Genomic DNA, 57,671 nt, shown 5'->3' on the forward strand with positions numbered 1-57,671 from the left:
TAGCAAGTTAGCAAGTTAGCAAGTTAGCAAGTTAGCAAGTTAGCAAGTTAGCAAGTTAGCAAGTTAGCAAGTTAGCAACTCTAGACTGCCTACCACTTGTGTCAAGTAACTCGCTACTCTTTGGTTTTTTAATCTGACTTCTAACGACTGATATCTAATATCTCCATTTTTGTTCGGCGTTAAAACGCCTCCTACGTCTCTAACTCGCAAACTTTCCCCTTTACTCTTTCTAACTCACTAACTTTACTCTTTCCCCTAGTAACTCGCTAACTTTTAGAACTTCAATCTGACGGCTGACGGCTGACGGCTGACGGCTGACGGCTGACGGCTAAATATTAAAACCAAAAAAGCCAAGCGTTTCGCAACGGTTGGCTTTTTCAGATTTAGTTTTAAGTCTAGCCGCTTAGGCTAGCGCTCTGTGATTAGCTCAGGTTCATTTCCTGAATGATTTCGTGGGCAATTTCCGGTGTAGTACTTACCGGCTTTTCGTGTAGTTTGGCTTTCATTTGCCCTTTACGATGTTTAAGTGATGCATCTAGTTTTTTAGCAGCACCTGCGATAGCTGGGTACATCACATCATCTTCAGCTTTTACTGATAAACGTGCGCCTTCATAGGTTGTACTAATCTCAGCCTGATACTTATTATGTTCTTTTGAAAGAATAATATCGAGTGATATTAATGATGGAAAATGGCTAGCAATTTTCGAGAACTTCTCGTTGATATGAGCTCTAACAGCCTCAGTAACGTCAACATGATGACCAGAAATATTAATCTTCATAGGGTATCCTTTTTTCTTGTTACCTCACAGTTAGTATTGGGGGCGAATTGAATTAACACAAGCGAAAATTGCAGATAATTAGTAATTGATTGTAACCACAGATGATTTAGATCATGCGTTGCGGATAAAATATGCAAAAGCCCGCATCACACGGGCTTTTCAGAGAGGTTAACAACTGCTCATTAACTATACGAACAACAATAATCAGCAAATTCGCTGACCTTTACTAGAAAGGTAACATTTGCATCAACGGTAAAAGACTCTCCAGCTTGCATTGTTTGCCATTCGCTCTCAGCGGGTAATAGCACTTGCCAACTGCCACCGTTAAGCTCCATCAACTCTTTTTTACTCGTAGCAAACTCAAACTCACCCGGTTGCATAAAGCCTAACGTCTTCGTGCTGCCATCAGCAAATACCACAGTACGGCTAGACACTTTACCGTCAAAATACACATTGGCTTTTTTCAGTACACTTACATTATCAAACTGAGACATCCTCACTCCTGTTGTTTTGTTAAATCTAATCCACCCTGCCCGAATTTTAAGCGTGCAGCAACTGAAGATAATTCAATTAATACTTATATTTAAGCTGGCTTTTTATTATCTTTAATAAACTGAACAAGTAAGAAAACAAAGAAAGTTCCAGGTAGACCAACAATAAACAACAATGGAGTTAATACTCTTGGAGATGTTCCATTAATGTAAAACTTACCATATAAGAAATTACAAATTAGCCAGCCAGCGAGAATAAGATACGATAACAAGCTCGTATTTTCAGCCTTCAATTCGCAGCTTCCGAAAGCAACTTCGACTAATAAAAGATCGAAAGATATACACTGACTTGTATTTAGTGCGTAAAAAGTAAGTGCTGCCATAGATATTAAAGCGATGGCTGTAACGATGTATTTCATGGTCATTTCCTTATTAAATTAAAAGTAAAAAGAAGCAAGCAACTGCCTCTGTCATTTCAATTTAAATGACTCTGAAAATTACACCATAATTTAGCCATTACTTAATCGTCACTTACTTATAACCAAAGTTATAACTATAATCACACCAACAACAATACCAATAAATCAATAAGTTAGCTAAAAACTTCAGCTATGAATTGATACCCTCTTTTCATCTGGGACTTTATATATTTAGGGTTTTTTGTATCAGTATCTGAAAAGGCATTTCGCAACTTACTAATTACTCGGCGAATAGCAGTGTCGGTGACTATTTGATTTTGCCAAACATTGCTGTGTAGCTCTTCTAAGCTGACGACTCTAGGTTGTTGCTCTATTAAATAGCTAAGTACTTGCATCATTTTTGGTTCTAAATAAGTTACTTGCTCATCTTTTGAAATGCTTTTTTCTTCGTAATTAAATGTATATTCACCGATCATCAAAGTGCTTTGGTCTGAAAGAGAAAAGCTTTTTTCCTCTACTTCTTGAGTATCTTCTTGCTCACTTTTTCTCAATACTTTTTTATAATTTCTACTAATTAACTTAAAGCTGTAAGTCACTAAAAGAACAATTGGGCTAAGTGGTAGAGAGAGAATAAAAAGTAAAGATAGTAAGTAAGCATTAACCTTGCTTTTTACTAATAACTGCCCAAAGAAAACAACCGCAAGCACCCATAAAATAAATGGTAAATCGATACTAATACTTTCAAGATCGTCTCCACAAACACCCACTCGAAAAAACGACATATCAAAACATAAAGCAAAGCTATTAAAACTAGCTAACAGTAAAGCCAGCATATACAACCATTTCATTTTCATTCCTTAAATATTACTTTGACTGGACGATAATATAGCAGAAAGCCACTATTAACCAATCCCTTATAATACATAGGGAAAGCTTAACAATTTGCATGATGTGATAATTGAAGAGCGTACTTGAGCACGCCACGAGGAGTAAGGTTTATGTGCCAGCAAATGTGTTGGGTTTCACTCCGTTCTACCCAACCTACCAGTCAAACACAAAAAAGCCCGCGCTGTGCTATACAGGGCGGGCTTTAAAATTTTAGCGGCTTAAGCTTAAAACAAAGCGTTTGCTTTGTTTACGATGTTTTCAACAGTGAAACCAAAGTGCTTGAATAGCTCGCCTGCAGGTGCTGACTCACCGAAGGTCGTCATGCCAACTACTGCGCCGTTTAGACCTACGTATTTGTACCAGTAGTCTGCGATGCCCGCTTCGATTGCTACGCGGCGTGTAACGCTTGCTGGTAGTACGCTTTCTTTATAGGCAGCGTCTTGCTCATCAAATAAATCAGTTGAAGGCATAGATACCACGCGTACTTTTTTACCTTGTGAACGAAGCTCTGCAGCGGCATCTTGTGCAAGCTGTACTTCAGAACCAGTTGCAATAAGGATAAGCTCTGGCTCACCGTCACAGCTAAGTACGTAACCACCTTTTTTCACATCAGCTAACTGCTGTGCGGTACGCGTTTGTTGCTCTAGGCCTTGGCGAGTGAAAATCAGTGATGTTGGGCCGTCTTTACGCTCAATAGCTTGTTGCCATGCAATCGCAGACTCAACTTGGTCACATGGGCGCCAGTTCACTAGATTAGGCGTTAAACGCATGCTTGCAATTTGCTCTACTGGTTGGTGCGTTGGACCATCTTCACCTAAACCAATTGAATCGTGCGTGTATACGAAGATGCTTGGCTGCTTCATTAATGCCGCCATACGTACTGCGTTACGTGCGTATTCCATGAACATTAAGAATGTAGCACCGTAAGGAATAAAGCCTTTATGTAGTGCAATACCATTCATAATCGCTGACATACCAAATTCACGTACACCGTAGAAAATGTAGTTACCGCTAGCATCGTTAGCTTCTAGGCCTTTTGAGCCATCCCAAAGTGTTAAGTTAGAACCAGCAAGGTCAGCAGAGCCACCCATGAATTCTGGTAGTAACGGACCAAACGCGTTTAATGCATTTTGTGATGCTTTACGTGTTGCAGGGTTTGCAGGATTTGCTTGTAGCTCTTCGATGTAAGCTTGTGACTTTTCAGCCCAATCTGCCGGTAGCTCACCGTTTGTACGGCGCTTAAACTCAGCAGCAAGTTCAGGGTATGCACTTTCATAAGCTGCAAATTTTTCGTTCCAGCTTGCTTCTAGTTGCTTACCTTTTTCTTTGCCATCCCACTCGCTATAGATATCAGCTGGGATTTCGAATGCATCGCCAGTCCAACCAAGGAACTCACGAGATGCTTTAATTTCGTCTTCACCTAGTGGTGCACCGTGACAATCATGGCTACCTGATTTATTAGGTGAACCATAACCAATCACTGTTTTACAACAGATTAATGATGGCTTATCAGTAATGCTACGCGCTTCTTCGATAGCGGCGCGAATTGCATCAGGGTTATGACCATCAACATCGCTTACTACGTGCCAGCCATATGCTTTAAAGCGCGCTGGTGTGTCATCGCTGAACCAACCTTCTACTTCACCATCAATTGAGATGCCGTTGTCATCCCAAAACGCAACTAGTTTACCTAGGCCTAATGTACCGGCTAATGAACAGGCTTCGTGTGAAATACCTTCCATTAAACAGCCATCACCCATGAATGCATACGTGAAGTGATCAACAATATCGTGCCCTTCACGGTTAAACTGTGCAGCTAGCGCTTTTTCGGCAATTGCCATGCCCACTGCATTTGTGATCCCTTGACCTAATGGACCCGTAGTAGTCTCAATACCTGGTGCATAACCATATTCTGGGTGGCCTGGTGTTTTTGAGTGCATTTGACGGAAGTTTTTAATTTCCTCTAGTGGTAAGTCATAGCCACTTAAGTGCAGTAGAGAATAGATCAGCATTGAACCGTGGCCATTCGAAAGAATAAATCGATCTCGGTCTGCCCACTCTGGATTCGTTGGATTGTGCTTTAGATAATCGCGCCATAGTACTTCTGCGATATCTGCCATGCCCATAGGGGCGCCAGGGTGACCAGATTTGGCCTGTTGTACTGCGTCCATTGATAAGACGCGAATAGCATTTGCAAGTTCTTTGCGTGATGGCATGAATTCTCCTACCTTTATGTATTTGCGCTGGTTGTTTATGAAGCCCCATTCTTACTTATTGTAAGGGTGCAGTGCAATTAAAAATCCGCATTAAATGCACCATTTATAGGCGTTTGTTAAGAACAATACGTTATTACTAATTTTAAATGGACGTCTAGGCGTAAAATTACTATGCAAACATATTTGTTTTAGATAAAATACGCCCCTTAATTTTTTAGCGCTATTACCGACGTTTGTGAAGCGCAATATTTGTGAGCAGAAATACAATGGCAAAACATTTATTTACTTCTGAATCTGTTTCTGAAGGTCATCCGGATAAAATCGCGGACCAAATCTCTGACGCGGTTCTAGATGCTATCTTAGAGCAAGATTCTCATGCCCGTGTTGCATGTGAGACTTACGTTAAAACTGGCATGGTGATGGTTGGTGGTGAAATCACAACTAGCGCTTGGGTTGATATCGAAGAAATCACACGTAAAACAGTACGTGAAATCGGTTACACGCACTCAGACATGGGTTTCGATGCTGACTCTTGTGCAATCCTAAACACTATCGGTAAACAATCTCCAGACATCAACCAAGGTGTTGACCGTGCTCGACCTGAAGAGCAAGGTGCTGGTGACCAAGGTCTAATGTTCGGTTACGCATGTAATGAAACTGACGTTTTAATGCCTGCACCAATCACTTATTCACATCGTCTAGTTCAGCGCCAAGCTGAAGTTCGTAAAAGCGGTGAGCTTAACTGGTTACGCCCAGATGCAAAATCTCAAGTAACGTTTGCATACGAAAATGGTAAGCCTGTTGGTATTGATGCAGTTGTTCTTTCAACTCAACACTGTGATTCAATCTCACAAAACGACTTAGTTGAAGCGGTAATGGAAACGATCATTAAGCCGGTTCTTCCTGCTGAGCTTATCTCTAGCGCAACTAAGTTCTTCATCAACCCAACTGGCCGTTTCGTAATCGGTGGCCCAATGGGTGACTGTGGTCTTACAGGTCGTAAAATCATCGTTGATACATACGGTGGTATGGCTCGTCACGGTGGTGGTGCTTTCTCAGGTAAAGATCCATCAAAAGTTGACCGTTCAGCGGCATATGCTGCTCGTTACGTTGCTAAAAACGTGGTTGCTGCAGGCCTTGCTGACAAATGTGAGCTACAAGTTTCTTACGCTATCGGTGTTGCAGAGCCAACATCTATCAGCATCGAGACATTTGGTACAGGTAAATTAGAAGAAGCGCGTCTAATCGAATTAGTACGTGAGCACTTCGACCTACGTCCTTACGGCTTAATCCAAATGCTTGATCTTGAGCGTCCTATCTATCAACCGACTGCGGCTTATGGTCACTTCGGTCGTGATGAGTTCCCTTGGGAGCGTACAGACAAAGCAGACGCACTTCGCGCAGCTGCTGGCCTGTAATAGGTTAGATAAAATGAAAAAAGCGCCTTTTGGCGCTTTTTTTTATGAACACGAACCTAACTGACTTATTAAGTTATCTCGCGAGAACTGATTATTGGTTAATTGCTCTGTCAGTGCTTGTAGCGTTTTATAAACGCTCTTTAGCGATACCTTATTGCTCAACCAATGCGGGATTGAGCCACCCGGATCAGCATAGGCCTGATGGCTTACCAATAAATTACTTTGCTGCTCTTCTAAACGCCAATAAGCCCTGAGCTCTTTAATACGCACAACCCCAGAGACTTCTGCTTTAGCGTATGGCTGACTGATAATTTTTAGCTCTGTTTTATGTTCACCTAAGGCATGATAACAAGAGTAACTCACCAAATCGCGATCTAACACCGGCCAAGGCGAGTTAAAGTGAGTGTAAACAAGGGTTTCTGAGGGGCTTAAGCGCTCCATTAAAGTCACGCTTTTAACATTTTCGAGCCAATTGGGCGCGTTGTCGGTATCACTTAACAGCGCCATAAAGTCACTGGCCTTAGCATTTTTTACCAGCACAGAAGCATTAATTTCTATAATGCCAGTTTCGTGCTTTTTATAGCTAACCTTTATATCGTCTTGCTGTTTGTAGGTTTGCCATTCAATAGGGTTAGCCACTGCCGAGAGACTCAAACATGCTAACCCTATCCATAGGCACAAGCGCATTTATTTAAAACCAATAAGGGTCTGTATTAAATGACGCGTGGCGACTTTGCTCCATTGCACTGACCAAAAACTCTGACTTTTGATCAAGCCAAGATTGAATTTTTGTTAGCTCTAAGTCGTCTTGCCCTGCACATAACTGCTTTAAGTACTCAAGGGTGCTTAACTCATAAATACCATGAGAGATATCAACCCACGGCATACGAAACTCGTTTCGATCTTCTTTATCGAACAAAGCGCCTAAGCAGTTGCCGCTGAGTAATGAGTTTTCAAGGCGGGTGCGCAGTGCCAAATAGTCTTTATCTGTAAACACTTGCTGCTCAGGAATAAGTTCGTGCATGTCGTGCCAATCTTTAGCAAATAAACGCTTAGCAATATCGGCAACAGGTTTTTCAGCAGCTTGAAACTCAGTTTGCCCCCATGACTTACGCCATTGTTTTTCAATCAACCACGTTGTTAATTGCAATAGTAAGCGGTTGTATCGGGTGCTATGGAAAAGTTTTTCGATATCTTCAATACTTGGCTGCAACTCTTTTAAGTCATTAATAACTTGAGTGAGCTCAGGCGCACTGTTGATTTTTTTGTAGTACGCGTGGCGCTTAGATGTGTAGGTTTTTAGCTGAATAGCATTTTCAACCCATGCTAATTCGCTTAATAACCATTTTAATTCTGTACGTAATGAGTCGGTATCGTCTTTACTAACAATATCGTCAAACAGCCAAAATGTATGGCGAATTAAACGAATACCGTCGGTGACACGCTTAAGGGTTTTTAAGCTTGGTTTTATGAAGTAGCAGGCTTCATGTTTTTGTACAAAGCGAATCGCGTAGTTAATGCTTTCTACTAAGGCTTGTTCTTGGGTTGCACCACGTTTTAGTGGCACAAAGCCAATTGATTTGCTTGCTTTTAATGGTTTGTCATCTGCAAGACGATAACCTCGAGCAGCTTTAGAATAAAGCCCTAAGCGAACATGACTTTCACTAACCAGTTTATCTGCCAAAGCAAACAACTCATTGCGACTACCTTCAATCAGTTCGATTTCAAGTTCAGAGATTGGCTCAACTTGGCCCGATGCCGCCACTTCACCTTTATCTAATACCACTTCAATTTTTGCGCCATTTTCGGTTTCGAGTAACCAAGTACGGCGTATAAAGTTAGTGCTAAAAATTGGGTATAGGTTTTCTGCGATGGCAGGCACTTGCATACCATGCGGCCAAATAGCAGCATCAAATGCAAGTAAATCAGGGCGGTTACCTGACAGTGGCAAATTGTATTCAGGGCGCTGATGTAAGCCACCAACCACTTCGCCAGCAAGCTTGATGGTTTGCTCACACTCACCATCACAACAGCGAGTACGAAGGCCAATATCTAAAGCACGTAATTCTCGGCTTGGCGTATCGTAATAAGCATTTTGTAAATTGCGTGACGGTTTATTGGTAACGGTTTTTGCAAATTGGGTAATTAATGCGGGGATCAGTGGAACAACGGCATCTGACACCAAAAACTTCAGTTCTATCTCAGTATCCATTCGCTTTGCGGAGTACATTTAAAATAAATAAGTGATCAAAATAAACAAAGCAGACTGTTAATGCAAATTTTTTCCTGTTTTTTGCGGTTAAGCCCACGCACGGATTACAATATCAGCCTTGCTATTAATAGTTGAAATCCCTACTATCTCTATACATAAAGAAATTATAAATTTAGCCACTCCTAGGCAAGATCACATTAACAAGGTAGATTGATGTTAAAACAGTGTATTTTTGGGTTGCTTCTTGCGGCCACCTCTTTTATTAGCTACGCAGAAGAAGCACCAAGCAGCGACAGCCAAAACACCGCCTACATAGTCGATAACCTGTACACCTTTATGCACTCAGGTCCAAGCAAAAACTACCGCATTTTAGGTTCAGTCGATGCAGGCACACAAATAGTGTTATTGTCGGGTGAAGATAATGGCTACTTTAAAATTCGTGATGATAAAGATCGTGAAGGTTGGGTAGAGTCAAAATTTGTTACTGAAAACGCAGGTATTCAACAACAGTTTCAAGCGCTGAATAACGACATGACGGTAATGCAAGAACAGCTTCGCCAAGCTGAAATTGAACTACCACAACTACAAGAGCAGAACAAATCACTAACAGAGCAAAACCTAGCGCTTAGCAAGCAAATTGAAGCACTTAAAAGTACTATTGAGTCTGAGCGTAATGCTAAGCAAACAGCCAGTGCCAAAGAGAAACGTCAGTTATTAACTTATGGCGGCGCAATTGCGTTCATCGGCTTACTACTTGGTATTATCCTAACCGTGGTGTTATCTCGCCGTAAACGTTACGACGGCTGGGCATAAACCTCCTCACCATTTTGAAAAAATAAACCCTGCATTTTGCAGGGTTTATTTTTTTAAACTTATCCACTTTTTACTCAAGAGCATTTTTGTCTAAGAGTATTAAACACTTCTTGCTTTAACACTAAAAACCCCTCTTTGTAACCTAAGATAAGCAATAACAATATCAAGCCTCCAGGCAATAGCACTGCAATAAGCAGAGGGCCTAAGATAAAGCTATAAAAGCAAATACCAGGTACGAATAATACATAACCAATTAAGCGTTTTAATTTATTCATAGTGCAACCATCCATTTAGTTGAGCGCGCTCATTTTAATATTGAGCGCGCTCAATTTACAACACCTTTGATTGAGTTTTTTTTAATTTCTGGTTAAATAGCATAAAAATTGGAGTATTCAGTGACCAAAAAAGAGCAAACAAAACAACAGATACTTACAGCCTCATGGCAGCTTTTTTCAGAGCTCGGTTACCACCAGACCAGCACACGAGATATTGCAAGAGCAGCTAATGTCGCCAATGGCACAGTATTTAGTCACTTTGCGACTAAAGTTGAGATTCTTAAATACAGTTTTGAGAGTGAACTAGAAGATATTCTAAGCCGCGCTAAACACTCAGATTCGAGTACTACAGCGACAGATAGAATGTACCATTACGCTTGTTTTCTTTATGAGTTTTACCTTGCAAAAAAGGAGTTTAGCCGAGAGTTATTTAAAGAAATTATGTGGCAACAGAACGAGCTTGAACCGCAGCTTAAAGCATTCAAAAAGCGCCTGATCAATGACAATAAAGCAACCGCTTTAGATGCAGATATCATTATTGATATTTACTTTATGACGCTCATGGAAGGGCTTAATCAGGAAGACAGTTCTGTCGATTCGATGCTGGCAACACTCAAAGCAAAACTATCAAAAATTAACATCAATTAGGTTAGTTGTATGAACTGTAGCGCCGTTCGTTCAGTGCTACAGAAGTATAGGAAACCACTCGGTTTCCTTACGTTAAATATCGAATCTAAGGCCTGTGTCCTGTTTTATTTTTTCGATCACCATATAGGTGTGATGCGTACCCACTCCAGGAATATCAACTAAATCACCCAGTACTTGGCGATATTCATCCATATCTGAGACCCGTACTTTTAATAGGTAGTCATAGCCACCAGCGACCATGTCGCATTCAACTACTTGTGGAATATTCAATATATATTCGCGAAACACTTTAAATACCGATGTATTCGAGGTCACCAACGAGACCTGTACATGTGCTAACAAGCTCTGGTTAAGTTTAGCTTCGCTAAGCTTTGCGTAATAGCCTTCGATGTAGCCTTCTTGCTCTAAACGTTTTACACGATCTAGACACGGGCTTGGGCTCAGATTTACCTGTTTTGCGAGGTTTACGTTCGATATTCTGCCATTTTTTTGCAGAGCGTCTAAAATTGCTAAATCGATGCGATCTAACATGCGTAATCTATTCGGACTGGTCATAACAGAATTTTATGCGGCTAAGTTAACGGTATGCCCTGTAAATTATCGTAAATCGAAAAATTTAACCAGCATATTCTGCTGGATTTTAATTAGAATGCACGAATTATATCAATGGTAAGAAATGCAATAAGTTCATTTCTAGACTCCACATACCAGAGGGTTACATATGCTATTTAATGGCGATTTGACAACTGAATGTCCAATTAGACAAAAGATCCGTGATTTCTACCGTATTGACGAAAATGCGGTTATTGATCATATTTTGCCTTTGGCTGAAGTAGGCGTGAAAGCGCGTAGCCGAGCGTGGGAACGTGCTCGTCAAATGGTTTTAAATATCCGTCGCGATCAGGATGGTCAAAGCGGTGTAGATGCATTACTAAATGAATTCTCACTTTCGAGTGAAGAAGGCGTTGTATTAATGTGTCTTGCAGAAGCACTATTACGTGTTCCAGATAAAGCAACGCAAGAGTCACTAATTCGTGACAAACTTGCTAAAGGTGACTGGAGCTCGCATTTAGGTAGCAGCGATTCTTTATTTGTAAACGCCTCTTCTTGGGGTCTGTTAGTAACCGGTAAAATGGTTAACTACAGCGACAAATCAAAAGAGCAGCAATTCGGTGTTCTTAAAAAAACAATTGGTCGTTTAGGTGAGCCTGTTATTCGTAAATCTGTGAACTTCGCGATGAAGATCATGGGTAAGCAATTCGTTATGGGTCGTACTATCAACGAAGCGATTGAACGTGCAGCCGATAAAGAGCAAAAAGGCTACGTATACTCATACGATATGCTAGGTGAAGGCGCACGCACAATGAAAGATGCAGAGCGTTACTTCAACAGCTACATGACAGCTATCCACGCAATTGGTAAAGCAGCAAATGGCCGTGGTCCAATCAAGAGCCCTGGTATCTCAGTTAAAATTTCTGCGATTCACCCACGCTATGAGTTCACACATCGTGAACGTGTTATTGCTGAAATCGTACCTAAGTTAAAAGAACTTGCGCTTGCAGCGAAAAGCTACGATATCGGCTTTACTGTTGATGCTGAAGAAGCTGACCGCTTAGATATCTCTTTAGATGTTATTGAAGCGGTATTCAGTGATGACGATTTAGGTAACTGGAACGGCTTTGGTTTAGCAGTTCAAGCATACCAAAAACGCGCTATTTTTGTCGTTGAATGGGTTGCAGAGCTAGCTCGTCGCGTTGGTCGTAAACTAATGGTTCGTCTGGTAAAAGGCGCATACTGGGATACAGAAATCAAAACCACTCAACAAGATGGTTTAGATCACTACCCGGTATTCACGCGTAAAGCGACCACAGACGTTTCTTACAAAGCCTGTGCTATTAAACTACTTGAAGCACGTGATGTACTGTACCCGCAATTTGCTACACACAACGCCTACACTGCGGCAACTATTTTAGAAGTTGCAAAAGGTGACAACGAAGGTTTTGAATTCCAACGCCTACACGGTATGGGTGAGTCGTTATTCGACCAAATCGTAAGCCAAGAAAAAATTCAATGTCGTGTTTACGCACCAGTGGGTCAACACGAAGACTTACTTGCCTACTTAGTACGTCGCTTATTAGAAAACGGTGCTAACTCATCATTCGTAAATGCGATTGTTGATACCACTAAGCCTGTTGAATCACTGTTACCTGACCCTGTAGAAACACTGCAAGGTTTACGTAACAAGTACAACACGCAAATTAAGATGCCAATTGATTTATACGGTGAAGAACGTGCTAATTCAAAAGGCATGGACTTAACTGATATCAATGTAATCACACCATTTAAAGAAAACCTTGATACCTGGTTTGCTGAGCACCGCATTGAATTAAGCGATGTGCCAGAAGGCTCTCTTCCGGTGAAGAACCCTGCGAATCACAAAGAAATCATTGGTCATGTGAAGCTACAATCTTCAGACGAAATGACTGCACTTTTAGAAAATGCAGAAAAAGCATTTGAGTCATGGTCACAAACGCCAGTAAAAGAGCGCGCAAACCTATTACGCCGTGTTGCTGATATCTTAGAGCGTCACCACGATGAGTTAGTGGCACTGTGTATCAAAGAAGCAGGTAAAGTAACTCAAGATGGTATCGATGAAGTTCGTGAAGCAGTGGATTTCTGCCGCTACTACGCTGCACGCGCTGAGGAACTTTCTGAAGATGAGCGTTTTGAAGCACGTGGTGTGATCTTATGTATCAGCCCATGGAACTTCCCACTTGCAATCTTCCTAGGTCAAGTTGCTGCGGCAATCGTGACAGGTAACACAGTTATTGCTAAACCTGCTGAGCAAACAAGCTTAATTGCACTTCGTACCATTGAACTTATGCTATCTGTTGGCTTACCAGAGCACGTTGTACAACCTGTTATTGCACGTGGTAGCGAAGTAGGTAAAACAATCGTTCCTGATGAGCGTATTCAAGCTGTTATGTTCACAGGTTCTACAGAAACCGGTACTGTTATTTCGCAAACATTGGCTGCGCGTAATGATATTCAAGTACCGCTTATTGCTGAAACCGGTGGTCAAAACTGTATGATCGTTGATTCAACCGCTCTACCAGAGCAAGTTGTTGATGATGTGATCAGTTCAGGTTTCCAAAGTGCTGGTCAACGTTGTTCTGCGCTACGTGTGTTGTTCTTACAAGAAGACGTTGCAGATGGCATCATTGAGATGCTCAAAGGCGCTTTAAAAGAACTTCATGTTGGTGACCCATCATTACTTTCAACGGATATCGGTCCGGTTATCGACGAAAAAGCACTTAAAAACTTAAGTGACCACGTCGAATACTTAAAAGGTAATGCAACACTTCACTATGAGTGTGCTATTCCTGATAACAGTGAAAATGGTGCTTACTTCTTTGCGCCTCGTTTATACGAAATCAAAGATTTATCTGTACTTAAGCGCGAAGTATTTGGTCCTTGTGTACATATCATCCGCTTTAAAGGCACAGAGCTTGATAACGTGATTGACCAAATCAATGGCACGGGCTTTGGCTTAACGATGGGTGTGCATTCACGTATCGAAGAGCGCTGTGAATACCTAGCGAAAATGTCACGTGCAGGAAACGTTTACATCAACCGTAATATGATCGGTGCGATTGTTGGCGTACAACCTTTCGGTGGCCGTGGTTTATCTGGTACTGGTCCTAAAGCGGGTGGCCCTAACTACCTACAACGTCTAGTGAAAGAAAAAGCATCACCAGATAACGTACAAATGACTAACCTAACACCTGATGAGTTAGATACTCACCACTATTCAGGTGCAGCTGAGCAAGTTGCTAAGCTAATGGATAACTCATTACGCGATGAGAAGATCTGGCGTGCGACACCACTAAACGACCGAGTTTCAGCTGTACGTCAATTACTTGCAAAAGTAGCGACTGTAGAAATTATTGACGAGCTTGCCGATGACTTAGCATTAACGCTAGCTGATGCTCGTGCGCAACTTAACCGTCTTGAAAAACACATGCGTAAGCACACTGTGTTGCCTGGGCCAACGGGTGAGTCAAACACACTTCACTTAGAGCCTCGTGGTTGTGTGGTTTGTTATGCAGATAAGAGTACGTCATTTAACTTCTGGGCAATTTCGATTATCACAGCACTTGCTGCAGGTAACACGGTAATCACGGTTGCTTCTGAGTTATTCTTTGACGAAGCGGTTGCATTCAGAGACAAGTTTATCTCTACAGGTATCGCTGAAGGTGTTTTCCAAGTTGCTAAACCTAATCAGTTACAAGCTATCTTAGCGCACCCTCACCTTGCAGGTGCGGTTGTTGCAGCTCGCTCATCACGTTTAGGCTACTTTAGCCAGCAGCTAGCACAACGTAAAGGTGCAATCCTGCCAGTGATCAGCTCTGAGTACTACGACACACTAATCAAGCGCTTACTGACTGAGAAAACAATCAGCGTTGATACAACCGCATCAGGTGGTAACACATCACTAATGACCTTGGTTGAAGACGACGAGTAAGTTGTATTGCAATAACTAAATGAGAAAGCCCTCGCTAGTCGAGGGCTTTTTGTTTACAGCCATAAAAACCCCTCCTTTTTACTATTATTATTTACTGATACACGAACTTTCTGCTAATTTTATATTATTGTAGTCGTTTAGAAGTAAAGGTCTTGAAAACACTTCCTATCAATCAACTTAAGCCGGGCATGTTTGTACAGAGCGTGACAAAACAAACAGGCAAGATCCGTATAAAAAACCAAGGTTGGGTTAAAACACAGGGAAGTATAGACAAGCTGATCAAAGCTGGCATATTAGAAATTGCGATCGATCCAGACAAAACACTGACCTTAGACAGTGACAATAAAGTGGTTGAGCAGCAACACAATCCGCAACCAGTAGGAGACGCAGCCGCTTTCGATCCTTGGCACACCACTCACAGTGTGTCAGCAGAAATGACTAAAGCCAATAACTTATATAACGAAGCAAGATCATTACAAAGTAAAGCCTTTGACGATATTCGTAATGGCAACAAAATTGATATTGCCCCTTTTCAAGAGCTCGCGACTGGATTTATTGACTCGGTTTTTCGTAACCAAGATGCGCTTGCTTGTATCACCCGTATGCGTGACAAAGATACTTATCTACTTGAACATTCAATCAATGTTTCGATTTTAATTAGTATCTTTGCTAAACACTTAGGTATCGAAAAAACCATTATTGAGGAGCTTGCGACCGGTGCTTTACTGCACGATATTGGCAAGATAAATATTCCCGATGAAATACTCAATAAACCCGGCAAATTAACCGATGCCGAATACCAAACTATTCAAGACCATGCTCGTTTTAGTAAAGAAATTTTAGAACAAGCAGGCTTGAGCGGAATTGCTGTTGATATAGCAGGCTTCCATCACGAACGCTTAGACGGCAGTGGCTACCCATTTGGTAAAAGTGCTGAAGAGATTAGCTTGTACGTACGTATGGCTTCGATTGTTGATGTTTATGATGCATTAACCGCAGAGCGGGTCTATAAAGCTGGTATGGAGCCAATTAAGGCATTTAAGATACTCAAAGATGGCTGCCCCGATAGCTTTGACGGAGACCTAGTCACTAAGTTTATTCAGTGCATCGGTGTTCACCCAGTCGGCACCTTAGTGAAACTTGAAAGCCAAAAATTAGGTGTGGTCACTCACAGTAACCCTACTAGCCCTTTAAAACCTCAAGTTAAAGTGTTCTATAACGCTAAACATGCACGCTATACCGAAATACAGGATATAAACTTAGCAAATAGTCGCTGTCACGACAGTTTAGAAGCCGCCGTCAGGCCGACTGAGTTCAACATCGACCTGATCCGCTTTTTTAAGAACTCAATTTTACCTTAATCCCTTAAGCTCAGGACTGGCTATTCAGGCCAGTCTTGTAATGCTTTTAAGGTAAACTCATAGCCATCGTAACTTAATAAGCTCTGCTCTGGGGTAATTTCAATTACTGATAACACGCCGATGTTATCGCCTTCATATAACTCACGACCATTTAACTTAATCCAGCGCTTCGATGTTTCTGAAGCATAAATATGCGCTTGGTATTTAATGGTAGGAATAAGGCTTTGTAATGCATCTGGCAAAAGCTCAATAGGCTCTGCATAAGACGTGTTTTTTGTGCTACGGGTAATATCAACACTATGTTTGTTATCAACATCTTCAACTGCTTTAGCAAAGGCATCTTTCAATGTATCTGGCACATCTCTTAATTCATCATTTGTTGATGGTTGAGAAGCTGGTTGACTTGGCTGACCATCAAGCGGCTTGCCTAGCACCTTATATTTACTTAAATCAATGCCATTACTGCTCATTTGCTGCGGATTGATTTGCTGCATTGGCTGCGAAAACTGTGGCTGTGATTGATACACTGGCTGATTTTGATACATAGCTTGCTGCTGGTACTGAGGCTGAACTTGATAACCTTGATTAGCATACACAGGGGCTGAATTGACAGGTACTTGCACCCACTGATATTGCTGACCTTGCACTGGAGTCTGCTGCATCATTTGTTGCGGTACAGATTGTTGCACTTGCCCTTGTGGCATGGCAGGTGATTGCCCTGAGTTATTGGTCACTTGCGGGGTTTGGCTTTGTGCTACTTGCTGTTGCATCGTTGGTTGTTGTGTTTCAGGGTTTGCCTCAACTTCAGTCGCAACGCTTTCTGCGGCTTCATTACTGTTATTAACAACCTTTGGCTGCTCAGCAACTTTAGTTTGCTGTAACCATTTACCAATCGAAAAACCTGCCATAAGGGTTAATATCGCCGCCAGTAATAGGCCAAATGAAAAGGCCAAACGGCGATAGCGCGTTAATTCTTGCTGTTGTTTGAGCGCAAGAGCGGCTTGGTCATGATCTAAAGCAGTTTGTGCATGCTGATCAGACTGTTTAATTGCATCTAATAATAAGGACATAAATGAACACTCGTTATATTAGGTAGGATAAACCAATACCCATTCCTAATACGGCTAAAAATGAAACTGGGTAAAGCCAAACATAACTCGGCTCTTTATTTGTTACTGTTGCAACAGGGGTACTGGTTGGAGGAAGAGCCTCAGCAGCAGAGAGCATTACAAGCTCACTGTCGATACTTAGCTTTTGCTGTGAAAACGCACCAACGAGGCACCGCTCACACAACAAATTGATTAATCTCGGCACCCCTTGAGTAACCTGATAAATCGCTTTTAACGCATCCCCTGAGAACAAGGCTTGCTCTGTCCCCGCTTTAAATAAACGATGCTTAACATAGGCAAACACCTGCCCTTCAGTAAGTGGCAATAAGTGATAACGAGCCGTAATGCGCTGGGCAAGCTGCCTTAATTCAGTGCGTTTTAATAACTCTTGAAGTTCCGGTTGCCCTACTAACACAATTTGCAGTAGCTTTTTATGATCTGTTTCGATATTGGTTAACAGGCGCAATTGCTCTAGCACATCAGGGGCGAGTAATTGAGCTTCATCAATAATTAAAATGGTATGACCGCCCGCTTGATTATTTGCCTCAAGGTGCTTTTTAATCACATCAGTAAGCGTCTTCAGAGTCGCATTCGCGCTGTCATACTCAATCTTTAATTCGTCACAAATACTGGCAAGCAGCTCAAGCTGTGACAAAGCTGGGTTATGAATTTGTGCCACTTGCGTGTTTTCAGGTAACTGCTCTTGCAGGCTTCTTGTTAGTGTTGTTTTACCTGTACCCACTTCGCCTGTTAATAATACGAAGCCTCCCGCTTCACCTAATCCATAGGTAAGGTGCGCTAATGCCTCTTTGTGGCGCTCACTAAGAAATAAATACTCAGGATTTGGGGCAATCGAAAAGGGTTTTTCTGACAAGCCAAAATAGCTTAAATACACCGTGTTATTCCTTGCGTTTAAAATCACGGTCTATAATGGCAAAAAACATCGCTACTTAAAACCTTGTTTACATTTTATTGGTTAAATAACGTAAAATAGCGAAAAGGTAAAATTATAGGTGTTTTATGCAGGTTTATTTAGTCGGTGGCGCAGTCAGAGACGCCCTACTTGGTCGTGACGTTAAAGAACGCGATTATGTGGTGGTTGGTGCAACGCCTGAACAACTTATCAACCAAGGCTATCAACAAGTTGGTAAAGATTTTCCGGTATTTTTACACCCACAAAGTAAAGAAGAATATGCGCTGGCGCGCACCGAGCGAAAACAAGGTCAAGGTTACACTGGCTTCATTTGTGATTTCGCGCCGGATGTCACATTAGAGCAAGACTTAACTCGTCGAGATCTCACCGTAAACGCCATTGCTCAAGCACAAGATGGTAGCTTAGTTGACCCTTTTTCTGGCCAACAAGACCTTGAGAATCGTGTCTTACGTCATGTCTCCGATGCCTTTAGTGAAGACCCTTTGCGCATATTGCGAGTAGCCCGTTTTGCTGCTCGTTATCATTACCTAGGCTTTACTATCGCCCCAGAAACCCAGTCACTATTAACCGAGATGGTTAAAGCCGGTGAACTGAACACGCTAACTGCTGAACGCGTTTGGTTAGAATGCGAAAAATCTCTCAGTGATGGCGCATTTAGCGAGTTTCTAAATGTACTTGCCAGCATCCATGGCCTGTATGTAATTAGCCCTGAGCTTGAAAGTAAATGGTGTGATGAGCTTTACCGTACCTTACAAGCTCGCTTTGCCTATGCGAATGAACAACAAATTAGTGACACTGCGTTATTATTCAGCCAAGTTACCTTAGCGCTTTCAAACAATGAGATAAAAGCGATAGCTAGCAACATACGCTTACCTAATGAAGTGCGCGATTTAGCGCTGTTTAGTCAAACTCATCAAACAAGTTTAAGTGCAGAAAAGCCGACTAGCGAGGCCGTTTTTGCTTGCTTTAATCAACTTGATTTATGGCGTCGCCCTGAACGTTTTGAGCAAGTACTCAAAGCATTAGAAGTTAGTCACCAACAGCCTGTAGTTTGTTATGACTCTCTCAAAAACGCAGCCACCCAAGCACGAGCTGTTAACCCGCAACAGTTTATTGCGCAAGGTATTAAAGGCGCAGAAATAAAAACCGCGCTTGAGCAAGCGCGGTTAGAGATTATTAAAGGTTACTTTTCGTAGCGCACTAAACGCAAATAAACATCGGACGTTTTTGCGTGAAGACTGTTGATGCCTTTATCAAACTGGTACACCCAAGCTAGATCAGTACGACTGATCCCTGAAGTGCTACTCCAATAGTTTTGCAGCTTAGTCGATAAAAATGCGTTTTCGTTGATACTAGGCTGCACACAACTATGCTCTAAAATACTGGCTAACTCTTTAACATTTGGCACATGCCAATCGCTGTAATCAGCAAAGGTTGCATTTTCAGCCCCGCGTAAAGCTTCGCCCCAAGTAAGCTGCTGACTATTACCTTCACACGTATCCGTTTCAGCGTTGTAGCTTTGACCAAACGTACAACGTTGCCACATTAGACCTGTTTCGCTGTCGCTCACTGTGCCATCTTCGTTAATAACAAAGCGGCTATCAGGAGTCGTTTCATTGACAGCGCTATAACATACTTGCGCAGCGGCATAACCCGATTGAAGAGCAATAACAGTAAGTGCTGTAATTAATGGTAACTTTCGCATATTACTCTCCTGGCGTTCTAACTAAGCGCACAAAGGCGGTGTTACTTTTCGGATACGCTAAATCATTAGCACTACTCATATCGATAATATAAGCTTGCGATAAACTTGTACCGTCTGCCGCGGTTTGCGAAGTCCAATAAGGCATAAATGAACTGCTACCAGTGCTTAACTGAGTATCACTTGGTTGATTTGGGAAGAAGTCACTGTTAAGTAACGTAGACTCACCTTGCTTGGCATAATCTAATAACCCTAATAACTCGGTGTAAGTTGGCACACGCCAGTTTGTACCACCGCAAAAATCGCTGCTGTTTACATCATTAATGTAAGTTTGTAGGCCACAGTCACTGGTGCTTGGACAGGTAGAGCCCGCAGCCCCTTGTACACTCCCCGTTTGCACACCGCTTGAACCATTTAAATACCAAGTATAATGATTTGATGCTGCACGCTCGGAGGTTGCCGGTGGCAATGTTGAACTGGCTTCTTTTACTTCCCAAATAAGCCCAGTTACATTATCGCGTACGCAACTAAAGCTAGTCGCATCATCTGGAAGTTCGTCAGCAAACTCATTCATCTTAGTAAAATCAAATGCCAAATCACCTAGGCCGACTTTATCGAGCTGATTTGCGACGCTGTCACGACCTATATCTGCGTCTTGGCTTGGGAAGTCTTCGCTGCTGCAATTAATTTTTTGCGAATTGTTGTAGCAATCACTCATCCCGGTATCGTTAATTAACCCCAGTGGTTTTGGGCTAATATCAATAATCACTGTATCTGTGTCGCTACGCGATTTACTGTCTGTCACGGTAACTTCAAAACTAAGCTCTGAATCGGTATCAACATCAGGGGCTACAAACGTCGTGATACATTGGTTCTGGTTTGCCAACGTCACGGTATCGCCCGTTAATTGCTGCCAAAAACATGATTTTGTTGCCGTCACAATTTCACTATTGCTGGCATCAAGGGTTACGGTATCAAACTCGATAACCTGCTGATCAACACCTGCATCAGCAATAATTACCTCAACCGTTTTGTTTAAGGTGAACGACGCCTCAGTACTTGCTGAGCCACCTTCATCATCGGTTACAGTTAAACGCCATGTCACCGCTGTATTTGATTCAAGTAGTGGGTGAGTAAAGCTAATGGTTTGGTTGTTGTAGTTGTCAGCCGTTAAATCAGGGCCATCAAGTTGAGTCCATAAATAACTGTCAACTGTACCGTTTTCATCTATATCAACAGATTCTTCGCCACTTAATGTGATCACATCATTATATTTTGACGGTAACTCTTCTGGCGCAGTTTGGGTGATCACTGCAACTGGCAGTTGATTATTCGAGGTAATAAAAATACTGACCTGATCGGAAACAAGTTGCCCATCGTCGGTTTGGTAATTTACTTTTAAAACAAGTTCTGAGTTAAGTTTAATATCAGGAGCTGTAATGGTTTGTTCAGCACCTTCGGCAGGAAAACCTTCTACTGCGGGGCCACTGACGCGCTCCCAGGTAAAGGTACCATCTGCAGGAGAGCCTTTAGCTGAGACAGTAAATTCACTTTTTTCAATAATTTGTTGATCTGAACCAGCATTAACTGTCGCTGCGATTGTATTCGAATCACTCGAACCGCCACCACCACAAGCTGTTAATGTTGTTAATGCTATTAGGCTAAGAGGCACTAATCTCATGAATACCACCTTAAAATACAAAGCCGGCAATAACCGGCTGCCAAATAAACTAACAACTAGCAATTAAAATGCCAAACTTGGGGTTATAAATAACTTTCTTGGTGGATACGTACGAAGAGCTTGGTGCCTATTTTACTGTAATCTACTTTGTATTCTCTGCCATCTAGAGCTTGGATAAACAACAAACGTTTTTCTTCTGCAAATACATCTGGGCTTGATACATACACCATTTCTAAATAACGCTCTTTAGCCTCGCGACGATTTTTTGGCAGGTCTTCTTTAAACGGCTCTAAACCATTTTGAGTAACTTTAATGCGCGGATGGTTCTCACCATTCACAACCACTAAATCGAGTTTCTTATCTTTATGTATAATTGTGTTTCGACCGCTTTTAATAAAAGAACGTTCTTGACTCATAGTCTTTTCCTACTACATAACTGCCGCCTATAGCTTACTTTTCTGTAAGCGAGCCTCTAAAAACTCTTTAGGGTTCAGTTTCCAACGATTCAAATCAGCACTGAATTGCCAAATATCAACATTAAGAACATTGGCAGGTAATAGTAAATCGTATCCTGTCAACTGCCTTAAATGTTGCGTACGATTGGCAAACATGGCAATCAATCCTTTATAAATCTGACCACTAGGGGCCGTGTAGTCCGTCTCTTCTATTAACCATTCTGATGGGCAATCACCATTTTTGCAATACTTTTGAATGACTTGCATAAATAAATGACGTTGCTCGATAAGTAATCGTCCGGCAATTCTTGGGTGAATCTGTGTTAAAAATTCATCTATGTTATTGAGTTTAATACCAACGGCATTTAACTCAAGGTATTCTAAGCCCTGTTCCACTTTTGGTATACCACTATGATGAAAATTAGCACGATTTAACTGCCAATTCCCAATCTTATGATGATAAATAAGCAAATTCTGAGTAAAAGTTAAGCTAAAGTATGGTTCTTGAGTTTTTAAAAAGCCAATAAAAATTGCCGCTATGCAGGTTGTGGCTAAAAAAATCTCAACAATGCTAATTTCACCGGGTCTCAATAAGTTAACCAGCATAATAATGATTAACCCTATTCCACCAACAATTAAAAACTCACTGCCATGGCGAGATGATTGAGCACGCACTTTTAGTGCAGGAAGATTTTTATCCATAAACAGAGAAGTAAAAAATAAACATCACAATTGTGACCAATATTATTTTTCTGAGCGTTAAACAATAATTACACTTTGGTGCTTTACTCATTCTAAACCTTTCTTATTTTGTCACAATAAAGGAACAAATTAGCATAACTTTTCACTTTTACGCTAAATGCACAAATTTATGAGATACCTGACATACGTGGCACGTACTAATTTTGTACACTACACTCAACTAAATTTCTGGTAACACGACGATGTACTCTACACAATCTGGTAAGGCACTATTCCCTTTTATTATTACCCTTTTTCTAGGGTTATGCATTTACTTATACCTTCCTTCGAGCCAAGGTGAGCAGAGCAACTTCTCAGGCGCTGCAACTCAAGTAGCAGCTCACACTGTCACATCTGAAGAAAATGCTGTGCTCATAGAAGCAATAGGTAGTGCTCGTGCTAACCAAGCGATCTATATTCGCAGTGCGCAAAACGATTATGTTACCGATATATTTTTCAATGATGGCGACTTAGTCAGTAAAGGTCAAAAACTGGTTCAGTTACAGTCTCAAGAAGAAGAATTAGCAGTTAAAGAGCTAAGCATTAATTTACGCGAAGAGCGCCGTCAACTTGAGCGTCTCACTGAACTATCACGCTCACAATCAACGGCTAAATCTTTACTAGAAGAGCAGCTTTCACGTGTTGATGCAACCGAGGCGCAGCTTGAGAGCGCCAAAACCAAGCTAGCAGAAATGACGATTAAAGCACCGTTTTCTGGCTTACTTGGCAAGCGCGAGATTTCAATTGGTACTTATGTTAGCAATACTACAAACATCACCACCCTTGATGATATCAGCATCATTAAAGTCGACTTTAAAGTGCCAGAAAAATACCTAGCGCAGTTACAACTGGGTATGAAAGTGATGACGCAAAATGATGCTTACCCAGAAAAAACCTTCAACGGTAAAGTGACCCACATTAGCTCGCGTATCGATTCAGTCACTCGTAGCGTTGAAGTGACAGCAAGCTTTATCAATGAAAAAGGCCTATTACGCCCAGGCATGCTGTTAAATACAGCATTAGAGTTAAGCTCAAACCAAGCGCTAATGGTACCAGAGAAAGCCGTCATTCCTCAGCAAGACAAACACTACGTGTTCCAAATTGAAGATGGCGTTGCTAACAAAGTCGAAGTACATGTAGCGGGTCGTCACAATGGCTGGGTAGCTATTGATAAAGGCCTTGAAAATGGTCAGCAAGTCGTGACTGAAGGCATCATTAAGATCCGTACTGGCAGCAAAGTAAGTATCAAAGGCTAAACCATGAAAATTACTGATACTAGCGTTAAACGCCCGGTCTTTGCGATCGTAATAAACCTGTTGTTACTTACCTTTGGTTTGGTGGCATTTTCTATGCTCCCCCTGCGTGAATACCCAGATATTGAAACACCGATTGTTAGTGTGAGCACTGATTACACCGGCGCCAGCGCAGAGATTATTGAAACTAAAATCACCCAAGTACTCGAAAACCGCATTTCGGGTATCGAAGGCATTAAAAGTATTAACTCGTCGAGCCGAAATGGTCGCTCAAACATCACCATTGAGTTTAATATCAGCCGCGATATCGATGCCGCATCAAACGATGTACGCGAACGTGTAGCCCGTGCCCTTGATAGCTTACCAGAGCAAGTTCGCCCACCAGAGGTCTCTAAATCAAACAGTGATGAAAGCCCAATTGCCTGGTTCGTACTAAACAGTACGACTATGGATTCATTGCAGTTATCTGATTACGCACAGCGCTTTATTGTTGACCGATTAGCCGTTGTTGATGGTGTCTCTAACGTACGCGTGGGTGGCGAGCGTAAATACGCCATGAAAATTTGGTTAAACCGTAAAGCGATGGCTGCACGCGGTATTACCAGTAGCGATATTGAAAACACCTTACGCACTGAAAACGTTGAATTGCCCGCCGGTGAAATCGAATCTATCGACCGTGATTTTACAGTACGTACCGCGCGTAGTTATAAAGATCAGCGAGATTTTAGAAACTTAGTGATCAAACGTGGCGATGATGGCTATTTAGTTCGTTTAGGTGAAGTGGCTGATGTTCACTTAGAAGCTGCTGACGACGAAAGCTTATTCCGTGGTAATGGCCGTAATATGATTGGTTTGGGTATCGTCAAGCAAGCCAAAGCCAATACCCTAACCGTGGTTGATAATGCCCGCGCTGAGCTTGAAAAAATTAAGCGTAACCTGCCAGAAGGTACCACCATTCAAGACAGCTATGACTCATCAATTTTCATCAAAGAATCGATTGATGAAGTATATAGGACCCTTGGGATTTCAATGGCGCTGGTTGTATTGGTTATTTACCTATTCTTAGGCAATATTCGCGCAACCCTAGTGCCTGCTGTAACCGTACCAGTGGCGTTAGTGGGTAGCTTTATGTTCTTGCTCGCTATGGGTTACTCAATCAACTTGTTAACTCTTCTGGCACTCGTGCTTGCTATCGGTTTGGTAGTGGATGATGCGATTGTAATGCTTGAGAATATTCACCGCCGTATAGAGCTGGGTGAACCACCACTGCTTGCTGCATTTCGTGGTGCCCGTGAAGTTGGCTTTGCGATTATTGCCACCACCCTCGTACTGATTGCGGTGTTCGTGCCGCTAGTGTTTATGGATGGCCGTATTGGTGCCCTATTCACGGAATTTGCGATGGCAGTTAGCGCTGCAGTGTTCTTCTCTAGTATTACGGCATTAACACTTTCTCCAGCGCTTTGCTCTAAAGTATTGAAAGCTTCAGAAAAAGAAAGCAAATTTAGCCAGTGGATGGATAGAACCTTTAACAAAATCGAAAACGCCTATCGTAACTCGCTGGCTTCAAATATGAGCCGTAAATGGAGCTTGCTACTGACTATGATTTTGGCTGGTGTTGCCAGCTTTATGCTGTTTCAAAAAGTGCCTTCAGAACTTACGCCAAAAGAAGACCGCGGTACTTTCTTTATCATGATGAGTGGTCCTGAGGGCGCAAGTTATGAAAATAACGCTGCAAACATGGCTAAAATTGAAGAACGTTTAATGCCTTACTCTGAGTCTGGTGAATTGAGCCGAGTGCTTGTTCGTGTGCCGGGCTGGGGTGGTCAAGGTGGTGTTGCTATCATAGGTATGGCTGACTGGGATAAGCGTAAGCGCTCAACCTGGGAAGTGATGGACGAAATCAGCGGTAAAATGACTGAAGTGACTGATGTGCGTGCGTTTGCCATTATGCGCCGTGGTATTGGTGGCGGCGGTTCATCTCGTCCGATTGAATTTGTACTGCAAGGTAACGATTACGACCAACTAGCCGATTGGCGAGACCGTATTATTAAGCGCGCTGAGAAAAACCCAGGCTTGGTAAGAATCGATCATGATTACAAAGAAACGTTCCCGCAGTTTTTAATCAACATTGATAAAAACAAAGCCGCAGATTTAGGGGTTTCTGTATCTGATGTGGGACGCACACTCGAAACCATGTTAGGGCAACGCCGCGTAACGACCTTTATCGACCGTGGTGAAGAATACGATGTGATTTTAAAAGGCACCAAAGAAGACTTTGCTAATCCGACTGATATCTCAAATATCTATTTAAAATCACGCAGTGGCGAATTAGTACCGCTTGATAGCTTAATTAGCTTAAAAGAAGAAGCCACTGCATCGCGTTTAAACCGTTATAACCGTATGCGCGCAATTACGTTAAGTGCGAACTTAGCAGATGGTTATACCCTAGAAGAAGCGCTTAACTTCTTAAATCAAGTAGCAGCAGAAGAAAACGACATCGACGGTGCAATTGACTACAAGGGTGAATCGCAGCTGTTCTATGAAGGCGCGTCGGCAATGACCTATGTATTCATTCTGGCACTGACAGTCACCTTTTTGGTACTTGCAGCCCAGTTTGAAAGCTTTATTCACCCATTTGTGATCATGCTTACTGTGCCACTTGGTTTAGTGGGAGCATTATTTGGTTTGTGGTACACCGGACTTACTCTTAATATTTACAGCCAAATTGGTATTGTAATGCTGATAGGTTTAAGTGCGAAAAACGGTATCTTGATTGTTGAGTTCGCCAACCAACTGCGCGATAAAGGCGTTGAGTTTAACGAAGCGATTAGCCAAGCTGCTACGCAGCGTTTACGCCCAATTATTATGACCTCATTGACCACAGTGATGAGCTCGGTACCGCTAGTTCTTGCAAGTGGCCCAGGTGCAGAAAGCCGCATGGTAATTGGTGTGGTGGTGTTTACTGGTGTTATTGTTGCAACCTTACTTACCTTATTCGTGGTACCTGCAGCATACAGTGCACTTGCTCGAAATACTCAGTCGCCTGAGTACTTACAAAGCAAGTTAGAACAACAAGCAAAAGACAAGCCGTTAGAAGAAATTTAAAACGCACTTTATTGATACAAAACGCCGTCTTTACGGCGTTTTGTTTTTTCGGCTATAGTCAGCAAAACGATAAGGGAGTTTAATATGGATAACAACATACAAATAGCCACTTTTGGCGGCGGCTGCTTTTGGTGTATTGATGCCGCATTTAGACGTGTGAAAGGCGTGCTTAATGTCAGCTCTGGCTATGCAGGCGGTGAGATTGAAAACCCTAGTTATCAGCAAATTTGTACTGGCTTAACGGGTCACGCTGAGGTGGTTCAGCTCGATTTTGACAGTAGTATCGTGAGCTACAACACCCTGCTTGAAATGTTCTTCACTTTACACGATGCCACACAATTAAACCGCCAAGGTAATGATGTCGGCACTCAGTATCGCAGTGTTATTTATTATCATAATGAACAGCAAAAAGCAGAATCTCAAGCCATGATTGATGCTTTACAAAAGCAAATTCGTGAGCCGATTGTCACCGAGCTGAGTCCGCTTACAAACTTTTACCCTGCAGAGCAGTACCATCAAGACTATTACAATGAAAACCCAAATCAAGGTTATTGCAGTATTCTTATTGCCCCAAAGCTTACAAAGTTCGAACAGTATTACGCAGCTAAACTTAAATGAAAAAAGCCCGCTAAGTAGGTAGCGAGCTTTTAAACGCAGAACTAATAATTTTCCTTATTATTAGAACTGATAACGGGCACCTACAAACAAGCGACGCTCGGCCGTGTTGTAGTAATAAAATTCGTCGTTGATGTAATCACCATCTAGGTCTGTACCATAGGCATCAACGGCGTTGTACTCTTTATCGAATAGGTTTTCTACACGAAGTGACACTGTTAAGTTGTCAGTCGCTTGGTAGTGACCAACTAAATTCCATAACGTATACGATGGTAAGTGCGTTAACTTGCCATCACGATCACCACGGTATTGCATATCGATACCAGCATCAAAATCACCCCATGCTTTGTTTAATGACCAATTCACACTGTGATTTGACACATAGGTTAGTGACTGACCTGTCTCAGTATCTTCCGCTGAAAGGTAGGTAAAGTTAAAGCTGTGATCAAAGCCAAATACTTGGTTTTTAAAGCTAAACTCAACACCTTCGTGGCGAGCTTCGTTTATATTAGTTGGGATCCACTGCCCTGATGCATTTGGTGCCCAAGCGATTTTGTTGTCGATTTCGCTGCGGAAAATCGCAATATCAAGGCTGATATCATTCACATTGAGTGATAAGCCAAGCTCTTGGTTATCTGATGTTTCAGGGTTTAACTCTGGGTTACCTGAGCCCGGGTAATATAGGTCATTAAATGTTGGAGATTTAAAACCTGTGCTTTGACTTACGCGGAATGTAGCGATGTCATTTAAGTGATAGCCAACAGCTGCAGTGTAAGTTGTTTCATCACCAAACTGCTGATCATCATCTTGGCGAACGGTTAGGTTTGCCAGCACGTGTTCGTCGTCATAATAAGCGCCAACAAACGCAGCGAATACTTCACGGCTGTCTTTTAAATAAGTACCTGAGTTAGTGTTCACTTCATCTTTATACCAATTCAGACCGCCACTAAGAGTCAGTGCTTGATTGAAAAAGTATTGGCCATTGTAATCAATTTGCTCACGCTCAGTTTCAAACTTATCAACCACCGTTGCACCCGTGTAATCAATGCGTGAGTCATCTGAGCTATCACTTGATATGGCAATATCAATGGCATGACTGTGTTTTTCGGAAGCCTTTTTCCAACCTAGTGAAGCTTGGTAATTTTCGAACTCGCCTTTTTCTACGGTGCTGTCTGCTGGGCTATAAGCGCTATCGTATTTTGCTTCGCCTTCTGAGTATTGTGCTTGCGCTAAAAACTCACCTAACTGCTCATTTTGATAACCAAGATTAAAGCCAAGGTTTTTGTTCTCGTAGCCGTCTTCATCTGGCGCTAAGCCTTGCAGAACATCAAAACCATCTGTTTTTTCATAACCGGCATTAACGGCAACATCAACACCTGCAAACTGACCACCTGTCGCTACTTGGTACTCTTGGTAAGAGTCTGAGCCAAAAGTAACATCTAAGGTCGTGTTTTGTGCTTTACGGGTAATGATATTAATCACACCAGCTAGCGCATCAGAACCATATACAGCTGCACGTGAGCCTTTAATTACTTCAACACGCTCAATACTGTTTAAAGGAATATTGCTAATACTTTTATAGCCAAGTGTTGCAGAGCCTGTGCGTACACCATCAATTAAAATAAGTGTATGACGAGAACTTGCACCACGTAATGACACACCAGAGCTTTGCCCAAAACCACCATTGGCATTAATTTGAAAGCCTGCTTGAGTGGCTAGTAAGCTTGGTAAGTCACGAACATAGCTTGCTTCAATATCAGCGCGGTCGATGACAGTAACACTGGCTAATACATCATTAATTGATTGTTCGAATTTATTGGCAGAAACTGTGATGTGCTCGATTGATTGCTCGTCAGCAGATACAGAAAAAGACAACGCAGCAGCAACCGCTACGCCTAACGCAGATTTATTTAGCATGATATCCCCTAGCCTGTGCCCACCGCACACGCGAATAGTAAGTTACTTCAAGGCCGGTCTCCGGACTCTGTACATGCATGGCATCTACATTACCGTTGCGGGGGCAGTGTTGGCATTGTTTTCTCCCTGAAAACGCACCAACTTCCCGATTATCTTGCGACTATTTCACCCTTTGAAATAAAACGTATCTGAAGATACAGCAAGCACCTCGAAAATAGGCCGTTATTGTGATGATTTTGGGGAGGAAAGTCAATGGACGGCTATACTTCTAAAACAAAGTTTTAAGTCTAAAGCTGCAAGTTAAGTGCTAAGATGTAAGCCTAAAGTAAAAAAGCCAATCAGCATGCTGATTGGCTTTTGAATCTCATTTATAAAATTAGAGAAAAATACTCAATATTAATCACAGTAATTCTCAACAACTTTATAGTTTGAACTTTCAACTTTTTCATAAGTACCTTCATTCGAAAGTACAATTTCAAACAATTTTACACCGCACGTTTCTTTCCCATTAGGCAACTCAACGTAATCATATAAAGCCTCATAGTTAGCATCTTCTTTTGGCATGAAAGTTATTATTTTTCTACACCAAGAGTACAGCACACCACCTGAATCGTTCTGACCTGGAGAAAAGCCGGTAATTCCAACCCCATTAAATTGAAATGAAAATTGCTTTTCTGCAGGAATATAAACTTCATTTTGATGCGAGTCACCAAGCTCTGTATCATAAGCTGGCATGTTTAAACGGCTGAGACTTCTTACGAGGTTTGCTTTAACACCAAGAGTGGCTATGTGATTATTTGACCCTACTTTTTTAGCAATACACTCACTCTTTTCAGGTACATTGATAAAATTATTATTGCTAGGAACAGACGCTAAACGAAGTTTGGCGCTGGGCCCATCAACCATTGGCTGCGAGTACTTATTTGATGCACATCCAGATAAAATAACAGCCCCTGCCAACACTAAAACTTTTTTCAATACATTCTCCTTAGTGAAATGAAAAGCCAGCATTCTAATTTAGAAACAAAAAAAACCAAGGCTTTTAAATTAAAGTCTTGGTTTAGTCATCATTTACCCACAAACTTGGTATTTGTTGGTAAAAATAAGTACTGTGTGGACCTGTGTATTTTCTGTTTATTACGATCTATTGCTTTGTTTTTTACTGACATAAATATCCTCTAGCTGAACATAGCTAGAAGATATCTTTTTCTCTGTAACCTAATATTCGTCTCAAAATACGCTCCTTGTAAAGTTCAGAAACTTGCAGGCTTATAGCTTAAAACTTAAAGCTATATATTAATCGCGGAAGTTTTTGAACTGGAATGGTTGACCTAAATCAGCAGTACGAACAACTTGCATTGCTTCTTGTAAATCATCACGCTTTTTACCAGTTACACGTAATTCTTCACCTTGAATAGCGGCTTGTACTTTGATCTTTGAGTCTTTGATTAACTTAACGATTTTCTTCGCTACGTCTTTTTCGATACCTTGCTTAAGAGCAACGTCACGCATTACGTATTTACCGCTACGCGATTCATCTTTAAGCTCAAGGCTAGATACATCTAAGCCACGCTTTGAAATTTTCGCAGCAAGAATGTCAAAAAGTTGCATTACTTGTTGTGGTGCTTCTGCTTTTAACTTGATTACTTTATCACTTAGTTCGATTGATGCATCAACACCACGAAAATCAAAACGCGTCTCTAGTTCACGCTTTGCATTATCTACTGCATTCTGCGCTTCGTTCATTTCTACTTCAGAAACAATATCAAATGAAGGCATGGGGTTCTCCTAACATAGTCTTTTTTAAATTCATTTATGGTTGGCAATTATAACGCTTATTTGTCGATTCTTTCTATTTTTATCCGACTTGTTCAGGTGCGATGCAAAAATTGTTTGATATACTGGCCATTCAATTTCGGCATTTTTAGGGTTTATTGTGACAAGGCGTGTTTACCAAGTTATCTTTTTAGCCAGCATTATTGGCTTTACGATTTTGTTTGCCAAAGAAATTAAAGGGGTGAGTAACCTCTTCCCACACGTAGATAAAGTGGCGCATTTTGGTATTTTCTTTGTACTGGCTTTGGTGATGGATAAAGCCTTTAAATTACCACTTATGGTGCAAATTTTACTGTTAGCCGGATATGGTGCGGCCATTGAGTTTATGCAAGATATGCTGCCTTACCGTCAAGCCTCGGTTGGTGACTTTATCGCTGACTTTATTGGTGCCATCAGCTATTTTGCTATAAAACTTGGTTTTCATTTAGGTAGAAAGCAACGTAATGGCTAATGTTTTAATTGTTGGCGATGGTGCGATTGGCTTATTGTTTAGCCATTTTTTATCTGCACAACATGACATCACATTACTGACCCGTAAGCCGACCCTGACTACGCGTTTTTATCAAGCAAGTAATGGTAAATCACACCCGATTAAAGCTCGCCTTATACATCACAAAGAGCTAAGCCAATCCGCCCCCTTTGATTTGGTGTTAATTACCGTTAAAGCATTCCAGGTGCAAACAGCCTTTGGGCAAGTAAAGCCTTATCTCAGTAAAACATGCCAAATCGTTCTTTCTCATAATGGCATGGGTAATGTTGATGAGCTTAATGCCCAGCTTTTGAATACGCAAGGATTAGCGTTTTTAACAACGCGTTTAGCTGGTTTTAAAACAACGCCTTATAGCGTAAACCATACAGGTAATGGTGAAAGTGTGCTAGGCGCATGTAATGCAGCTGCAAGCGAAAAGCTCAACGAGCTTAAGCAGCAGTTTAGTTACTTACCGCATTTTTCTGTGAGCGATGATATTCACTCATTACGATGGCAAAAACTGTTAGTGAATATTGCCATTAACCCGTTAACAGCAATTCATAACGTAAAAAATGGCCAGTTACGTGCACCGCAATTTAGCACGCGCATTATTAATTTACTCAATGAGGCCTGCTTGGTTGCCAATAAACAAGGGGTTAAAGTAAAGCTCAGCGAGGCGCTGGATCAAGCCTACTCTGTGATGACAGCCACCGCTGAAAACTTTTCTTCTATGCAACAAGACATCAGCCATAATCGAGAATCTGAAATTGATGCAATTTGTGGTTATGTGTGCGAGCAAGGCGCTAAGTTAGGAATAAAAACCCCCTATAATCAAGCAATGCTCAGCATGATAAAAATAAAAAGTTAATGAGCTGCTAGTTACTAGGGGAAAGAGTAAAGTTACTAGCTTATCGTTTCTCGTTTCAGATTAATTATTTCAGGTATTAAAAAAGCGCGAACATTTCGCGCTTTTATCAGTATCTCTTACGGACGATACACTTTTACGTTGCTAAAGCCTTCTTCGTGCAAGATCAGCGCTTGTAGCTGACTCATCACACCTTTAGCACAATATAAGTAATATTCTTTATCTTTTGGTAAGTCACCAAATTTAGTTGCTAAGCGGAAGAAAGGTAAATGTACAACTTCAATACCTTCAAGTTCTAGTGGGTTTGCGTCTTCTTCTTCAGGTGAGCGAATATCAACAACAACCGCCCCTTCTGGTAAATCAGATACAGACTCGGCTTCTTTCACTTCTTCTTTTGCTTCGGTGTCGATATCGCGAATATCCATCACACGTGCATTTTCAACAACTGTATTTAGCACGTCGAAGTCAAACTTAGCTTCTTCGGCAAGAATAGTTTTGATTTTAGCTTTAACCGTTGGCTTTTTAGAAATGACGCCACAGTATTCAGGCATGCTTTCTGCCATCTCTGCTGTGCCGATTTGACGCGCAATATTGATAATATCTTGCTTGTCGTGTTGGATTAACGGGCGAATGATTAAAGTTTCCGTCACACGGTCAATCACACTTAGATTAGCCAATGTTTGGCTTGATACCTGACCAATACTTTCGCCAGTCACTAGCGCTTGTACACCTAGTTTTTCTGCAACTTGGCTACCGGCACGCATCATCATACGCTTAAGCACAACACCCATTTGGCTGTTTTCAACATTCTCTAAAATCTCAGCAACAACAGGTTCAAAATCAACAGTAACAAACTTCACTTTGTGAGTAGAGCTGAACTGTTTCCAGATATAATAACTCGCCTGCTTAACACCGATTTCGTGCGCAGCACCACCTAAGTTAAAGAACAAGAAGTGAGTACGCGCACCTTTACGGATCATTTGGTAGCTTGCAACACCAGAGTCAAAACCGCCCGACATAAGCGATAATACATCTTCTTGTGTTGGCAACGGGAAGCCCGCCATACCTAAGTGAGTTTGAGTAACAATGTATGCTTTATCATCACGTACTTCTAAGCGAACAGTCACTTCAGGGTGAGATAATTTAACGCGCGCACCTTCAACATGCTGGTTTAAACCACCACCTACGTAGCGCTCTACATCGCTCGATGTGAAATCATGCTTACCAGAACGTTTACAACGCACACAGAAGGTTTTGCCCGCAATCGTGTGGCCGATTAGTTCAAGTGCTTTTTGGTAAATATCGTCGATTGAGTCAAAGTCTGTTTCTGTTACTTCAATAAACTGTACGATACCTGGAATGCGTTTTAAGCCGTCGATAATATCTAAGCGAACTTGCTCAGAGTCTAGCAAGCTAACAACAGAGATATTGTCCCAGTTGTTTCTTACCTGCACTTTTTCGTCAACACGACGCAAAACGATCTTAATGTTATTTTCTAATAACTTGGTAAAACGCTTACGAACAGATTTACTCTTGATCGCGATTTCAGGGTGTAATTTGACGATAAATTTAAGCATAGTTCACTCTTAGACTGTGGATTTCACACGCCCTAAGGTATAGCAACCTCAAGGGCGCGCGATTATAACAAAAATTATAGCGTCTAGGAAATAAACTGCTTTGCGGGGTTATAGTTCGCTTTGCTCTGTTTCAGCAAGGGCTAAATACTTTGCCCTTAATTGATTTACTTGCTCTAAGTGTTGCTCGGTGCAATGGGCTTTTAATAGCAACAATACCTTTAAAATACCGTTATAAATATCGGCTCTGGCAAGTTCGCCGCTTAAGCGGCGAGCTTTGATGTAAGGTGTCCAAAAGCTCACGGTCATTTTAAGCATATGCGCAAGCTCTGTAACATCTTCATCTTCAATACAAATGATACCGCCTTCTCGTAATGCAAAAAGTACCTCTTTTACTTGCTCCAAAAGCTCTGCTTGAAACGCAATGTAGCCTTTTTTCAGCTCTTCATCACGAGATAAAATATCGCCTAAGTTGTCGTAGAAAAACTGAAAACGCCACATAAGTTCAAATAGCGAATCAAGATAGCCCGCTAGGTTTTCTAGTGCATCATCGTCAGGAGTCAGTGGCTTAAAGTGGGTATGTAAATGGTCGCTATACAAAGCAAATATGTGGCGAATAATATCTTCTTTATTTTTAAAGTGATAATACAAGTTACCTGGGCTTATCCCCATATGCGAAGCAATATGGTTAGTTGTTATGGCACGCTCACCGTGGCGATTAAATAATTCGATGCTGGTGTGTATGATCTTGTCCTTTGTGCTCATAGCCTATTTACTCTGTTTTTTATGATTATTACGGTCCCCAGCCGAGCAGTATAAACAAATGCGCGACAATTAAATACTACCTTGAAAAATATTAACCTCAATCGGCTTAGTACCTTATATAGGTGAAGGTTCCTAATCCGATACGCGTATTTTCTAAGCTGCATAGTCGAGAAAACACTGTTAATATAGCAAGCAAATTTATAAATCGCTGATAGTTATGAACGTTACTGCAATCTATCCGGGCACTTTCGACCCACTTACAAATGGCCATACAGACTTAATTCATCGCGCGGCAAAAATGTTCGATAAAGTGATTGTTGCCATTGCGCATAATCCTAGTAAACAACCTTGCTTTACCCTTGATGAGCGTGTTGAACTTGCTAATAAGATTTTAGCGCACCTTGATAACGTGAATGTAATTGGTTTTTCTGGCTTATTGGCTGATTTAGCTCGCGACCATAAAGCCGAAGTACTTATTCGCGGTATTCGTGCTGTGTCTGACTTTGACTATGAATTTCAGTTAGCTAATATGAATCGTCGTCTAAACCCTGATTTAGAAAGTGTATTTTTAACACCAGCAGAAAAGAATTCGTTTATATCATCAACTCTAGTTAAAGAAGTTGCACGCCACAATGGCGATGTGAGCGAGTTTGTTGACCCTATTGTAGCCAAAGCCTTACAGGATAAAATTCACGGATGAAATTAAAAAAGTTCATTAGCTTAACTGCATTACTAATGATCTCTGCGCCAAGTGTTGCTGGGCCATGGATAGAAAGTGACGACCCACTGCTTCGCGCTTCAATCGAAATGCTATTTAACCAAGGCATTATTAAACAGCCTATTAATAGCTACCCATTAATGTGGCAAGGTATCGCACGGGACCTAGAAGTTGCCAATACCAGCCAACTTGATGAGCAAAGCTTATTTGCGTATCAGCATGTAAAACATGCCCTTGATAATGCAAAGCAAAAAACTAGTTCAGGTATTCGCCTAAACTACAACAGCGAGCCACTGTCTCAGCAAGGGTTTGGTAAACGCCACCAGCAAGAAAGCGGTGTAAATAGTTATGGTTCAATCACAGGGAAGCGTGTTAGCGCTAAAGTCAGTGTAAATTACGCCGATGACGCCCTTGATAAGCAGTATGTTACTTACCAAGATAGCTATTTAGCCGTACTCCTGGGTAATTGGTCACTTAGTGCAGAGCAAGTAAGCCATTGGTGGGGGCCAAGTAACGATAACGCCCTGCTACTATCAAATAATGCGGCGCCAATGAAAGGCGTGCGCTTTACCAGAGCAAATACACAATATGTAGGCCCAAGTTGGTTATCATTTATCGGTAACTGGCAGTTAACGGGTATTTACGCCAAACAAAAGCCATATCTAAATAGCTCAGATGACGGTGACTTTTGGGCGCTCCGATTTGCAAGTACGCCATTAACAGGCCTTGAAATAGCAATTAACAGTGCAGGCTCTGATTATTTAACTAACTTAGAAATTGACCCTGTTACACTCGAAAGCAGTGAATCAACACACCGTTTAACTAGCTTAGATGTTAAGTACTCAACCTCTTTAGCGGCGCAACCTGTGGCATTTTATGCTGAAGTAATGGGTCGAAATGAAAGAGGTTTAGCACCGAGTGAGCCATTTTATACGCTGGGTGTTGAAAGCTATTTTGGCTCGAAAGAAAGTCTATTAAAAAGCTACTTTGAATACTCCAATACAGAGCAAACTTGTGAGCAAATTAGTGATTGCGTATATGGCTCTGGTAGCTATACACAACGCTCACGTTTAATTGGCAGCTCAACACCACGACAAAGTAAATCTGCTATCCTTGGCGCCTATTACCACACTCTAAATGGTTATGGTGGCCATGCCAAGCTTCGTTGGATTGAAAGCGAAGCAGCGCAAGCTGAGCTCGCATCAGATATGAGTCAGCTACAGTTGGAACTCGGTTATCAACAATCTGTCTTTAATGGTCTGTGGAAAGTGACGGGGCTTATTTCAAAAGATGAAATAGGCGATGAGTCAGAAACAAACACAGCCCTTAGAACCAGTTGGGAATTCCGTTTCTAACTAATGAGGTCAAGCTGGTTCAGCTTGGCCTCGAACTCGCCTATATAGCTTCACAAGCCCTAGAAAGTCTTTATTACTGAAAAGAGCGATGAGCATCATTGCATCCACAATATTGACTGTAACCGTATAAAAGCCCCATAACCACCACTCTTCTGTATTCTCAAGTATATTAATATCTACATACATACTGATAAAAAGAGAACAGTTAATTAATAAACCTAATATTACATAGAGTTTTGCAGGGTAACTATAGATCGATTTATCCTTAGTTATCAGCAGTATTGCACCAATACAAGTTAGATCTAGAGCTGTCCAAACTACATAGGCAGTTGCATAACTCATCGACTCAATCTGAAAAGTAGCTGAGGTTAGTGGATCTGAGGCTAAATAAGACAAAAACATTGTTAGCGAAATCCACATTAAAGTTTTGTCACCATTGGGCACGATTGACTTACTAACCATGTTATATAGGAAAGCCATCAGAAAGCCCCACATAATAAATGTTGCTAGATAAGCACTTACATACTTGTGAAACTCAGCCAAAGCTCTTAACCTTTTCGTTTGAAAAACTTCTCCCTACTACATGATGAAGCTTTAGAAAATCCTTATTAAAAAGCAGTACGAGAATCATAATTACATCAATGGTATTTACGCCAAATGAGTACAAGGTCCAAAGAAACCACTCTGACTTGTTTTCGTAAATAAAAATATCTATGTATATCGATAACATTAGAATGGAGTTGAGAATAAGTCCTAAAAGGATGTATGTTGTTCCGAAAAAGTTTGCTACCTTGGCACAGTACATCCAATATAAGACCACTGCTATAGTTAGTAAGTCAAAGTAAAACCAGTTCAGATAACTATAAATAGAGAGCTTAACGAAGCCACTGATGAAGTATGAAATCATCATAATAAAAGATAAAACAAGAACTCTACTATCTGTTTTATTAATATTAACCGCTAAGTTAAATAAAAAGGCCATCAAGAAGCCCCACTCGATGAAGGCCCCTAATAAGTCCCCCAAAAAAGCATCTATATACATAATTTAAGCTTGAGGGTGGGCAACCTTGTGTTTAAGTAAGCTTGAAAGACATGCCTTAAGTTTAACTAAACCTAAGAAGTCTCTATCGACTATCAGTGCTACTATCATCACAAAATCTGCGATGTTTACTCCAAAAGAGTATATATCCCAAAGAATCCAAGGCTCTTTTGTGTATTTGACATAAATATCGTAGTAGATAGCAAGGAACAATACTGTATTAACTAACAACCCTGTACAAACGTAATAAAAAGCTGTCGGTTTTTGGTTTTTTATAAATTTAGCAAAAAGAAGAATTAAAGAGAGTGTCACTAAATCCCAGACAGCCCAGTGAAGGTAAGTTTCTGTTGTTGAGAACCAAGAAAAGAAAGAATCACTTGAAAAGTAAGAGATAAACATTATAAAAGAAGAAAATAATAAAATTAGATTTTTCTTCGGAGTAGCTGTATATAAAAAGATATTAAAGAAAAAAGCCATCATGAAGCCCCAAACCACTAGGGCTCCTAATGATAAACCGAAATGATCTGTCAAAAACATCGACTATCCATTTTTATTGTGGCCTTTTATCTGGATCAATAATGATACCACCGCCACGTTGAATCTCTACACCACCTGATAAAGACAGCGCTTCTTTTGATAAAGTTACTGTATCAGATTGCAGGGTTTTATTACTAGTAGTTTGTTCCAAAGCAGGCTTTGTTTGTTGCATTTGGCTGTAAGCTTGCATTTGCAATTGGCTATTGTTTGAAACTTGCATAAGTTAATTCCTTTAAGTTAATTGTTTTTTCAGTACAGCTTACAATAGCTTGCAAGCTGAGTTAAGCGTTCTCATTTTTTTGACGCTTTTTTATACTTCATCGCGACGTTGCCACCGCATTGATAATAGAAGCAATTAACGATCCAACTTTTACAAAAGTTGATCATTTTGATCATAAAAGTCAGTAAATCTAAATTTCAGACATAAAAAAACGCACAGGGGTAACCGTGCGTTTTTCCTATCCAGGGAAAATTAAGCCAGGTGTTTACACGGGATCACCGCGCTATTACTTGGCTTTAAAATATATTCCATTGCCACTTCATCGCAATTATCTTTACGAAGGCAAAGCTCACAATCTTTGATCACTTTTTCTGGCAAACTGTCTTTGCTACAAAAGCTGAAACCTTGGCTTGCAAAAAATTCTGGCGCTCTTGTCAGAACAATTACCCGACTAAGCGCCAAGCTTTTGGCTTTTTTTAGCAAATGTTCAACAAGTTGACGTCCCTGCCCGGCAATTCGTGATTCGGGGTCCACCCCGAGCGAGCGAATTTCAGCAAGGCCGGTATCGTAAATATAAAGCGAGGCACAGCCAGCAACTTGGTTTTCAACTTCAGTGACAGCAAACTCATTAATTGAGTGAATCATGTCGCTCTTAGCCCGTGGTAGGTTTTCACCTACCGTTGCCCAATGCTGAATAAGCTTAGCGATTGACTCAACATCATTTAAGGTTGCGTCACGTACCGCTATTTGCTGTTTTTTTTTGCGTATTTAATGGCGCTTGTTACTTGCTCAAGTGACGTACCACCCAGCGCTTGTCTTGCTTTAATACACGCGTCTATTTCTAATACAGGATATACATCTGATTCGAAAATGCTATGCACAGACTTAAATTGCTCTAAACTTAAATCTTCTAAGTTATTCCCTTGTGCAATAGCCATTTGCACGAGCGTACCAACAATGTGATGACCTTCTCTAAATGGAATACCTTTAGCCACTAAATAGTCAGCAAGCTCAGTCGCATTTGAGTGGCCGCCTTTTGCTGCCGCTAATGTTCTCTCTGCATTAACTTTAATACCTTTAATGCATGCCTGCGCCATATGAATACATGCCAGCCAAGTTGGCATCGCATCAAATAAGCCTTCTTTGTCCTCTTGCATATCTTTATTGTAAGCAAGTGGTAGTGCTTTAAGTGTCATCATCATGGCACTGAATGCACCAAATACACGGCCCGTTTTACCACGAATTAACTCAAGAGCATCCGGGTTTTTCTTTTGTGGCATAAGAGAAGAGCCTGATGTTACCCCATCAGAAAGCTCAATAAAGCCCGCTTCACCCGAGTTATAAAAAATTAAGTCTTCTGCCATGCGCGATAAGTGGATCATCGAAATCGATGCGCAGCTTAATAGCTCAACCACAAAGTCACGGTCAGAAACGGCGTCAAGGCTATTACGTGTTGCGCCGGTAAAACCTAACCCTTCGGCAAGAATTTGCCTATCAATTGGGTACGCCGTTCCGGCTAAAGCACCACTACCAAGTGGACAATAATTCATACGGTTCTTGGCGTCGGTTAAACGGCTCTCATCACGCTCAAGCATTTCAACATAGGCCATACACCAATGACTAAATAACACAGGTTGTGCGCGCTGTAAGTGTGTGTAACCTGGTAAAATAGTACCTAGCTCACGCTCAGCTAAGGCAATAAACTCACCTTTGAGCTCTGCAATTGCCTCAAGGATATGCTCAGCAGTATCACGACACCACAAGCGGAAATCGGTTGCAACTTGGTCATTACGACTACGACCGGTATGAAGTTTTTTAGCAAGGTCGCCCACTTTATCAATCAGTGCTGATTCAACATAAGAATGAATGTCTTCATGCCCTGCTACAGCGACTGCTTGTGGGTTTGCTTTAACCTCATCTAGCAACTTATTAAGTGCTGCAACGAGGTCATCGTATTCTTGCTGATTAAGTACGTTAACTTGTTTTAACGCCCCTGCCCAAGCAACTGAACCAATAATGTCTTGCTCTGCAAGTTGATAATCAAAAGGAAGTGAATCGTTGAATTGTTTAAACGCTTCATCTGGACCCGTAGAAAAACGTCCGCCCCATAGTGCCATTGAACTGTCTCCAAATTCGGCTATTGCCCTGCTCGTGCAGGGCAATAATTAAATTACTTTTTCGTTAGTGCTGAGATTCTGCTTGATAGCGAGAATAAACGAATGAAGCCTTCAGCATGTGATTGGTCATATACATCATCTTCACCGAAGGTTGCAAAGTCTTCGCTGTATAAGCTATTCGGTGATTTTTTCTGTACTGCAGTGACTTGGCCTTTATAAAGCTTAAGCACTACTTCACCCGTTGCTAACTTAGACAGTGATTCAGCACCTGCAAGAATCGAGTCTTTTAATGGTGTAAACCAACGACCATCATAGACTAAATGAGAGAACTCACCACCAAGCACTTCTTTCCATTTACGGCTTGATTTATCTAGCACTAACTCGTCAATCGCTTGAAGAGCAGCCATGATCACAGTGCCTCCTGGTGTCTCATAACAGCCACGCGACTTCATACCCACTAAACGGTTTTCTACGATATCAACACGACCCACACCATGCGGCGCAGCAATGTCATTTAATTTAACTAAGCAGTCATATGGTTTTAATGACTCACCGTTAACAGCAACCACTTCACCTTCAACAACGTTTAATGTTACATATTCTGCTTCATTAGGTGCTTGCTCAGGCGAGTTAGTCCATGTCCATACTTGATCACTTGGTTGGCACCATGGATCTTCAAGCTCACCACCTTCGTGAGAAATGTGCCAAGCATTAGCATCACGGCTATAAATTTTTGTAGCTGACGCAGAGCACGGAATATTACGCTCAGCTAAGTAATCAAGTAATGATTCACGGCTTGATAAGTCCCACTCACGCCATGGTGCAATCACTTTTAGATCTGGTGCAAGGGCTGCGAAACATGACTCAAAACGCACCTGATCGTTACCTTTACCAGTACAACCATGTGAAAGCGCATCAGCGCCTACTTTACGGGCAATTTCAACCTGCGCTTTAGCAATGATTGGACGCGCCATAGACGTACCTAGTAAATAAGTGCCTTCGTAAATAGAACCCGTTTTTAAAGTTGGGTAAATATAATCACTGACCATTTCGTCTTTTAAGTCTACGATATGGCATTCCGACGCACCTGAAGCAATGGCTTTTTCTTCAACGCCTTCAAGCTCTTCTGCGCCTTGACCTACATCAGCAACAAACGCGATTACTTCACAGCCGTAGTTTTCTTTTAACCATGGCACGATTGCCGATGTATCAAGACCACCAGAATAGGCTAATACGACTTTTTTAATTGAACTCATTGGTGTTCCTTAAACAAAATTTGGATTTAATAATGTGACAAGTAGAGCGTTTTGCGCGTGCATACGATTCTCTGCTTGTTGAATAATTTTTGATGCTGGACCATCCATTACCTCAGAGGTAATTTCAAACTCACGATGCGCTGGCTGACAGTGAAGTACAGTCTGCGCACCGGTTTTCTCTAATAGGGCTTGGTTAAGCTGATAAGGCATATATTTAGCTTTTACCTGCTCAAGCGGTGTTTTATCACCCATTGAAACCCAGGTATCAGCATAGACTGCATTTGCGCCAACTGCCGCCTCAATTCTGTCACTCACCATAACAGACGCACCATTCATTGCTGCAATTTGCTCTGCTTGCTTGAGAATTTGTGAATCTGGTGAACTGCCTTTAGGACAAACTGCAACAAAATCAGTGCCTAAAGTGGCAGCTAATAACATTAGAGAGTGTGTGACGTTGTTACCTTCACCTAGGTAAGCAAGCTTTAGTTTGTTAACATCGCCATGCACTTCTTGCAGCGTTAAAAAGTCAGCAAGCGCTTGGCACGGGTGATATAAGTCACATAAGCTATTAACAACAGGCACCGATGAATATTCAGCAAGCGTGGTCAGTGTTTTGTGTGCATTCACGCGAGCAACAATGCCATCTGCCCAAGTTGAGATATTAAGGGCAAAATCTTTAACTGATTCACGAGCGCCCATGGCACCATTTTGTGAATCTAAATAAACCGCATGACCGCCTAATTTATTAATACCAATATCAAATGATAAACGGGTACGTAAGCTGGGTTTTTCGAACAAGGTAACCACTGATTTGCCCGCTAATGCTTGGCTGAAGTCTGCTGGGTTTGCTTTAATTTTTTGCGCTAAGTTTAGTAATTTTAGTGCGCCTTTTTGGTCTAACTCAAGACCATTTAAGAAATTCTTTAACATGAAATACCTATGGTGTAATTTTCGTTCCTACATGCTCGCCTTTTAATAAAGCGACTAAGTTCTCTGGCTTTAGCCAGCTTGAAATATACACACCACGTCGTAAATGTTGGGCAGCAAGAAGACTGGTCTTTACTTTGACCTCCATCCCGCCCTGAATAACTCCTTCAAAAATAAGTGATTCGATTTGCTGCGTATTAAGTTGATGTAGTGGCTGCTTATTAGCATCAAGCACAGCTTCTACGTCAGTCATAAAAATAAGTTCTGCATCAAGCTCTTTAGCGATAGCCGCTGCGGCTTCATCAGCATTGACGTTGTACCATTGGCCATCTTCTCCAAAGCCAATAGAGCTCACTAGGGGTAAACGACCTTGTTCAAGCATGCTAGGTAGCACGCTGTCACAACTACCTGAGCACTGACCTACTTGCGCCAATACTTTAAGTTTTTCAGATACCAGTACACCCGCTTCATAAAGGCTTAAACCCACAGGTTTGTGACCAGCGCTGATTGCTTGGCTTATCAATTGTTTATTGGCACATCCTGCAAGGGCACCAACAATATAAGGCATTTGCTCATTTGGGCTGATACGTAAACCTTGATGTTTTGCAGTTACAAAGCCGGCGTCTTTAAGCCAAGCATCCACCAAGGCACCACCACCATGAACAATCACAAAGTTATCTTGTTGCTCAGAAGCTAAAACATCAAAAAGCGCTTTTGCGGCATCTGCGCTATTTAACACAGCACCACCGACTTTAATGATCCAAGTTTTCATTACAGTGCTCCTACTAAACCAGTATGGTGAGGTTCACCCATGGCTAAATTAATACACTGTAATGCTTGCCCAGCTGCACCTTTTAATAGGTTATCAATCGCTGACATAACGATGAGTTGCTCACCTTTTTGCTGCCATGCAATATCAACAAATGGTTGTTTAGCAACACCTTTAATGCTTGGAATTTTATTGCCAAGTAAACGAATTAACGGCTCGTTTGCTAATACTTGATAAGCCGCGTTCACTTGCTCTGCTGTCACGCCTGGTTTTAATTGCACATAAATAGTTTCTAAAATTCCACGGGGAAAGTTACCTAAATGTGGGGTGAATAACACAGGGTGACCAAGGTGCTGTTCAATCTCTGGTGTGTGTCTGTGGTTAAACAAGCCATAAGGAGCAAGTGACACTTCGCAAAAGTGCGTGTTAACACTGGCTTTTCTACCAGCGCCTGTAACACCTGACACCGCATTAACAATAATGGCTTGATCAGCTAATAAACCCGCTTCTTTAAGTGGTTTTAAAGAATTAAGTGCTGCTGTTGGGTAACAACCCGCTACAGCAACAAGGTTTGCTTTACTAATTGCATCGCTATTCCATTCAGCTAAACCATACGCTGCTTGCTCTAAAAGCGCAGGATGTTCATGTGCGAAACCGTAATAAGTTAGGTAATCCTCATTCCCAGCTAAACGGAAACCACCAGATAGGTCGAATACTTTTTTACCCATGGCTAAAAATTGGGGAGCAAGATCAACACTAACCTTGTGATCTGTACACAGGCATACATAGTCAGCATTGTTTTCGATATCTTTATACGCTTCGCCTGTTAGAGGTTGTAGTTGATACTCTAACAATCCAAGGTGCTCAGGGTATAAATCGCTTAATAATTTACTTTTATCTAAACTCCCTTCAGACACATAACATGCTTGTAGGGTCAGTTTTGGATGCTTAGCAACTAAACTTGCTAGCTCTGCGCCGCTATAACCACTTGCGCCAATAATCACTACATTCATTGCTTACTTTTACCTATTAAATCTATTTATCGATACGCCTAAAATTACTCGCTTAATTGCGAATAAAAACACTGTCTAAGGTAATGAAATCAGGTTATCGTCGTTTCGTGTTCATCGTTCAGTTTTACTAATATTTATGCTTAAAAAGTGAATTGATATTCATCATAAATACTTTTATATTGTTATGCAATTAGATTGAATAATTATTTTTGGATTTTTTTATGTCGCTACCCTCTTTTTTATCTATGTATCAGCAGCTAATTGCTGCCCCTTCAATTAGTGCGATTGAAGATTCTTTGTGCATGAGCAATAAAGGGGTAATTACCTTGCTCGCAGACTGGTGCGAAAGCCTGGGTTTTACATGTGAAATCACAGAGCTTGAAAACGGCAAAGGCCGTTACAACTTATTAGCTAAACGCGGTAAAGGAGATGGCGGTTTAATGCTTGCAGGTCATACTGATACTGTGCCATTTGATGATAGCCGCTGGAATTACGATCCTTTTAAACTCAGTGAGCATGACAATAAACTTTATGGCTTAGGTAGTATTGATATGAAAGGCTTTTTTGCCTTTGTACTACAGGCTATCAGCGAGCTTGATGAAACTAAGCAAACAGAGCCACTTTTAATCCTAGCCACAGCCGATGAAGAAACCACAATGGCAGGTGCGCAACAAATTTGCCGTCACCCAGACTTAAAACCAGCGCGCTGTATTATTGGTGAGCCAACAGATATGACACCGGTATTTACTCATAAAGGTCATATGAGTACAGCGATCCGCGTAATTGGTCGCTCAGGCCATAGTTCAGATCCTGAACGTGGTTTAAACGCCATCGAAGTCATGCATAAAATGATTACAAAATTGTTAATCATCAAAGAAGAATTAAAGAATAAATATTCAGTCGAGCACTTTGAAATTCCGTACCCAACCTTGAACCTTGGCCATATTCATGGTGGCGACAATGCCAACCGCATTTGTGGCTGCTGTGAAATGCACATTGATATGCGGCCTTTACCTGGTTTAAGTGTGCAAGAACTACAAGCCATTTTGCTAACTGCTGCAGAAGAAATTAATGCTCAATACCCAAATGCAGTGAGTGTTATCGACATGCATGAACCTATCCCTGCGTTTAGCGGCAGCACGGATACAGCATTAGTAAAGCTGGCCGAAAAAGTCTCGGGTCAACCTGCTGTCGCCGTAAACTATTGTACAGAAGCCCCTTTCATTCAACAGCTTGGCTGCGAAACCATTGTAATGGGACCGGGCTCAATTAACCAAGCCCACCAGCCAGATGAGTTTTTGGCGATGGAAAAAATTAAACCTTCGCAATCGATTATCAGTAACATGATCAAAGCAAGCTGCTTTAGTGAATAACGGGAGCATCACGCTCCCTTTGTTAATCCATATACTTACTTAAATATTTTTTAAATACCGGGTCGGTTTTCGCCAGCTCTTTTTGCTCCGCTAAAATATCTTTTAGAATTGCTTTAGAGGTTAACGGGTTGGCTAATACAACACGAAAAACCACGGTGGGTTGATGGTCATATTTTGCAGGTGTTAAACGTGTACGCGATACAAAAGAGCGACCCGCTTCACGCTGACGCTTTTGCATGCTTGCAGTAAAGCGATTCAACGAAGCGTAAATATCTAATTTCGTTTCTTCGTCTGCATCTTTCAGTTTCGCTTGGATTTCTTTTGGTACGTAACGATAGGTTAATAGGCAAAGTTCAGGCTCTGAGATTAATTCAAAATCTTCATCCTGCTTGATCATATCGGCAAAAGTGCGCGCTTTCACGATACTGCGATCAATTAGCATCTCGTAACCTTTACGACCAATAACACGTAAGCAAGCATGCACTAACATTGCCATACCTGGGCGGCTGCCCTCAAGGGTATGACTGCCTAAATCTTTTGAGCCTTTACGAAGAATATATTCCGCATGATGCTCAATAGCATCCGTCGCAGCAGGGTCTTTAAATAACACTAACCCCGCGCCCATCGGCACATACATTTGTTTGTGAGCATCAATGGTAATTGAATCAGCGCGCTCAATACCGCTCAATAGGTGACGGTAATTTGAAGAAAGTAAGGTTGCACCGCCCCATGCAGCGTCGACATGAAAATGACAACCTAGTTCTTCGCTTAAATCAGCCATTTCATTGAGTGGATCTATGCTGCCCGTTTCAGTCGTACCAGCAACACCCACAAGTGCCATTACCTTAATGCCAGACGCTTCAAGCTCATGGGCCTTTTTACGCATCGCATCGACATCGACTTTATTATTTTCGCCGGTTGCGATTGCGACAATGTTATCGCGACCAATACCCAGTAGATCAACGGTTTTGCCTAATGAGTAATGGCCTCGCTCAGAAACAAGCACAGCTAAGCCTTTGTAACCATAGTGCAGCATTCCCGCGATTAAACCCTGTGCAGCAATGCCTTTATAGTCACCATCGGCTTTTAATAAACGGTTGCGGGCAATCCATAAGGCGGTAATGTTAGCGACAGTGCCACCTGAACAGAATGCGCCTAATGACGTTTTCGCACTGTGCATCCATTTGCTATAAAAGCTGTCGTCTTCACCATAAGCAAGGTGATGCATCATGCCCAAAACTTGTCTTTCAAGTGGCGTAAATGCCTTTGAAGTTTCAATTTTTACTAGGTTTTGGTTTAGACCGACCATTAATTTAGAAAGCGGTAACACAAAATGCGGTAACGCTGAGGTCATGTGACCAATAAAGCTTGGTGCAGCAGTATGCACTGAATGAGCAACCAACTGCTCCATAATATCTTGAGCATAATCAGAAACAAAGGTTGGCTCTTCTGGGATAGTGGCCGTTTGAAAGTCTTTTTCAATTTCGTGCAAAGGCTTTTCAATTGCAGCTATATTCTCATTTAAGAACCCAGCTAAGTTGCTAGAAATTTCAGATTCGATTTTACTTAATGTCGAGTCTGGTGCTTCTGGCACCGTAAAAATACGAATCAAGCTTTCTTTGGAGGCGACGGCACAACGCTTTTGATCCATCCTAATACCCATAATTAGCAGCTAAAAATGCACCTGATGATGGGACATCTTGGTGAACACTTTTGCGGCACTGTTGCTACGAAATTGGCTAACTTTACTGGAATATCACGAAAATGTCTCGCATAAAGCTAAAAAGGCATAATTTCGATGACAAAAAAATGATTTATTGATGAAATTTGCGGTCAATTTATACTATCAGAGAAGTATTTTTTAAGTATAATCAAACGATAACCGCAAAGGGAACGTTTATGCCCAAAGGAATGCAAAAAACTAGCTGGCTGCTATATGGTTTCGCCGTTTTTTTTATTAGTTTATTTGGCTATATCTATTATACCTATGAAACCACCCGCAGTGAGATCATGGCAAATATCGATAGCAAATTGCTAAATGCCGCGGTCAGTGTCAAGCATATACTAGGTGATGACTACCATAATACAGTCAATGCTGGTCTACCTATTCCCAGTTCTACCTACAAAGAAAAAAGTCTTGCCCTTTCAGAATACGCAAAGCAAATGCAACTTGCTTATGTGTATGCAATGGTCCTTCGCGATGACAAAGTCTACTTTAGCGCCTCAAGTTACACTCAAAAAGATCAAAACACTGGTCGTGTCACACAGTTTTTAGATGCCTACCCCGAAGCGACAGAACTTAACAAAGAAGCCTTTTATTCGACCGAACCCGTTTTTGAAATATCGCAGGATCAATGGGGGTATTTTAAAAGTATCTTTGTTACTTTTGTCGATGATAATGGCCAAACTTATATAACTGGCGCAGACATTACTATAAGTGACTTAAACCAGCAGCTTCAGCAAAGCGTTACAAGGGCGATGGTTACCAGTAGCTTTTTCTTCTTTATTGCATTACTTATAGCAGGATTATATTTCTTACAGCTTAAACGCTCGCTATCAACAGACGCACGCACTGGCTTTGCTAATCATGTTGCCCTTGAATATCACATAAAGAAAACGACCAAACACCGTATGGAATTGGCGATTATCATCATCAACGAGCTTGAAGACATCAGCAGTTTTTATGGCAGTGAAGTGAGTGATAAAGTGATGGCTAACATACTAAGGTACTTTCAATCACGTATACCTCGTGATGGCGGTATTTACCGCTTAACAACCAATAAAATCGCATTATTACGTACTCATACTGATGAGCATAATATCGACGAAGTAATAAACGCTTTTAACAATGCGATCCCAGCACTGAAAGAACCGTTTATTTATGTCAGCTTATCCGCAGGTGTCGCTACAGGTAATAAATTATTACTGATAGAAAACGCCCACATAGCACTTCAGCAGGCCAAATTAAACAACCAGCGTTTAATACGCTATGAAAATGTTTTTAAACAAGTTGAAGAACAATTTAAAAGTAACGTTTTCCTTGCTAAAGAAGTCAAAGAAGCCTTCGATAACAATCGCATAGTGCCTTATTTTCAAGCAATTTATAACAACCAAAGTAAGGCCGTAGATCATTATCAATGCCTTGCCAGAATGGTAAGTTCAACTGGTCGTATTCACGCACCTGATTACTTTATGATGGTACTAAAACGCTCACGTATGGACGGTCTTTTAAGACGCACCATATTTACTCGTTGTATTGAGCAATTTAGGAAAACCAATGTACGCTGGAGTATCAACATTACCGCACAGGATATCCTTGACCCAAGCTTGAGCGAGTTTTTTGAATTACAGCTAAGGCGTTATCCGCAACCCCATAATATTATCTTTCAATTCCATGAACGCGATGCGATTGCTTACTTTGGTGAAATAAAAACCTTTATTAGCACTTTAAAGAATAAAGGTGCTCAGGTTTTTATTAATGAATTTGGCGCAGGCTTTTCAAACTTGCCTCACATTAGGAAGCTTGAGATCGATGGCTTGAAATTAGATAAAGGATTGGTAAGCCAAATTCATACTAATAAAGATAACTATCTGTTTATTGAAAACTTGGTGAAATACGCTCAGCAACTAAAATTAGATGTAATCGCTGAGCAAGTTGATAACGAACAAATAGCAGACGCGCTTGCTCGTGCAGGTGTTACTTTAATGCAAGGGAGTCATTTTGCACCGCCAACTCCCTATATTCATTAAAGGTTGATCACCAAGCGGTGGCTTTGTTGACCACTGGCCCAGTACTTTCGTTCGAATGGGGTAATGGCAATATCACTCTCATATAGTTCAACATCGCACTTATGTCCAGCAAGCTCTAATGAGCGGGCAAACTCTTTAACGTATATATCCCAATTGCTTCTGAGCTCTAAGCGGCCGCCTAATTTAACGATGTACGGAAAAATTGCAGCGCCGTGCCAGCGTCTTTGCAAGTGCTTTGCTTTTGGCCAAGGATTTGGATACAACAGGTAATGATGACTAGGTTGCCAGTTTGCAGCCACCGCCAAGCGCCAGAAATCGTTTAAATCAGCTTGCACTAAAATGTACTGCCCCGCATCTGTTTGCTTGTATTCGATATCATGCTTATCTAGACGATGTGATGATTTATCAATGCCAATCACTAACGCATCTGGGTGGCGCTTTGCTAAGTTTGCGGTGCTTTCACCTACCCCACAACAGGAATCAAGAATAATAGGCCCTGCAAACGCTTGCACCTTTTCGTTTACCTGATCAAAAGCCGCTTGCGTATGCTCTGCAATCGGCTTTTTAAATTCAGCACTTAAGTGCTTTAAAACAATTTCGTCTAGCTTTTCATGTAAGCCAGGTTGATTCGATACAATACTTCTCGAATTTGCATCCGTCATTAGTGTCTAAGCCCCACACCACGTTTAATAAGGGTTAATGCTAAGGTAAATAACCCCACAATAAATAAACCAAGTACACCAAATGCTACCGATAAGTCGACATCAGACACACCTAAGAAACCATATCTAAATGCATTCACCATATAAATAATTGGGTTTACTTGCGATACGCCTTGCCAAAATTCTGGCAACAAGGTGATAGAGTAAAACACTCCACCGAGATAAGTCAGCGGCGTTAAAATGAAGGTCGGGATAATACTAATATCATCAAAACTATTAGCATAAATTGCATTGATAAGTCCGCCTAATGCAAACACAGCCGACGTTAAAATAACCGTAGCCATAATCACAAAAATATTATGAATTTGAATATCAACAAATAGCAAAGAGACACAAGTAACAATTAAACCAACCAACATACCTCGTGTCATACCACCGCCCATATAACCAAGTACAATGATATAATTTGGCACTGGCGCAACGAGTAGCTCTTCAATGCTTTTTTGAAATTTAGTCGAATAGAAACTCGAAGCAACATTCGAGTAAGAGTTGGTGATCACCGACATCATAATCAGACCCGGGACAATAAACTCCATATAAGTAAAGCCACCCATATCACCGATACGAGAACCAATCAGATTACCAAAAATCACAAAATACAGACTCATCGTGATTGCCGGCGGAACTAAGGTTTGCACCCAAATACGTAAAAAGCGAATACACTCTTTGATCCAAATACTTTTTAGCGCTACTCCATATCTAAACATTATTCGCCTCGCCCTTGTTCTAATAAGCCTACAAACAGCTCTTCTAAACGGTTTGCTTTATTTCGCATACTCAGCACAGTATTACCTTGTTCAGTCAGCGCACTAAATACTTGGTTTAAGCCCTGAGACTTCGCCACTTCAACTTCTAAAGTGTGGTCGTCAGTCAGTATGTATTTGTAACCGTCGATGCTAATTGGCTGCACAGGTTGCTTTAAATCCAGTACAAAGGTTTCTTTATCAAGCTTGGCAAGTAAGGCTTTAATGGTAGTGTTTTCAACAATCACACCGCTGTCGATAATCGCGATGTTTTTACATAACAGCTCAGCCTCTTCAAGGTAATGGGTAGTCAAGATGATGGTCACACCTTGCTTATTTATCTCGCGAAGAAAATCCCACATAGAGCGGCGCAGCTCAATATCAACACCCGCTGTTGGTTCATCTAAAATGAGTAATTTAGGTTCATGCATCAGTGCACGAGCAATCATTAAGCGGCGTTTCATACCACCTGAAAGGGTGCGCGCTTGTTTATCTTTTTTCTCAAATAAGCCTAGCTGCTTTAAGTATTTTTCAGCGCGCTCATGCGCCAGCTTTCTTGGTACACCGTAATAGCCTGCTTGGTTAACTAAGATTTGATTTAGTGTTTCAAACTGACTGAAATTAAATTCTTGCGGTACTAAGCCAAGTTCAGACTTAGCAGCTTCAAGGTCTGTATCAATATCGTGACCAAATACCTGGACACGACCGGCACTTTTGTTCACTAACGATGAAATAACACCAATAGTGGTTGATTTACCAGCACCGTTTGGTCCAAGTAGAGCAAAGAAATCGCCTTGCTGAACTTGTAAATCAATGCCTTTTACGGCTTCAACACCATTTTTATAAACCTTTTTTAGGCCTTCAATATTTAATGCGATCGTTTTTTCGCTCACTGTTTGCCCTCTCCATAACCCCAACGTTTCGTCAAAGTATGTTCAATGTTTAAATGATCTAAAATTCTCGCCACCATAAAATCAACCAGATCTGAAATCTGCTCTGGCTGGTGATAAAACCCCGGAGCCGCAGGCATAATGGTTACGCCGAGCCTTGCTAGCTTCAGCATGTTTTCAAGGTGGATTTCGCTAAATGGCGTTTCACGCGGGACTAAAATTAGCTGCCCACGCTCTTTAATGACCACATCAGCGGCGCGTTCGAGTAAGTTATCTGACGCCCCGACTGCAATTGCAGATACTGAACCTGCACTACACGGGCATACCACCATTTTTTTCGGCGCGGCTGAGCCAGATGCAACAGGACTAAACCAGTTGTCTTTACCAAATACTTTAAGTTGCTCAGGAGCGGCATTAAAAAGTGTACTCAGTTGCTCTGTCGCTTTGTCTTCATTACCCGAAAGTTTGATATTCGATTCTGTATCAAAGACCACTCTTGCCGCACTTGAAATCAATACATACACCTGAAACTGCTGTTCAAGTAATACTTCTAATAACCTTAAGCCATAAGGAGCCCCAGAGGCACCGCTAAAAGCTAACGTTATTTTATCTTTAAATTGCATACAGTTAAGCTCCGTATACTGGTTAGTTTTGTTCAAGAGCTGTGATTAAACGCTGATGAATACCTTCAAAACCACCATTACTCATAATTAAAATATGTTGTGACGGCGCACTGTTGCCAACAACCTGAGTAATGATTTCCTCAGTGCTTTTCATGCAATGCATACCTGCTTTGTCTGCATATTCTTTCAGCGACCAGCTTAAATTTTCTGGCTCAAATAAATACACATCATCTGCTGCATCGAGTGAATCAATTAAGGTTTGTTGATGCACGCCCATTTTCATAGTGTTTGAACGAGGCTCTAAAATAGCAACTATCTTATCAGTGCCTACTTTTGCACGTAGCCCTGCTAAGGTCGTTTTAATTGCCGTTGGATGATGGGCAAAGTCGTCATACACTTTTATTGAGTTAATGTCGGCTTTCAGCTCCATACGCCGCTTAGGAGAGATAAACTCAGCTAAGCCTGCAATACTGACTGATACCGCAATGCCTACGTGTCTGGCTGCTGCAATGGCCATTATGGCATTTTTGACATTGTGCTCGCCCATGGCTTGCCAGCTGACAACACCTTGAACTTGTGAATCTAGTAGCACTTCAAATTCACTACCATCAGCTTTAAGTAAGCGGTAATCCCAATCACCTAACAGTGTTTCGCTTTCGCTCCAAAGGCCACGTTCAATCACATCTTGTAGTGCTTCGTCTTGGCTTGGCCAAATTACTTTGCCACTACAAGGTAATGTACGCATTAAATGATGAAATTGTTTCTTTATCGCGTTTAAATCTTCAAAAATATCAGCATGATCAAATTCAAGATTATTCAGAATTAAGGTACGCGGTAAGTAGTGTACAAATTTACTGCGTTTATCGAAAAACGCCGTGTCGTATTCGTCGGCTTCAATAACAAAAAATGGTGTTTCGCCAACACGAGCAGACACACCAAAGTTTTGCACGATACCACCAATCAAAAAGCCCGGTGTCATTCCAGCGTATTCAAGTAACCATGCTAGCATACTAGCTGTGGTTGTTTTGCCGTGTGTGCCTGCTACAGCCAACACCCACGAATTTTGCAGTAAATTATGCTTTAACCATTCTGGGCCAGAAGTATAAGGTAAGCCTTTATCAAGTACGTACTCAACGCAAGGATTGCCTCGACTCATAGCATTACCAATTACCACCATATCTGGCGCAGGTTCTAGTTGGGCAACGTCATATCCTTGAGTGAGCTTTATACCTAGCTCTTCTAATTGTGTGCTCATCGGCGGGTACACATTTTGATCAGAGCCTGTCACTGTGTGACCTAACGATTTAGCGATTGCGGCAATACCACCCATAAAGGTGCCACAAATTCCAAGAATATGAATATGCATCTACTGTCCTGAGCAAAATGAATAAGAGATAAGTAAGGCGCTATAATGCCAAATATAAGCTTTACTTACCATTACTACACGGCATTAGAGTATTGCCAAATAGCCAACATAAAAAAACACCTCAACGTGAGGTGTTTTTGAATTAAGTTTAAAGCCTGTTTACAACATTAAGAATGCAAACAAACCAACACCTAATAGTAAGCGATAGATAACAAATGGCATCATGCCCATGCGCTCAATCACTTTTAAGAAAAAGAAAATACAGGCGTAAGCCGACACAAATGATAAACCAGCGCCTAGTAAAATTGCATGCCAATCAATCGCCTCACCTGCTGTAGCCAACTGATACACATAATATGAACCTGCTGCAGCAATAACTGGAATTGACATTAAAAATGAAAAACGCGCAGCACTTTGTTTGTTTAGGCCCAGCATTAAACCCACTGTAATAGTAATACCTGAACGGGATGTACCAGGGAATACCATAGCAAGCACTTGTGAAAAGCCCAGCAATAGCGCACTAAAAAAGTTTACTTGGTAAATATTTTTAACTTGCTTTGCTTTAGCATCGGCATACCAAAGTAGCAAACCAAATACGATGGTTGAGGTGGCAATAACCCATGCATTACGCGAGTAGCTCTCTACAAAATCTTTGAATAAGTAACCAATTAATAATGCAGGAATAGTAGCAACAATAATCCACCAGCCTAAACGACTATCATCGGTTGCACCTTGTGCACCAAACGACTTAAACCAAGCACCAAGAATATCGACCACTTCTTTTCTAAAGTACAATACAACTGCACCTAAGGTTCCAACGTGAACAGCCACATCAAATGCTAAGCCTTGATCGTGCCAACCTAAAACTTGTGAGGGTAAAATTAAATGCGCTGAGCTCGAAATAGGTAAAAACTCAGTCAATCCTTGGATCAGGGCTAAAACAATTATCTCAATAATACTCATGGGTTAGAAAACTCCACCTTCCATAGTTTTTGTTGGGGGTTGTTATAATTATTCCATAACTCAGCCAAAGTTAGCTTAGCTACGGGGTGATAAAAATCAGGCGCTATTTCAGCAAGAGGCTGTAATACAAACGCATTTTTGGTTATTTCATCCCGCGGTAATTGCGCAGGTGTTTCACAGATAATGTCATCATAAAACAATAAATCGAGATCTAATGTCCGTGGGCTAAATTTTTTATCCTCGCGGGTACGGCCATTATCAAGTTCAATTTGTTTCAGTAGTTTACATAGTTTAGCTAATGGCATATCTGTTTTTGCTGCAACCACTGAATTATAAAAATTACTACCTGCAAACCCCACCGCTTCACTTTCGTATACTGATGAATGAATAAAATCAGGAAAGTAAGCTTTCAGCGCGATAAGCGCCTGTCGAAGATAGTGCTCTTTATTGACATTAGAACCTAGGCTTATAAAAATTTGCGCCATCTCTAATTTGCCTTACATCGGGTGATCTCAACTCCAACAGTTTGCGCTTGTGGCACTGCGGCTGGTTTACTCACGCGAATAGTGACTTGGCTGGTCGCAAACTCAGCTAAAATAATGGCAGCTAATTGCTCAACTAAAGTTTCTAGTAACTCAACAGGTTTTGCCGTTGTGTGCTCAATCACTCGCTCACTCACTTTGGCATAATCAAGAGCCAAATTTATATCATCTGTCGCCGCTGCGGCAGAAATATCACATAACATTTCGATATCAAAATACAGGCTTTGTTTACTTTCTTTTTCAAAATCATACACGCCAATGATGGTGTCTACGTGCAGTTGTGATATATATACCTTGTCCATTGATACTCCAAGCGACATAAATATTAAAAACAATACTCAGCCTTAACGCTTATTAATTTTAATAATGCGCTATATAAGCTTTCATACTGTTTTAATATGTAAAAATTACCCCTACAATAACGAATAGATGCATTGCATAGGGTGCTTACATCCGACTCGACGAGAGTGGCAAATGGTTTTGCCGCCAATGATAGCCCAAAAGTGCAGATTAAAAAATAAGGAAGCGCGTGTTAGAAGTTTTAATGTTAGTTTTGGCTTACATACTAGGTTCGGTCTCTTCCGCTATCCTTGTATCTCGGCTGTTTAAACTACCAGACCCACGCAGTCATGGATCGAATAACCCGGGTGCTACAAATGTTTATCGCCTTGGTGGTAAAGTCCCCGCTGTTTTAGTTCTTGTCTTTGATATTTTAAAAGGAACCATCCCTGTTTGGGGTGCTTACTTTTTAAAGATAGAGCCACTAATGTTAGGTTTAATTGGTGTAGCTGCTTGTTTGGGTCATATGTATCCACTGTTTTTTAGCTTTAAAGGTGGTAAAGCCGTCGCGACCGCTTTTGGCACGTTATTACCCATTGGTTTATCGCTAGGGGGGATGTTGATTGCAACTTGGCTTTTAATTGTTGCTATCACGCGTTACTCATCTCTCGCGGCACTGGTTACGGTTTCATTAGCGCCTATTTATACTTGGTGGATAAAACCTTTGTATACTCTGCCAGTTACCTTTTTAACCGTACTGATAATTTTCCGCCACAGAGCAAACATTACTCGCTTGATGGCTGGGGAGGAACCTAAAGTAGGGGCTAAGAAAAAAGCCCCAGAGCAGGAATAGTGATGTAAATTAAAGCGCTTCGAGTGAATCAATAGGCCAGCGCGGCTTAGTTTTCATATCAAGGCTAGCAAACTGCCCTGCTTTTAAGCGCTGCATACCAGCGTAAGCAATCATTGCACCGTTATCTGTACAAAACTCTGTGCGCGGGTAATACACACGCCCTTTCATGCCTTGCATTACTCGTTCAAGTTGCGCACGCAATTGCACGTTTGCACTCACACCACCGGCGATCACTAAACGTTTGATACCAGTTTGCTTTAATGCACGTTTGCATTTAATGATTAAGGTATCAATTACCGCTGTTTGGAATGCATGAGCAATATCAGCTTTGGTTTGCTCGTCATCATCGCTATCACGAATAGCAAGCGATGCCGCCGTTTTTAAACCACTAAAACTAAAATCTAAGCCGGGTTTATCAGTCATCGGACGTGGAAATACAAAACGCTTAGGCGTACCCTGCTCCGCAAGTTTTGCTAAACGCGGGCCACCAGGGTAATCAAGACCTAATAACTTCGCGGTTTTATCGAATGCTTCACCAGCCGCGTCATCA

General features: G+C 41.4%; 53 protein-coding genes, 1 pseudogene and 1 riboswitch (1 of these 55 only partly in view). Of the genes and pseudogenes, 16 read left to right on the forward strand and 38 right to left on the reverse strand.

Annotated elements, in window-relative coordinates; genetic code table 11:
- Positions 1 to 422: 422 nt before the first annotated feature.
- The 5 genes from hpf to tkt form a co-directional block, all read right to left on the reverse strand.
- A complete protein-coding gene (gene hpf, locus ISP07_RS06770) occupies positions 423 to 779 on the reverse strand; it encodes a ribosome hibernation-promoting factor, HPF/YfiA family (RefSeq protein WP_054551132.1) in 357 nt (118 codons plus the stop codon).
- Positions 780 to 961: 182 nt separating this feature from the next.
- Positions 962 to 1,273, reverse strand: coding sequence for a pyrimidine/purine nucleoside phosphorylase (locus ISP07_RS06775; RefSeq protein WP_209327164.1), 312 nt, complete (start codon positions 1,271 to 1,273; stop codon positions 962 to 964).
- Positions 1,274 to 1,362: 89 nt separating this feature from the next.
- Positions 1,363 to 1,689, reverse strand: coding sequence for a hypothetical protein (locus ISP07_RS06780; protein ID WP_166340599.1), 327 nt, complete (start codon positions 1,687 to 1,689; stop codon positions 1,363 to 1,365).
- 173 nt (positions 1,690 to 1,862) lie between these two features.
- On the reverse strand, positions 1,863 to 2,537 hold the full coding sequence (locus ISP07_RS06785) for a winged helix-turn-helix domain-containing protein (protein WP_228290541.1): 675 nt from the start codon (positions 2,535 to 2,537) through the stop codon (positions 1,863 to 1,865).
- 264 nt (positions 2,538 to 2,801) lie between these two features.
- Positions 2,802 to 4,793, reverse strand: a complete 1,992-nt coding sequence (gene tkt, locus ISP07_RS06790; protein ID WP_209327166.1) for a transketolase — start codon at positions 4,791 to 4,793, stop codon at positions 2,802 to 2,804.
- A gap of 266 nt (positions 4,794 to 5,059) precedes the next feature.
- Between tkt and metK the strand changes: the two genes are divergently transcribed.
- Positions 5,060 to 6,211, forward strand: a complete 1,152-nt coding sequence (gene metK, locus ISP07_RS06795; protein ID WP_054551125.1) for a methionine adenosyltransferase — start codon at positions 5,060 to 5,062, stop codon at positions 6,209 to 6,211.
- A gap of 42 nt (positions 6,212 to 6,253) precedes the next feature.
- Here the strand turns inward: metK and ISP07_RS06800 are convergent, their stop codons facing one another.
- Both ISP07_RS06800 and ISP07_RS06805 read right to left on the reverse strand, forming a co-directional pair.
- Positions 6,254 to 6,865: an START domain-containing protein gene (locus tag ISP07_RS06800; protein WP_171041494.1), complete on the reverse strand. Its 612-nt coding sequence runs from the start codon at positions 6,863 to 6,865 to the stop codon at positions 6,254 to 6,256.
- 37 nt (positions 6,866 to 6,902) lie between these two features.
- A complete protein-coding gene (locus tag ISP07_RS06805; RefSeq protein WP_054551123.1) occupies positions 6,903 to 8,423 on the reverse strand; it encodes a CYTH and CHAD domain-containing protein in 1,521 nt (506 codons plus the stop codon).
- A gap of 213 nt (positions 8,424 to 8,636) precedes the next feature.
- Here ISP07_RS06805 and ISP07_RS06810 point away from each other — a divergent pair, with 213 nt between their 5' ends.
- Positions 8,637 to 9,236: a TIGR04211 family SH3 domain-containing protein gene (locus tag ISP07_RS06810; RefSeq protein WP_054551122.1), complete on the forward strand. Its 600-nt coding sequence runs from the start codon at positions 8,637 to 8,639 to the stop codon at positions 9,234 to 9,236.
- 74 nt (positions 9,237 to 9,310) lie between these two features.
- Here ISP07_RS06810 and ISP07_RS06815 read toward each other — a convergent pair whose 3' ends face one another.
- Entirely contained in the window at positions 9,311 to 9,511 is a 201-nt protein-coding gene (locus ISP07_RS06815; protein WP_054551121.1) for a hypothetical protein, read from the reverse strand.
- A gap of 120 nt (positions 9,512 to 9,631) precedes the next feature.
- On the opposite strand from ISP07_RS06815, the gene ISP07_RS06820 reads away from it, so the two are divergent.
- Entirely contained in the window at positions 9,632 to 10,159 is a 528-nt protein-coding gene (locus ISP07_RS06820; RefSeq protein ID WP_209327167.1) for a TetR/AcrR family transcriptional regulator, read from the forward strand.
- 72 nt (positions 10,160 to 10,231) lie between these two features.
- On the opposite strand, the gene ISP07_RS06825 is transcribed toward ISP07_RS06820, so the two are convergent.
- Positions 10,232 to 10,714, reverse strand: coding sequence for a winged helix-turn-helix transcriptional regulator (locus ISP07_RS06825; protein WP_054551119.1), 483 nt, complete (start codon positions 10,712 to 10,714; stop codon positions 10,232 to 10,234).
- Positions 10,715 to 10,880: 166 nt separating this feature from the next.
- Between ISP07_RS06825 and putA the strand changes: the two genes are divergently transcribed.
- Positions 10,881 to 14,684 carry a bifunctional proline dehydrogenase/L-glutamate gamma-semialdehyde dehydrogenase PutA gene (gene putA, locus ISP07_RS06830; RefSeq protein WP_209327168.1) on the forward strand — a complete coding sequence of 1,268 codons (3,804 nt, stop codon included), beginning with the start codon at positions 10,881 to 10,883 and terminating at the stop codon, positions 14,682 to 14,684.
- A gap of 152 nt (positions 14,685 to 14,836) precedes the next feature.
- Positions 14,837 to 16,045: an HD-GYP domain-containing protein gene (locus tag ISP07_RS06835; protein WP_054551117.1), complete on the forward strand. Its 1,209-nt coding sequence runs from the start codon at positions 14,837 to 14,839 to the stop codon at positions 16,043 to 16,045.
- Between the two features lie 20 nt (positions 16,046 to 16,065).
- Here the strand turns inward: ISP07_RS06835 and ISP07_RS06840 are convergent, their stop codons facing one another.
- Together ISP07_RS06840 and ISP07_RS06845 are read right to left on the reverse strand one after the other, a co-directional pair.
- Complete coding sequence (locus tag ISP07_RS06840) at positions 16,066 to 17,115, reverse strand: general secretion pathway protein GspB (RefSeq protein WP_209327169.1); 1,050 nt, start codon at positions 17,113 to 17,115, stop codon at positions 16,066 to 16,068.
- 13 nt (positions 17,116 to 17,128) lie between these two features.
- The gene (locus tag ISP07_RS06845; protein WP_138599682.1) at positions 17,129 to 18,049 is read right to left on the reverse strand and encodes an ExeA family protein; all 921 of its coding nucleotides are present in this window, start codon (positions 18,047 to 18,049) and stop codon (positions 17,129 to 17,131) included.
- 125 nt (positions 18,050 to 18,174) lie between these two features.
- On the opposite strand from ISP07_RS06845, the gene ISP07_RS06850 reads away from it, so the two are divergent.
- Positions 18,175 to 19,284 carry a tRNA nucleotidyltransferase gene (locus ISP07_RS06850; protein WP_209327170.1) on the forward strand — a complete coding sequence of 370 codons (1,110 nt, stop codon included), beginning with the start codon at positions 18,175 to 18,177 and terminating at the stop codon, positions 19,282 to 19,284.
- On the opposite strand, the gene ISP07_RS06855 is transcribed toward ISP07_RS06850, so the two are convergent.
- From ISP07_RS06855 to ISP07_RS06870, 4 genes are all read right to left on the reverse strand, one after another.
- Positions 19,272 to 19,793: a DUF1566 domain-containing protein gene (locus tag ISP07_RS06855; RefSeq protein WP_054551113.1), complete on the reverse strand. Its 522-nt coding sequence runs from the start codon at positions 19,791 to 19,793 to the stop codon at positions 19,272 to 19,274. The two genes, ISP07_RS06850 and ISP07_RS06855, sit on opposite strands and share 13 nt — an antisense overlap.
- A 1-nt stretch (position 19,794) precedes the next feature.
- Entirely contained in the window at positions 19,795 to 21,471 is a 1,677-nt protein-coding gene (locus tag ISP07_RS06860) for a DUF1566 domain-containing protein (protein WP_209327171.1), read from the reverse strand.
- A gap of 83 nt (positions 21,472 to 21,554) precedes the next feature.
- On the reverse strand, positions 21,555 to 21,887 hold the full coding sequence (locus tag ISP07_RS06865) for a hypothetical protein (protein WP_054551111.1): 333 nt from the start codon (positions 21,885 to 21,887) through the stop codon (positions 21,555 to 21,557).
- A gap of 27 nt (positions 21,888 to 21,914) precedes the next feature.
- Positions 21,915 to 22,628 (reverse strand): DUF2982 domain-containing protein, encoded by a 714-nt coding sequence (locus ISP07_RS06870; protein WP_209327172.1) that lies wholly within the window; start codon positions 22,626 to 22,628, stop codon positions 21,915 to 21,917.
- A gap of 242 nt (positions 22,629 to 22,870) precedes the next feature.
- Between ISP07_RS06870 and ISP07_RS06875 the strand changes: the two genes are divergently transcribed.
- From ISP07_RS06875 to msrA, 3 genes are all read left to right on the forward strand, one after another.
- The gene (locus tag ISP07_RS06875) at positions 22,871 to 23,923 is read left to right on the forward strand and encodes an efflux RND transporter periplasmic adaptor subunit (protein ID WP_209327173.1); all 1,053 of its coding nucleotides are present in this window, start codon (positions 22,871 to 22,873) and stop codon (positions 23,921 to 23,923) included.
- A 3-nt stretch (positions 23,924 to 23,926) separates the two neighbouring features.
- Positions 23,927 to 27,025, forward strand: coding sequence for an efflux RND transporter permease subunit (locus tag ISP07_RS06880; protein ID WP_054551108.1), 3,099 nt, complete (start codon positions 23,927 to 23,929; stop codon positions 27,023 to 27,025).
- Positions 27,026 to 27,109: 84 nt separating this feature from the next.
- Positions 27,110 to 27,643 carry a peptide-methionine (S)-S-oxide reductase MsrA gene (msrA, locus tag ISP07_RS06885; protein WP_209327174.1) on the forward strand — a complete coding sequence of 178 codons (534 nt, stop codon included), beginning with the start codon at positions 27,110 to 27,112 and terminating at the stop codon, positions 27,641 to 27,643.
- 60 nt (positions 27,644 to 27,703) lie between these two features.
- Here msrA and ISP07_RS06890 read toward each other — a convergent pair whose 3' ends face one another.
- The 3 genes from ISP07_RS06890 to ISP07_RS06900 form a co-directional block, all read right to left on the reverse strand.
- Positions 27,704 to 29,557 carry a TonB-dependent receptor domain-containing protein gene (locus ISP07_RS06890; protein WP_209327175.1) on the reverse strand — a complete coding sequence of 618 codons (1,854 nt, stop codon included), beginning with the start codon at positions 29,555 to 29,557 and terminating at the stop codon, positions 27,704 to 27,706.
- A gap of 33 nt (positions 29,558 to 29,590) precedes the next feature.
- Positions 29,591 to 29,745: riboswitch (cobalamin riboswitch) on the reverse strand.
- A 208-nt stretch (positions 29,746 to 29,953) separates the two neighbouring features.
- Positions 29,954 to 30,535 carry a hypothetical protein gene (locus ISP07_RS06895; protein ID WP_138619262.1) on the reverse strand — a complete coding sequence of 194 codons (582 nt, stop codon included), beginning with the start codon at positions 30,533 to 30,535 and terminating at the stop codon, positions 29,954 to 29,956.
- A 318-nt stretch (positions 30,536 to 30,853) separates the two neighbouring features.
- Positions 30,854 to 31,336, reverse strand: coding sequence for a YajQ family cyclic di-GMP-binding protein (locus tag ISP07_RS06900; protein ID WP_054551104.1), 483 nt, complete (start codon positions 31,334 to 31,336; stop codon positions 30,854 to 30,856).
- Positions 31,337 to 31,493: 157 nt separating this feature from the next.
- Here ISP07_RS06900 and ISP07_RS06905 point away from each other — a divergent pair, with 157 nt between their 5' ends.
- A complete protein-coding gene (locus ISP07_RS06905; protein ID WP_054551103.1) occupies positions 31,494 to 31,844 on the forward strand; it encodes a VanZ family protein in 351 nt (116 codons plus the stop codon).
- The gene (locus tag ISP07_RS06910; RefSeq protein ID WP_209327176.1) at positions 31,837 to 32,730 is read left to right on the forward strand and encodes a ketopantoate reductase family protein; all 894 of its coding nucleotides are present in this window, start codon (positions 31,837 to 31,839) and stop codon (positions 32,728 to 32,730) included. The genes ISP07_RS06905 and ISP07_RS06910 overlap by 8 nt, the downstream gene beginning before the upstream one ends.
- A 116-nt stretch (positions 32,731 to 32,846) precedes the next feature.
- Here the strand turns inward: ISP07_RS06910 and thiI are convergent, their stop codons facing one another.
- The gene (gene thiI, locus ISP07_RS06915) at positions 32,847 to 34,304 is read right to left on the reverse strand and encodes a tRNA uracil 4-sulfurtransferase ThiI (RefSeq protein ID WP_054551101.1); all 1,458 of its coding nucleotides are present in this window, start codon (positions 34,302 to 34,304) and stop codon (positions 32,847 to 32,849) included.
- A 108-nt stretch (positions 34,305 to 34,412) separates the two neighbouring features.
- A complete protein-coding gene (locus ISP07_RS06920) occupies positions 34,413 to 35,066 on the reverse strand; it encodes a TetR/AcrR family transcriptional regulator (RefSeq protein ID WP_054551100.1) in 654 nt (217 codons plus the stop codon).
- Between the two features lie 217 nt (positions 35,067 to 35,283).
- Here ISP07_RS06920 and coaD point away from each other — a divergent pair, with 217 nt between their 5' ends.
- Together coaD and ISP07_RS06930 are read left to right on the forward strand one after the other, a co-directional pair.
- Positions 35,284 to 35,766, forward strand: a complete 483-nt coding sequence (gene coaD / locus ISP07_RS06925) for a pantetheine-phosphate adenylyltransferase (RefSeq protein WP_209327177.1) — start codon at positions 35,284 to 35,286, stop codon at positions 35,764 to 35,766.
- Positions 35,763 to 37,139 (forward strand): capsule assembly Wzi family protein, encoded by a 1,377-nt coding sequence (locus ISP07_RS06930; RefSeq protein WP_209327178.1) that lies wholly within the window; start codon positions 35,763 to 35,765, stop codon positions 37,137 to 37,139. The genes coaD and ISP07_RS06930 overlap by 4 nt, the downstream gene beginning before the upstream one ends.
- 9 nt (positions 37,140 to 37,148) lie before the next feature.
- Here ISP07_RS06930 and ISP07_RS06935 read toward each other — a convergent pair whose 3' ends face one another.
- The 8 genes and pseudogenes from ISP07_RS06935 to argC all read right to left on the reverse strand — a co-directional run bounded on the left by ISP07_RS06935 (position 37,149) and on the right by argC (position 45,017).
- Positions 37,149 to 37,682: a hypothetical protein gene (locus tag ISP07_RS06935; RefSeq protein WP_209327179.1), complete on the reverse strand. Its 534-nt coding sequence runs from the start codon at positions 37,680 to 37,682 to the stop codon at positions 37,149 to 37,151.
- Positions 37,683 to 38,184: 502 nt separating this feature from the next.
- Positions 38,185 to 38,715, reverse strand: coding sequence for a hypothetical protein (locus tag ISP07_RS06940; RefSeq protein ID WP_209327180.1), 531 nt, complete (start codon positions 38,713 to 38,715; stop codon positions 38,185 to 38,187).
- Positions 38,716 to 38,728: 13 nt separating this feature from the next.
- Positions 38,729 to 38,935, reverse strand: a complete 207-nt coding sequence (locus ISP07_RS06945; RefSeq protein WP_209327181.1) for a hypothetical protein — start codon at positions 38,933 to 38,935, stop codon at positions 38,729 to 38,731.
- 252 nt (positions 38,936 to 39,187) lie between these two features.
- Positions 39,188 to 41,052, reverse strand: a pseudogene (argH, locus tag ISP07_RS06950) (argininosuccinate lyase).
- Positions 41,053 to 41,105: 53 nt separating this feature from the next.
- On the reverse strand, positions 41,106 to 42,308 hold the full coding sequence (locus ISP07_RS06955) for an argininosuccinate synthase (RefSeq protein ID WP_054551091.1): 1,203 nt from the start codon (positions 42,306 to 42,308) through the stop codon (positions 41,106 to 41,108).
- Between the two features lie 9 nt (positions 42,309 to 42,317).
- Complete coding sequence (locus tag ISP07_RS06960) at positions 42,318 to 43,238, reverse strand: ornithine carbamoyltransferase (RefSeq protein ID WP_209327182.1); 921 nt, start codon at positions 43,236 to 43,238, stop codon at positions 42,318 to 42,320.
- Positions 43,239 to 43,245: 7 nt separating this feature from the next.
- Positions 43,246 to 44,007 (reverse strand): acetylglutamate kinase, encoded by a 762-nt coding sequence (gene argB, locus ISP07_RS06965; RefSeq protein ID WP_209327183.1) that lies wholly within the window; start codon positions 44,005 to 44,007, stop codon positions 43,246 to 43,248.
- A complete protein-coding gene (gene argC / locus ISP07_RS06970; protein ID WP_209327184.1) occupies positions 44,007 to 45,017 on the reverse strand; it encodes an N-acetyl-gamma-glutamyl-phosphate reductase in 1,011 nt (336 codons plus the stop codon). The genes argB and argC overlap by 1 nt, the downstream gene beginning before the upstream one ends.
- A gap of 221 nt (positions 45,018 to 45,238) precedes the next feature.
- Between argC and argE the strand changes: the two genes are divergently transcribed.
- Positions 45,239 to 46,390, forward strand: coding sequence for an acetylornithine deacetylase (gene argE / locus ISP07_RS06975; RefSeq protein ID WP_209327185.1), 1,152 nt, complete (start codon positions 45,239 to 45,241; stop codon positions 46,388 to 46,390).
- Positions 46,391 to 46,412: 22 nt separating this feature from the next.
- Here argE and panP read toward each other — a convergent pair whose 3' ends face one another.
- A complete protein-coding gene (gene panP / locus ISP07_RS06980) occupies positions 46,413 to 48,041 on the reverse strand; it encodes a pyridoxal-dependent aspartate 1-decarboxylase PanP (RefSeq protein ID WP_209327186.1) in 1,629 nt (542 codons plus the stop codon).
- Positions 48,042 to 48,289: 248 nt separating this feature from the next.
- Between panP and ISP07_RS06985 the strand changes: the two genes are divergently transcribed.
- On the forward strand, positions 48,290 to 50,140 hold the full coding sequence (locus tag ISP07_RS06985; RefSeq protein ID WP_209327187.1) for an EAL domain-containing protein: 1,851 nt from the start codon (positions 48,290 to 48,292) through the stop codon (positions 50,138 to 50,140).
- On the opposite strand, the gene trmB is transcribed toward ISP07_RS06985, so the two are convergent.
- From trmB to folB, 8 genes are all read right to left on the reverse strand, one after another.
- Positions 50,137 to 50,802, reverse strand: a complete 666-nt coding sequence (gene trmB / locus ISP07_RS06990) for a tRNA (guanine(46)-N(7))-methyltransferase TrmB (RefSeq protein WP_209327188.1) — start codon at positions 50,800 to 50,802, stop codon at positions 50,137 to 50,139. The two genes, ISP07_RS06985 and trmB, sit on opposite strands and share 4 nt — an antisense overlap.
- Positions 50,802 to 51,569 (reverse strand): ABC transporter permease, encoded by a 768-nt coding sequence (locus ISP07_RS06995; RefSeq protein ID WP_063703120.1) that lies wholly within the window; start codon positions 51,567 to 51,569, stop codon positions 50,802 to 50,804. Before ISP07_RS06995 ends, trmB begins: the two co-directional genes overlap by 1 nt.
- Entirely contained in the window at positions 51,569 to 52,498 is a 930-nt protein-coding gene (locus tag ISP07_RS07000; protein ID WP_209327189.1) for an ABC transporter ATP-binding protein, read from the reverse strand. Before ISP07_RS07000 ends, ISP07_RS06995 begins: the two co-directional genes overlap by 1 nt.
- Positions 52,495 to 53,118, reverse strand: coding sequence for a flavin prenyltransferase UbiX (locus ISP07_RS07005; protein ID WP_054551081.1), 624 nt, complete (start codon positions 53,116 to 53,118; stop codon positions 52,495 to 52,497). Before ISP07_RS07005 ends, ISP07_RS07000 begins: the two co-directional genes overlap by 4 nt.
- A 22-nt stretch (positions 53,119 to 53,140) precedes the next feature.
- Positions 53,141 to 54,484, reverse strand: a complete 1,344-nt coding sequence (mpl, locus tag ISP07_RS07010) for a UDP-N-acetylmuramate:L-alanyl-gamma-D-glutamyl-meso-diaminopimelate ligase (RefSeq protein WP_054551080.1) — start codon at positions 54,482 to 54,484, stop codon at positions 53,141 to 53,143.
- A 159-nt stretch (positions 54,485 to 54,643) separates the two neighbouring features.
- On the reverse strand, positions 54,644 to 55,447 hold the full coding sequence (locus ISP07_RS07015; RefSeq protein WP_194441813.1) for an undecaprenyl-diphosphate phosphatase: 804 nt from the start codon (positions 55,445 to 55,447) through the stop codon (positions 54,644 to 54,646).
- Positions 55,444 to 55,932 carry a 2-amino-4-hydroxy-6-hydroxymethyldihydropteridine diphosphokinase gene (gene folK, locus ISP07_RS07020; protein ID WP_054551078.1) on the reverse strand — a complete coding sequence of 163 codons (489 nt, stop codon included), beginning with the start codon at positions 55,930 to 55,932 and terminating at the stop codon, positions 55,444 to 55,446. The genes ISP07_RS07015 and folK overlap by 4 nt, the downstream gene beginning before the upstream one ends.
- Before the next feature lie 2 nt (positions 55,933 to 55,934).
- Entirely contained in the window at positions 55,935 to 56,291 is a 357-nt protein-coding gene (gene folB, locus ISP07_RS07025) for a dihydroneopterin aldolase (protein ID WP_138599658.1), read from the reverse strand.
- Between the two features lie 227 nt (positions 56,292 to 56,518).
- On the opposite strand from folB, the gene plsY reads away from it, so the two are divergent.
- Positions 56,519 to 57,121 (forward strand): glycerol-3-phosphate 1-O-acyltransferase PlsY, encoded by a 603-nt coding sequence (plsY, locus tag ISP07_RS07030; RefSeq protein ID WP_138599657.1) that lies wholly within the window; start codon positions 56,519 to 56,521, stop codon positions 57,119 to 57,121.
- A 9-nt stretch (positions 57,122 to 57,130) separates the two neighbouring features.
- Here plsY and tsaD read toward each other — a convergent pair whose 3' ends face one another.
- Positions 57,131 to 57,671 carry the 3' portion of a tRNA (adenosine(37)-N6)-threonylcarbamoyltransferase complex transferase subunit TsaD gene (tsaD, locus tag ISP07_RS07035; RefSeq protein ID WP_054551076.1) on the reverse strand. 473 nt of this gene lie beyond the right edge of the window, so only the last 541 of its 1,014 coding nucleotides appear in the window; the start codon falls outside the window, past its right edge; the stop codon is at positions 57,131 to 57,133.

This window comes from Pseudoalteromonas sp. PA2MD11 (assembly GCF_017808125.1).
Lineage (GTDB): Bacteria > Pseudomonadota > Gammaproteobacteria > Enterobacterales > Alteromonadaceae > Pseudoalteromonas > Pseudoalteromonas simplex.

Bases quoted from the DNA above. Each gene is read 5' to 3' on its own strand.
- hpf (WP_054551132.1), bottom strand. From the start codon at position 779: ATGAAGATTAATATTTCTGGTCATCATGTTGACGTTACTGAGGCTGTT.
- ISP07_RS06775 (WP_209327164.1), bottom strand. From the start codon at position 1,273: ATGTCTCAGTTTGATAATGTAAGTGTACTGAAAAAAGCCAATGTGTAT.
- ISP07_RS06780 (WP_166340599.1), bottom strand. From the start codon at position 1,689: ATGAAATACATCGTTACAGCCATCGCTTTAATATCTATGGCAGCACTT.
- ISP07_RS06785 (WP_228290541.1), bottom strand. From the start codon at position 2,537: ATGAAATGGTTGTATATGCTGGCTTTACTGTTAGCTAGTTTTAATAGC.
- tkt (WP_209327166.1), bottom strand. From the start codon at position 4,793: ATGCCATCACGCAAAGAACTTGCAAATGCTATTCGCGTCTTATCAATG.
- metK (WP_054551125.1), top strand. From the start codon at position 5,060: ATGGCAAAACATTTATTTACTTCTGAATCTGTTTCTGAAGGTCATCCG.
- ISP07_RS06805 (WP_054551123.1), bottom strand. From the start codon at position 8,423: ATGGATACTGAGATAGAACTGAAGTTTTTGGTGTCAGATGCCGTTGTT.
- ISP07_RS06810 (WP_054551122.1), top strand. From the start codon at position 8,637: ATGTTAAAACAGTGTATTTTTGGGTTGCTTCTTGCGGCCACCTCTTTT.
- ISP07_RS06815 (WP_054551121.1), bottom strand. From the start codon at position 9,511: ATGAATAAATTAAAACGCTTAATTGGTTATGTATTATTCGTACCTGGT.
- ISP07_RS06825 (WP_054551119.1), bottom strand. From the start codon at position 10,714: ATGACCAGTCCGAATAGATTACGCATGTTAGATCGCATCGATTTAGCA.
- putA (WP_209327168.1), top strand. From the start codon at position 10,881: ATGCTATTTAATGGCGATTTGACAACTGAATGTCCAATTAGACAAAAG.
- ISP07_RS06840 (WP_209327169.1), bottom strand. From the start codon at position 17,115: ATGTCCTTATTATTAGATGCAATTAAACAGTCTGATCAGCATGCACAA.
- ISP07_RS06850 (WP_209327170.1), top strand. From the start codon at position 18,175: ATGCAGGTTTATTTAGTCGGTGGCGCAGTCAGAGACGCCCTACTTGGT.
- ISP07_RS06855 (WP_054551113.1), bottom strand. From the start codon at position 19,793: ATGCGAAAGTTACCATTAATTACAGCACTTACTGTTATTGCTCTTCAA.
- ISP07_RS06860 (WP_209327171.1), bottom strand. From the start codon at position 21,471: ATGAGATTAGTGCCTCTTAGCCTAATAGCATTAACAACATTAACAGCT.
- ISP07_RS06865 (WP_054551111.1), bottom strand. From the start codon at position 21,887: ATGAGTCAAGAACGTTCTTTTATTAAAAGCGGTCGAAACACAATTATA.
- ISP07_RS06870 (WP_209327172.1), bottom strand. From the start codon at position 22,628: ATGGATAAAAATCTTCCTGCACTAAAAGTGCGTGCTCAATCATCTCGC.
- ISP07_RS06875 (WP_209327173.1), top strand. From the start codon at position 22,871: ATGTACTCTACACAATCTGGTAAGGCACTATTCCCTTTTATTATTACC.
- ISP07_RS06880 (WP_054551108.1), top strand. From the start codon at position 23,927: ATGAAAATTACTGATACTAGCGTTAAACGCCCGGTCTTTGCGATCGTA.
- msrA (WP_209327174.1), top strand. From the start codon at position 27,110: ATGGATAACAACATACAAATAGCCACTTTTGGCGGCGGCTGCTTTTGG.
- ISP07_RS06890 (WP_209327175.1), bottom strand. From the start codon at position 29,557: ATGCTAAATAAATCTGCGTTAGGCGTAGCGGTTGCTGCTGCGTTGTCT.
- ISP07_RS06900 (WP_054551104.1), bottom strand. From the start codon at position 31,336: ATGCCTTCATTTGATATTGTTTCTGAAGTAGAAATGAACGAAGCGCAG.
- ISP07_RS06910 (WP_209327176.1), top strand. From the start codon at position 31,837: ATGGCTAATGTTTTAATTGTTGGCGATGGTGCGATTGGCTTATTGTTT.
- thiI (WP_054551101.1), bottom strand. From the start codon at position 34,304: ATGCTTAAATTTATCGTCAAATTACACCCTGAAATCGCGATCAAGAGT.
- ISP07_RS06920 (WP_054551100.1), bottom strand. From the start codon at position 35,066: ATGAGCACAAAGGACAAGATCATACACACCAGCATCGAATTATTTAAT.
- coaD (WP_209327177.1), top strand. From the start codon at position 35,284: ATGAACGTTACTGCAATCTATCCGGGCACTTTCGACCCACTTACAAAT.
- ISP07_RS06930 (WP_209327178.1), top strand. From the start codon at position 35,763: ATGAAATTAAAAAAGTTCATTAGCTTAACTGCATTACTAATGATCTCT.
- ISP07_RS06940 (WP_209327180.1), bottom strand. From the start codon at position 38,715: ATGTTTTTGACAGATCATTTCGGTTTATCATTAGGAGCCCTAGTGGTT.
- ISP07_RS06945 (WP_209327181.1), bottom strand. From the start codon at position 38,935: ATGCAAGTTTCAAACAATAGCCAATTGCAAATGCAAGCTTACAGCCAA.
- ISP07_RS06955 (WP_054551091.1), bottom strand. From the start codon at position 42,308: ATGAGTTCAATTAAAAAAGTCGTATTAGCCTATTCTGGTGGTCTTGAT.
- ISP07_RS06960 (WP_209327182.1), bottom strand. From the start codon at position 43,238: ATGTTAAAGAATTTCTTAAATGGTCTTGAGTTAGACCAAAAAGGCGCA.
- argB (WP_209327183.1), bottom strand. From the start codon at position 44,007: ATGAAAACTTGGATCATTAAAGTCGGTGGTGCTGTGTTAAATAGCGCA.
- argC (WP_209327184.1), bottom strand. From the start codon at position 45,017: ATGAATGTAGTGATTATTGGCGCAAGTGGTTATAGCGGCGCAGAGCTA.
- argE (WP_209327185.1), top strand. From the start codon at position 45,239: ATGTCGCTACCCTCTTTTTTATCTATGTATCAGCAGCTAATTGCTGCC.
- panP (WP_209327186.1), bottom strand. From the start codon at position 48,041: ATGGATCAAAAGCGTTGTGCCGTCGCCTCCAAAGAAAGCTTGATTCGT.
- ISP07_RS06985 (WP_209327187.1), top strand. From the start codon at position 48,290: ATGCCCAAAGGAATGCAAAAAACTAGCTGGCTGCTATATGGTTTCGCC.
- trmB (WP_209327188.1), bottom strand. From the start codon at position 50,802: ATGACGGATGCAAATTCGAGAAGTATTGTATCGAATCAACCTGGCTTA.
- ISP07_RS06995 (WP_063703120.1), bottom strand. From the start codon at position 51,569: ATGTTTAGATATGGAGTAGCGCTAAAAAGTATTTGGATCAAAGAGTGT.
- ISP07_RS07005 (WP_054551081.1), bottom strand. From the start codon at position 53,118: ATGCAATTTAAAGATAAAATAACGTTAGCTTTTAGCGGTGCCTCTGGG.
- mpl (WP_054551080.1), bottom strand. From the start codon at position 54,484: ATGCATATTCATATTCTTGGAATTTGTGGCACCTTTATGGGTGGTATT.
- ISP07_RS07015 (WP_194441813.1), bottom strand. From the start codon at position 55,447: ATGAGTATTATTGAGATAATTGTTTTAGCCCTGATCCAAGGATTGACT.
- folK (WP_054551078.1), bottom strand. From the start codon at position 55,932: ATGGCGCAAATTTTTATAAGCCTAGGTTCTAATGTCAATAAAGAGCAC.
- folB (WP_138599658.1), bottom strand. From the start codon at position 56,291: ATGGACAAGGTATATATATCACAACTGCACGTAGACACCATCATTGGC.